Here is a 57,671-nt window from a genome sequence, read left to right as displayed (position 1 = left end):
GTGAACCTATCGATGTGATAAAAATCATGAAGATCCTGGGCATTGCCCTGGTGATGTGCTTCTGGTATCCCTCTTCCACCAATAATAAAGGAAGTATCTTGGATGCGCTGGCCTTCATTCCCAACTGCATAGGTTCCTATACCCATGATCTTTATGAAGCTGAAGCAGTACAGGTAAGTGAGAAATATAATGAGCTTATGCCGCTGATTCAGAAGAGGGATTCCCTATATCACAAGGTTGCCCCTTCCCAAAAAGTGGCCAAGGAGCTCATCTTGAGCGAACTTGTACAGGATGCCACCATGCAGGTGGAAGGAGTTGAATCCAATCAGGAAGGCGAGCAGCTGGCGCAGGAAGCCGCTGATAGAACGGTGTTTGCCGGTTTGATCATAGGACTTGATAAAATCGTCATGTTCCTGGCTCTTGTCATCTACCGAATCGGATGGTGGAGTACCATATTCTGCCAGCAGATCATCTTGGGCATGCCTACCATCTTCGGTCCTATCCAGTGGGCATTTTCCGTTTTGCCTAAATGGGAAGGGGCCTGGGCAAAATGGCTCACACGATATCTGACAGTGCATCTATATGGAGCCATGCTCTACTTCGTAGGCTTCTATGTGCTCCTGCTATTTGATATCGTTATCAGTGTGCAGGTGGAGAACCTCTCAGTCATCACAGCAGGAAAGGGGGAGATTACAGGCTATATTCAAAATGCCTTCATGACCTGCGGTTATCTGCTGGTGGCCTCAATCGTTTCCCTGAAATGTTTAAATCTGGTTCCAGACCTGGCAGCATGGATGATTCCTGAGGGAGATACTGCCTTCTCCACCCGTAACTTCGGCGAGGGAGTGGCTGTTTCAGCCAAACAAAGTGCCATGAGTTTGATGCCGAAATCGTAAAATCCTATAAATCATTTGAAATAATGGCCGTATTACAGAATTTAGAAAACAAGATTAAAATGGTAATGATCATCAGCAGCCTCTTTCTCATAGGCTGCGTGGTCATCAGCCTTGGCAGCATAGTCATTGCTAGAGGTATGGTAAGTGATGCCCAGAAAAAGGTATATGTCTTGGATGGAAATGTCCCGGTTCTTGTCAAGCAGACCACCATGGAAGAGACCTTCGATGTAGAGGCAAAGAGTGATATTGAGATGTTTCATCATTTCTTCTTCACATTGGCTCCTGATGACAAGTATATCCGCTATACCATGGAGAAAGCCATGTATCTCATAGATGAGACAGGACTTGCCCAGTATAATGCACTGAAGGAAAAGGGATTCTATAACAATTTGATAGGAACATCCACCATCTGCAGTATTTTCTGTGACAGTATCCGGCTGAACAAGGATTCTCTTACCTTTACCTATTATGGCAGACAGCGGATTGAGCGTAGAACCAATATCCTCATGCGTGAAATCGTGACAGCTGGTAATCTGAAGAAGGTGCCTAGAACGGAAAATAATCCCCATGGCATCTTGATTACCAACTGGCGTACCCTTTACAACAGGGATTTGGAGGAGAGAAAGAAATCTGAGTATTAATCCTTACACATTATATATAATGAATTTAAAGAAAATGGTTATGGGTGAAGAAATGCCTAGCAAGGATGACCCAAAGTACAAGGAAAGATATCAAAAGGAAAGAGAAGCCGGAATGAGATTTGCCGAGAAATCAGGCATCAATTTTCTGGTTTCAAAGGTTCAGCTCTTTGCCAACAGTCACCGGATAGGATTCATCGCACTGGTGTTTACCTTCGTGATTGGCTGTCTTGGTATCAATGTCCTGAACATGGTAAGATCATATAAGCAGCATGCCAGTAGACGAACCACAGCTGTGGAAAAGGTGGATTCTGCCTTATTGAAACGTCAACAGACCAAATAGCAATCATAAGATGAAGACAAATAAGATTAATTTCAGACAGGGAAAGTATTATCTCCCCTTGGTCATCTATGTTCTCGCTTTATTCATTGGGTACGAACTTATTGATGCCTTTCAAATGAAGATTCCGGAAACGGGAAATGGCAATCTCAAGACAACAGATTACCTTTCCAGTGCGCTTCCTGATGCCAAGACTGACAGCTTGTTAGGCAGTAAGATGGATAATACGGAAAGAAAATATGGCAGAATCACTGACCTTACCGGCCTTGAGGGCATGGAGAGTGATCGTGATTCTGTGAGAAAAAAGGAAGAATTTGAGTCTCAGTACAACAAGAAGGAGGCTGAACTGATCAAAAAACAGGAAGCTGAACAGGAAGAGCTCAAGAAACTCAGGGCTATGCAAAGTCGTGTGAGAGAAAATTCCTCCAGAGAATCTGCCTCAAATGATGAGTTTGTGGCTCCAGTAAGCAATTCTGAAATTGCCCGTCTGCAACGAAAGCGAAGAACCCAAAGCTGGGAAGAGATGAATAGAAATCTTTCAGGTGTGGCTTCTTTCTATGATTCAGGTGAGAATGAAGAAGAACGTTCATCCAGCAGATTCCGTTCTTCCGGCAAAGCAAACTCTTCTGATATTCATGAAGAAAGAAAGGATTCGCATGTTAAGAGTCATGAGACGGTATCTTCTTCAACGGATGAAACTCCAGAGATGGTTACCAAGAAGAGTAAAGATGTATCCGATTACTTCAATACCCTTGGCATTGAAAAAAACAAAAGCAAACTTATCTCTGCCATTATTGATGAAGAGGTGAAGGCCGTTGATGGAACCAGAGTTCGTCTGCGTCTCCTGGATGACATTGAAATCGGAGGCACCACTGTCAATAAGGGTACTTATATCTATGCCCAGATGAGTGATTTCGGCAAACAAAGGGTTAAGGGTAAGGTGGAGAGCATCTTCTTTGAGGAAGAAATCCTGAGAGTCAGCCTTTCCCTTTATGATACTGATGGGTTGGAAGGTCTCTATGTTCCTCAAAGCAGTTTCAGAGAAACAACCAAGGACATAGCCTCTTCTGCTACTCAAGGCAGCAATTTGATGGAATCATCCACAGGAGGTACAGGTATCAAGAGCTGGGCTTCGAGAACCATGTCCAATGCTTCCCAAAAGGCAATGAACGCTCTGGGAAGAAATGTCAAGAAGAACAGAGCCAAGCTCAAGTATGGAACCAAAGTGTATTTGGTGGATACATCTTCCAAACATGGCAGGACAAAATTATAAACCATTTAAAAGCATTTGCGACAAAATTATAAGAAATGAAACAGTTCAAGAATAAAGTATTGACACTCATCGTGATGTGTCTGTTCAGTATGGGAATCATGGCACAGAAAACATTTTATGATATGGAACGCCTCACAGTTAATGAGAATGTATCTTCCATCATCACAGCATCAGAGCCTATCCGTATGGTGGATATCTCTACGGATTCCATCGTGGGTGACAAGCCTTTGGATAATGTCATCCGACTCAAGCCCACCTCTTCCCATCATCAGGATGGTGAGGTGATGGGTATTGTGACCATCATCACTGAACGTTATCGCGTGCAATATGCCCTGGTTTATACAAGCAAGATGGAAGAGGCGGTGGCAGATAAGGAAGTGGAGCTTGTTGAACGAAATGCCTTCCATAATCCTGAGATCAGCATGTCGACCCAAGATATGGTGGCATATGCCATGAAGGTATGGAATTCACCAGCCAAGTATAGGGGAACCTACAGCAATCATCATAAACTGAAGATGCGTCTCAACAACATCTATGTTGTGGGAGAATACATCTTTGTGGATTTCTCAGTAGAGAATCTTACCAATTTGCAGTTTGATATTGATGAGCTGCGCTTCAAGCTTCAGGATAAGAAGCAGCAGAAGGCCACCAATGTCCAGACCCTGGAGCTTAAACCGGCACTGCTTCTTGATAGAAGCTTATCTTTCAAGAAGGGTTATAGAAATGTAGCCGTCTTGAAGAAGATGACTTTCCCTAATGATAAGGTTCTCTCAATTGAACTTAGCGAGAAGCAAATCAGTGGTAGAACCATCTCTCTGCAGCTCGATTACGAAGATGTGCTCTCTGCAGATTCCTTCTCCTCCCTCCTACTGCGTGAACAATAAAAGCAAGAAGTATGAAGAAGTATTATGTAAAGATTCTCGAGAAGAGCTTATGGATGATGATTCCGGCTCTCTTGTTTTCCTTATCCTCAAAGGCGCAGAATCAGGGCAGCCATCTGATGGTTGCGGTGGGTGGAGCCTATCCCAGGACCTTGGAAACGACTCTTTCCTATGAAAGAGAAACCTTATATCATAATGCCTGGGAGTACTTTGCCACCTGTACCATCCAATATGATGAGGATCCGGAGGCAGGCCACATTACCAGGACATCGTTTTGGCACAACTATAATACATGGGGTGTGGGTGCTGCCTACAAACCATGTGTTACCAGAGGCAGAAACCACCATGGAAGTCTCAGGGTTGGAGCCAGTGCAGGAAGTGATTTGAACAAGGCAATAGGTGCAGTTCATGTCGGCTACGAACATACCTATAATTTATATGATGGATGGAGTTTCTTCTTTTCAGTAAAGGAAGATATCACCATCAGGGGAAAGGAGCGTTTCAAGACCGGTGTGAACCTGGGATTGAAGATACCCCTTTAACATTTAAAGAGATTCATGACAATGAAACAGAAATATATTTCTATTTTTTGTGGACTATTGACAGTCCTTCTACAAAGTCTATTGGTCTCATGTGACGAGCATGAGCCAATCGACTATGGTCATCACATAGGTTATGTTCTTTGTGAAGATCATAGTTGTATGGACACTGCTGCCTTCTTTTCCCAGAATTCAAAGAAGGCTGTGGGAGTGGTATTTGCAGAAGCAACAGAGAAGCATCCGGCAATGGCAGTCATGCTGAATGAAGCCCATGGAGCTTTCTGTGATTCCTTGGGACTGGCTAATGGAACAAGCCAGGATATAGAAGCTTTTGATGGTTTTACCAATACTGTAGCCATGTTCAACAGTGGAGACCAGAAAACGGGTAAAGGTTCGCCTATAGCCTTGGAGATGTTCAACTTCCATCATCATGGTCAAAGTGATTATATTCCGAGTGTGGCAGAACAAAGACTTCTGATGAAAAGTGCTCCTCATATAAATTCAATTATTGGAAAACTGGGGGGACAGCCAATAGATCTGTCTTTAGACACCTGGTATTGGACATCTACGGAGGTTAAGGACAATCCTAACTACCAGGCTTGGCTCTGTTCTTCTGCCAATGGTGGAATCATGGAAACACCCAAGACTGAAAGCCATAAGGTGAGAGCCATCGTCAAGTTGAACTATCCGAATTAAGAATTTAAAATCAATCTGATATGGGATTTTGGAAAGAAATGGGTGTAAAAGCCCTTGAAAAAGGAAAAGGTCTTTTTAGAGGTGGCAAGCAAGCCACAGAAGCAGCCAAACACACTGAGGAAATTGTAAAGGGAGCTAAAGTCTCCATGCAATCCAAATCAAAGTTCAATGCCATTCCAAAGTCTAAGGAAACTCTTGCAGCTTCCAGAGAGGCAGTTGAACAGGTAGCCATGAAAGAGAAGAATGTTGGAAAAGCGGCAGGAAAAACTTCCAAAGCATCGAAAGAAATGGCAGCAGATGAAGCCAAGGAAGCGGTCAAAGAATCCACTCATCAGGCAAAAGAGGCTACCCAAAAAGCTGTGAAAGGGAATAGTACCCTAAAGAATGCTGCGATGTTCTATACCAAGAACCCAAAGGTTTTGGGCTGGCATGCTGCACTTGGGCTTGGTGGTTATAGCTTGATTTCCGGTGAAGGAGTCATTGACCCGCTTCTTTATCTCATTGGTGGCAAAAAAGCTCAGGAAAATGGTCTTGGAGGTATGGTTGGTCAGGTAGCAGCTGGTGAAAAAGCCCCAAAGATTTATGAAACCGTAGCAAATGCTGCTGGTTCTGTAATCGATGAAGGTGTCGGCTTTTATCAATTCAGCAAAAACTCCCTGGGGAATGCAATGGGTGAAATGACCAATCCATATCAAATGGGGAATGGCTATGTGGGAAATGGCATGGTAAATAATGGTAATGGTCAATACTATGACCCAACCACTCAACAGGTACCTAACCTTTATCAGGCAAGTAATCCTGATACGCAGAGCCAGGAAGGAATGGTTGAACATATGATGGGAGGTATGAACAATCTGGTAAACCAGGTGTCAGGTGGTACGGTATCGAAGATGAATATTCTCGCTTTAGCCCTATCTTCCTATATGATGTTCGGCCGCTTTGGCTGGCTAAGTAAGGCTGCCAGTTTGCTTCTGGGCGGAATGACATTGAAAAATATCAATAACCGTCAGCTTTCCCCTCTGCAGCAAAGACAGTCAAACGTTCAGCAGGGCAATCAGTACAGAAATCCATCAGCAGTGTCCCCTTCACAGGAGACTCCTATGTTCAAGAGTTTGGAAAATCCTATAGAAAGCGAGGAAGATAACATCACCTATCGCTCTAGAAGGATGTAGAAAGAGTAGATACAGCTAAAAACAAGCACAATGAAGAAAAATTATAAAGATATGCTTCTTGAATCTGAAAGTGGTTTCATGATGCCATTCCCCCTGGAAGATCAGGAGGAACTCCAGATCTCTTTAGGCTATGGGGAACAGCAGCATCCAGAAGATGGAACACCATTCAAACATCAGGGTGTAGACCTCCTCACCAACGGAAAACCTCTCTATGCGATGGCCTCCGGCATGATTATCGGTGCCGGGCATGATAGTATTCATGAGGATTATATCATAGCCAAGTATGGAAAATATGAGGTCAAGTATGGTCATCTCATGGAAGCTTATTGTCCTTATGGAACCGTCATCAAGGCAGGACAGGAAATCGGCAAGAGCGGTCCCTTCTTACATCTGGAAGTCAGATTCGATGGAACAACCGTTGATCCTATGGAATTTCTTTCCATGATCTGGGCCAATATCCAGCAGCTGGCAGCAATGGGTATCCATTCTGCTCCTATGGTGGAAAAGCTTGGAGGAAAGAAGGTCAAAACCAAGTATGACAAGGAACAGGATGAGATTCTGATGATGATGATGCGTTGGCTTCCATCGTATATGAATGAACTGAGAACAGGAAGCTATGCTCCTCCGAAAAGACTGCAGACCATGCTCCGGCATATCTTTTCAGAGGCAGCTGAACGCAATTATCTTTTCGAAAAGCTTCCTGATATGGGAAATCCTCTGGGACTTACTGACAGTAGCTTACCTTTGGCAGAAAAGATTCAAAACCTTCTTATAGAAGACTTCCTTGGATATTCATGGTTGCGTTACAATGCATGTCCGGCTTCCTGGAGTGAGACTCAAAAAAAAAACTTTCTCATCAAGTTGCCCAAGATGGATTAGTGATGGATCCACTTTCTGATTTAAGTATTGAAGTGGAAAGCTATGACATCAAGCATGAAGCCTATGTGTATTTCGATACATCGGGAAGAAGATGCTGGACAAAGGCATGGTTCAACGGCAGGGAAAAGGGAGAAAATGCAATTGAGATTACCCGACTACAGGCAATCAAGTTCATCAATGACGAGATTTCAGAGGAAGATTGGCTCAGCAGATTCTATCCCAAACAGATGACAGTTTATCATAAAGCCATCGAGCAAGCTCGTCAGCAGCTCCTCGGTTTCTAATTCCTATCATAATGGCAAACGAAAACAAATATCAAAGCTTATCGCAGATTGACTACTGCATGAGACAGTATTTTAGCCGCTACATGGCGCCTGCTCTGACAAATGAGGTTCGTAGCCTGAGGCAAAAACAAAGCCGGGAGTTTCGTGACTCCTGGAACCAAAATGCGTCCCCTTTCGTACCGGTGAACATGCAGATTAGAAATGCAGACATGCAACTTAAAGTCAATAGCACCTGGTATAAGAAAACATCAGATGATTTGATCAGCCGCTGCAAGGCATGGTGGGGAAAAGACGCCAAGTTTTCCAAAGACTACCAAACATTTCTCGATTCTTTCTATCGGGAGCTGGTAAGACAAAATGGTGGCAAAGGTTCAGAAAAACTAGCAGCTTTTGCAGAAAATTATGTGGCTAGGAGATTTCAGGATTTCATTCTCGAACAATTGGCGAGGGAAAAGGTTCCCAAGAACAGTGCCACCTATATTGCCAGAAAAGCGATGGATGACAGTCTCTTGGGATTGCTCCCCCAAATTGGTCCAAAGAAGGGCGAACATGATTCTCTCATTGAGAAGAAGGCAGAAGACCTGTATAATCCCAATATGCTGGAACAGGGTATGGCTATTAGCGGTGCCATGGCTATTGATGCAGCAATGACGGGTGGTTATGCATCTGGGAATTCTCTACTGGTAAAAGGAGCCAGCAAGGCAGGAATCAAGGTTGCTCCTAAAACCGCATCTTTCCTGAATTCAGCCTGGAGTGGAGCTACTATTGACGGAAGTCTGAGGGCTGGCTTGGCGATTGGTAATAACAAAGGCTGGCAAAATGAAAAGTATGCCAAGCAAGATAGCAAGGAAATCTTTCACGATGAAGATGCCATCAAAAAGATACAGACCGGAAGTGATGCCATCAGAAAGGCAAATACCGAAGTAATGTATCAGCTTAATAGCCAACTGGAACGAAAGATCAAGACTTCTGCTCCTACTTTCTCAATATACAGCAGGAAAGAGATGGATCATTTCTATGCCAGGCATAAAAATCAGGCAGAAAAACTTCTATCTCAGATAAAGGCAGACTTTTCCAGGCAAGCCATACCCTTCAGGGAAAACAGCCAACCTGCTTCTTGGATGCTGAAGCTCGATAAGAAGCGGCTGGAACAATGTGCTTCTGGCTTTTATGCCATTGCCATGGAGATGTCAAAAAGAAAAAGAGAGTGGATTAATGTTGCTGGAAGACATATGACATACAAGGAAGTAAGCCAGCGTGCCTTTGATTATGCACAAGCTGCAGTCATTCTGGAGAAAAAACATGCTGCTCCAAAAGCTGTACTTCATAAAGATTCATGGGATGAAAACATGCGACAGCTCGATGACATCATCAATCAAACGGCCATACCGGCATCTTATACTCCACAAGAAGGATATGTAGAAACCGGTAATAATCCCGCAGGCATACAGAATTCGGGAACTCAATCCGGAAATCAGGAACAAAATTCTACATTATCCAAGGAAATGTTTTCTGGATGGGAAGATGCTTTGGATAAGGTGGGTCTTTCTGGTTTTGGTGATGTAACCAAGAACATGGGCTATGTCTTAGCCATGCTTCCTGATATGATAATCGGCATGTTTACTGGTAAGAATCCAAACCTGCAGTTGGAAGATAATCTACTTCCTCTGTCTGCCATCTTTGGAGGCATGTTTGTCAGAAACCCTCTCTTAAAGCTTCTTTTGGTAGGATTTGGAGGTGCTAACCTGCTGAATAATGCAGGCCATGCAGCACTTGGAATAGCAAAAAACACTGCTGTTCAAAATCCCAACTATAAGAAATATGAGGAGGAAAGTTTGAATCCCAGGATCTCCCACCCTGCCATCAAGGGAAACAGCATGATTGCTGATGTTGACGGAAAGCCCTGCGTCATTGGTATCTCTGAAACGGCTATTGATGCCTATGAGAAAGGCTTCCTTCCTCTATCTACCCTGGCAAATGCAGTGCTAAGAAAATATGATGAAAATTCTGCACTTGCAGCCGGAGAGTATGAAAGGGGTATCGGTCAGCAAGAGCACCTGGATCAATCCAAGGGAATCAAATAGGATGGGCTTCATTTCTGACAAGGTGTAAAGCATCATAGGTAAACGAAGTATTTCAACCAAGTAAATTACGAATTATATATCATTTATGGATTTCGAAGAATTAAACAAGGCTGCTCCTCAGGGAAATGAGCCTACTCGTATTGACAGAGCTCTTGAAAGGTTTGCCAATATGATGATAGAACGCCTGGAGGCCAGCAAGGAGAAAAACTGGGAACAGGGATGGACTAGTGGTACAACCCTGATGGGACTTCCTCAGAATATCAAGGGATGGACTTATGTAGGAGGAAATGCCTTCCTGCTGCAGATGCATACCATGACGAAAGGCTATCATGTTCCGGTTTACATGACAGCTAAGCAGGCACGTGAAAATGGAGCTCTCATCAAGAAAGGAGAACCGTCAGTTCCTGTGTTCAAATGGGGATTGAATGTCAAGGATGAAAACGGCAAGCGCCTGAGTGAGGAAAAATTCCTTCTCCTTTCAAAGGATGAACAGGAAAAATGCCAGGTTCGACCTTATTTGAAGGTATATAATGAATGGAACATAGACCAAACTACCTTGGAAGAGGTCAACAAGAAAAAGTATGATACTATTCTTTCACGCTTTAAAACCGTTCCTCAGAAGGATGATGCAGGTATGTACAAGAATGCTGCTCTTGACAGAATGTTTGAAAAGCAAGAGTGGCTCTGCCCTATTCAGGTAAATTTGGAAACACCAGGTGCCAGCTATAACAAGTCGCGTGATTTCATCAAGGTTCCTAAGAAGACGCAATTCAATATTCATGAGGATATCGAAGAAATCTTCAAGGATGGACAGGAGTTCTACTCTTCTGCCCTTCATGAAATGGCTCATTCTACAGGTCATCCGTCCCGTTTGGACCGTCTTCCTCAGGCCTCTTTTGGTTCAGAAGAGTATGCCAAGGAAGAGTTGGTGGCAGAAACTACCGCTTTTGTCATAGGTAATGCATTGGGATTCTCCAGTAGAATTTCAGAAAATAATGCCGCCTATGTGGATAGTTGGATAAAGACGCTGCGTGAGCAACCCAAGTTCATTGTTACCATCATGTCAGATGTAAACAAGGCATCGCGCATGATTTTGGAAGAAATAGACAAGCAGAAAATAGCCCTGGGAGAAAAAGCCCTCTTAGAGGGTAATCTCGATGGTATTGATGAACAAATTAAAAACGATAAACAATTGGAAGAAATGAAGCAACAGAAAGAGCAAAATGTAGAAACTCCTGATAATTCAAAGGAAAAATCCCTTTCTTCTGCCGAGGCATATTTCTCGTCACTGATAAAAAATATCACTTCTGACAAGGAAAGTGAGCATACTGTTCTTGCCGTTGAAAGCCTCCCCGAGCTTAGAGCTTATTTTCAGGACAATGAGGTGCTGGGAAGCTGGATTGACGATGTAAGTGATGAAAAGCTTCTCTCGCTTGGAGCCAATCTCCTTCCCAAGCTTCATGCTCATGGGGAGGTCAATGAAACCATAAAGCAGAATGGCAATATGAATGATTCAGATGAGAGTAAGGGGATGAAAGATGATTCTCAGAAGAGAGATTATTATTTCTCGTATCAGTATTTGCAGAGTACTGACAGTACGGACGAGTTTGACCGTCTCACCAAATTGGAGAAATGGGAAGATTTGCTTGTTTTAGCTGAGCAGTATGACCAGGGAGATGCTCTCCTTCAAAAAGACACTTTCAAAAATGCAACTAGACAGCATGGTGATGATCTTCTTGTGGAGAATGATCACTATGCCATTGTCTATAACAACACTGTGGGTGGTACTTATGAACTCTTACGTAGAGTCAGCGAACAGGATATCCAACTTTCCATAGAAAGGTATGGATTGGAAAGCGATGCTAGCCAGGATGTGAAAAACATCGCCAATACCATGGAAAGTCAAGAGGTGAAGCAGCCCATCAGAAATGAAAAGGTAGATTCCCATCAATCTCTGTCGGCAGAAAACAAGAAAGAGGAAGAAGCGTTTCTTGATGCTAATGTGAAATCCCAGATGGAAGCTGAATTGGATGTCATTGACCAGAATTTTCAGGAAAATCAACCCATTCCACATGAGGATAGCGATATCACCACTGATGTTGCAGGCAAAGCTGAGCAGATTGCAGCCACAGGAGTTCCTATGCATGAGGCCGAGAAAGAGGCCAAAGCCATCATTGATGATGAGAAACATAGTAACTATCATGAAGAGAAGAGTCACATGATAAAGTAGGAGGAAGAAAAGAAACAGCAGGAAATGACTTCCATTGCCAATGAAAATGCTGCCAAGAAAGAAAAGAAAAGCGAAGCACATCCTGCCTCTCATGCAGATCTGCTTCTTGCTGCACTGGAAAGGGCAAAAAATCATGATGGAGTTTGGATGAATGAAAAAGGCAAGGAAAATGCTGCGTTTCTGGATTCCTTCAAGCCTATCACTGCCTTCAACAACATCATGATGAACTTGCAGAGTGATCTTGAAGGCTTCAAGACCAACCTCTATTCGAGTTATAACAAGGCCAAGGAAAACGATATGCCGGTGATGAGAGGGCAAACCTCGCTTCCTTTCAACTGGACGAAATGGGAATATCAGAACGTGGCTGACCATACGGATACGATATCTAGAGAAGAGTATAACTCTTTGCCAGACATGGAAAAGACCAACTATGCCATCCATGCCAACCGTCAGCGACACCACGTTTATAATATTGATCAGACCATCCTTTCATCAAGTGATGCGCAACGCTATTCTTCGCTGATCAAGGAGAAGGGGCCGCAGATTGAGAACTTTGTTTCAAAACTGGGTACCTCGTCAGAGCAGAAGACTCTCCAATATGTAAGATTACATGAGGTAAAGAACCCGGAAACGGTCATTATGGTCAAAAAAGATAACTTCTATGAAGTTTTTGGTGAAAAGGCAAAGGTAGTCTCACCCATCATTGGTATCGCTTCAACGGAGAAGGATATTGCAGGTGAGAAAGTTGCTCATCTTTCTTTCCCTTCATATGCTCTTGATACTGTGTTGCCTAAGGTGATTAGGGCAGGTAACCGGGTTGCCATCTGTGATACTGTCCATGAACCAAAACTAGGTAAACAGGTTATTCCTGCTACATCTATCCTATCTAAGGCCTATCAGACGGCAGAGAATGTAGCCAAGTCCTCAGGTATTAAGTATGAGCGTGTGATGGTTTTACAGGATGCCAAGTTCGATAACAAGGCAAATACACTGACTATTAGCGGAATGAGCAAAAAGGATGGTAATGAGCACGTCAATGCGATTATGAAGGCGAATGATATTTACCGTGCTGTGGTTGCAACCACAGGAGTGGACAGTCGTCTTGACCGCTCTGGCAGAAACAACTTCCTTCCGGATGATGATGCAAAGCATGAAATGCTTGTGAGGGAACTTACTGCAGGAGTAATGATGGCCCGTCAGGGATTACCGGCAACTTTCTCACAGGACAGTCAGAAGCTCATCCCATATTGGGAAAGAGAACTGAGAGAAAATAGAAATCTCATGGGTATCATAGAACGCGATGTAAACCTTGCGTTGGAGACCATAGATAACCTGGCAGAGAAACGTAAGGTCAATTATGAGGCCATTCGTGGTCAGCTTCCTTCCAAGGACGTTCTCTCCTCTGGGAAAGACTACTCCATCTCGGCAGATCTCAATAGATTGCCTTCCATGGAATCCAAGGAAATGGTTGTGGTACTCGACAGAAAGCAGAAAACTGCCGATATCATTCTTCCTGCCGGTGCTTCCCTTTTGGTAAATAATGAGGTCCCAGGCATGAACAAGACTAGAATTGGTATTGCCCTGAAGAAAGAAGGTGTGAAGATGGTTAGTTTCTATAATGCCGGTGGAAGTCTTGCCCTCAAGGAGCCAAACAGCTATTATAAGGATAAGGAAGTTACGGTGAGCAAGCTCAAGCAGTTCACTCTTCTTCCTCTTCAAACCTTGGATGTAGCAAGTCAAGCGCAGGAGAAAAAGGAAACAAAGATTGAGAAATTCCAGGCAATTCAGGACTCAGAGGGCAAATATGCTTTTTTCATCAAGCCTGAAAACGAGAAGTCTTTCTCCATATATCCCATGAAGGAGCATCTGAATGCCTACTTCAATGTAATGGGCAAGGACAATAAACTCCAGATGCATAAGGCATTGGCCCAAAAATATTATGATATGGCCTATAGATATCCTGATGCCAAGCAGCAGCTCATCATGCCAAATACGGATGGCATTGATATGAGCCGCCTGGAAAAGGTTAGAATATGCGCAGACAAAAATGATCCCAAGACAAAGGTAGTGATAGCCACTGTAGATGGGGAGAGAATGCAAAAGCCAATTTCCAAACAACAATGGTATAATCTCTGGCTGGCTGATGACATGGATGCCTACAAGAGAGCTGTTGCTGCCATTACCTTTATCCCGCGTATCAATCAATCAGTCCAAGCATCACTTCAGCCTGCTCAGGAAAGAGAAGCAAGGACTGCTGCTCCTCAGGAAACACCCCAGAAAGAAGAAGTACAGCAAGAAGCAAAGACACATCGAGGATTTCATCGTTAACATCCAGCCATGGGAAGCTGTTCCCATGGCTATCACCAGGGAAAGAATATGGCAATCAATAAAAATGAATTTTATGAAAAGTATGCCCCAATAGCCATTGAACAGCAGATCAAATATGGTATTCCTGCTTCTGTCACTTTGGCACAAATGGGATTTGAAAGTAGTTTCGGAACATCCCGACTGGCCAGAGAAAGCTCCAATTTCTTTGGAGTGAAGCAGGGAAGCTCCTGGAAAGGACCTGTCAGCTATCATATAGATGACCATAATCATCCGGAGGCTTTCCGGGTGTACCAGGATGTGAGAGCCAGTGTAGAAGATCATTCCAAGGTTCTGCTGCTTCCTAGATACCAAAAGCATTGTGGCTCAAAGAGCTCACAGGACTATCAAGGATGGGCTGATGGTATTATGGCAGGGGGATATGCCAGCAAGGAAGATTATAAATCCGACTTGATTGGAGAAATTAAGCGCTACCATCTTGACAAATATGATGAGATGGCTGTCATTCAAGCCAGGAAGATGGGTGTTGAAATGGGTTATGCCAAGCATCAGAAGAACCCACATATTCCCATGTCAAAGGATTATGCCTTACCGATTCAATTCGAGAATCTCAAGGTAACAGGTCTGTTCCATGAAAAGAGAAGTGGTCATCTTCATGGAGGGGTTGATATTTCCACTAGTGGAAAATATTTGCCTGTATATGCTACAGAAAACAATGGCAAGGTCATTTCTGCCTGTTACGGCAAAGATACCGGAAACATGATCAAGGTTGAATATGCCCTGGATGATGGAACCACACTTCAATGTACCTATATGCATCTGAGCCAGATTCATGTGAAGGTTGGAGATACAGTACAGGCCGGACAACAGATAGGTATATCAGGCAATACCGGACGTTCTAGTGGCGCCCACCTTCATTTTGAAACCAAGATAAAGGACCTTTCCGGTAAGATTGAGGCATTCAATCCAATCTCTTATCTCGCAGCTATAGAGGGTAAAACCGGCAAACAAACGCCACTTTGGAGAAACGGCGAAGATCTGCTGGCTGTGGAAAGAAGCAAATATTCCCCTTCTGTTCAACCGCAGGTAAAGGAAAGTAACTGGAAGGAACTTTTAGCCAATGTCACCCATTCCAATGATCCAACCAAATGGCTTGCCTATTTGATGAGCCAAAATAAGGAATATGGCAGGGATAATGAAAAGGATGCGTTTTCTGAGCTGATCTCGACACTCTTTTCTGCAGCTCTGACCATGGCAGCTAAAATAAAGGCCTCAGAAATGCTGGCAGTAGTCAACAAGGATGCAAAGTTATCAGAATCTGAAGAAGTGAAGGACGATTCCTCCTTGATTAAAAGAAATAGGGAAAAGGTAGATGCTTCCAGGCTGCAGATGCTGGCTAGTACCATCTTTGAAACTGAGATTCCAGAGAACAAGCAAGCTGTTGGACTCAAGACAAGCTTGACATGACATAAATGTATCATCAATCATTAAAACTATAACAATATGATTAAATGTAATGTAACAGCCTGTGGCATTATCGTCAGCAGTGCAGTAGAGAAACAGAACAAGGAAGGGGGAAAATTCCTCGCCTTCACTTTAGTTGTCCCTATTGAGGGAAAAGACAAGAGCGTCAAGGAACTCCATATCGGGGTAACAACGGAAGGTGATCAGACCACCGCCGCTAATTATTCTGCCGGTCGTCGAGTAACTATTAAAGGCAACCTCTACATCAGAAAGGTGGAAGAAGCCGTGTATTACAATCTCCGTTCAGAAGGCGCCATTGAACAGAATGAATCTTCTGCTCAAGACCGTCTGGAAGGAAGTATGGAATTCCGAGGTAAGATTGGTCCAAAGGGTATTGAATGCAAGACAAGCAAGAAGGGTTCTGCTTTCAAGGTATTCTCTGCCTTCTCTTCAGATAAAGATGGAGAAAAGCGTGCCTTTACCTGGGTTAGCTTCATGGTCAATCCATCGGTTGAATGTACTGTAGAGGCCGGTAACTATGTGGAAGTACATGGTGACTTGCTGCTTGATGTTTTCAAGAACAATCTTCAGCTGAACTGTCGCGTCAATAAGATTTCCCCTTGGGATATGAACACGGAAAAAACGGCCCCAGCTGCGGGATAAGGTAAAAAATCAATCTAGATAGAAATTCATTGCCAGTCAAAGTGGTCACTACCTATGACAAGCAATGAATTCTATCTACTCATTCATCAACGGGAATAGCAAAATATGAACGATCAAATCAATAAAGGCATTGGACATCGTCTCAAGAAAGGATGGAACAGTCTCTTCAAAAATAGTTTGAACGAGGCGTTGAAACCATTTCCGAAAGACCATTTCTTTACTAGAGAAGAGATTGAGTTCCTGAATTGTTCCAAAGGTGAGCTGACTCTGCTTGAAAAATGGGCTCTCCAACTCAGCAATTGGGCAAAAGACAAGGCTGAGTGTGCTCCAACTCTACCAGCCGTCAAATGGCAGAATGGACAATTGACAACCTGGATTGGTGATAATGAAGTCATGGAATCCAATAGCCAGCAGGTAGAAAGACTGAAACAGCTCAAGACAGCAGGTTATCAGCTACCTGCATTATATGAGTCTATGATTGCTGAGAAACATGGACTTGATCTGGTGGGTACGTATTTTAAAGATCAATCGGGAAAGAATGAATGCATTATCCAGGTTGAGAGGTTTATCAAAGGGGATGAGACTCAAAAGCCCTCCATCGCCTACTCTCAATTCTGCAGTCCTACATCTGCCCCCATACTCCATACCCTACCCTTGCAAGCATTTCAAGACCTCATCCAATCTCATGATATAGTTAACCTGCAACCCTCTGAATTGAAGAAATGGTTAGAAATAAGAGAAAGAGTGAATACTGCACATGAAGAGTTTCTGGGCTTGGTGGAGATAATCCATCAGTCGTATCCCCTTATTACAGCAGGTATCCTGCCTGATAAGGAAACTTCTTCACTCTACCTCAAGCAAACAGAAAAGGACTTCCTTCCAATGTCTTGGAGTATGAGTAGTTCTGATAGCCTGATAGTTAGTGGGTATGTGGATGATAGAAGAGATAATCTTCAGAATATATGTATTACCCAACAAAATGCCCATGAGTATGTTACGCTTATAAGACTTGTAGAACAACAGGTTGAAAAGGACTGCCTGAATGCTCATTTGGAAAAACTCATGAACACCATGGGAAACAGGATTGGTGATAGTATTCTGTATATACCGGCCACTTCTGATGGAATTCCAACAACTAAAGGTCATGTAGATGGTATTCTTCTTTCCAACACTGGAAAACTTTCTGCATTTAGAAATCCAGGACATAAAGAGGTATCTTTAAGCGAAGATGACCTTCAATTCATCAAAAAGGGCTTGATCGAGGAGGGTGTCAATCAAATAGTCGGGGTGAAGAGAAATCAGATGACAGTGACAAGGCAGGTTAATCAACTTACCAAGGAATTGCCTCTGATTCTTGGTGGAATGGAGCTTTTCAATCAACATTTGGATAAGGCTCAAGAAGTTCAAGTGTCACCCCAAAAGGAAGCAGAAGTCAAAGCTATAAAAGTTCATTCCAATTCAGATGAAGAAGTCTTCCTAATGAGAGACTATGTGCTTTCGCTTCAGGATCCACTTTGTCCACTCTCCGGCAACAAGGAGTTGCTGCCTCCAGATTCTGATGTAAAACAAATTCTAAATCAACAGGAAAAACTGGAGGAAGAATATGATGAATATGTCACCACCATGGATTTGGAAGCCCAGAATCAGATGGAAGAAAAGATCCAGGAAGCCTCTTGCAGATATGAGGAGAAACTCGCATCTCTGGTTAATGACTATCTTTTTCAAAATCTGGATTCCAAGCAGGAACCATCGAACATCGAGAATGATAAAATTTATCAAAGTCCGGAAGAAGCGTTTTTTGAACCTATCAAGGGTAGATGGCATACGGAGGAAAACCTGCAAAAACAGGCGTTTTCACAATACGGGGCCTTAATGGCTGACCGTTTGAGCCTTCAGGTTACCTATCCGAAGCTCCCATGGCTTAAGAGTATGTCCTCTCTCCCAGGTACCTTGGGAGGGGCAGCGTTTGATAGCAAGTTGTCTATCCTTCTAGCTATCTACACTGAAAAGGAGGGCTATGAGGTTCCCGTTTTCTTGTCAGAAGAGGACCTCAAAGAAGAGCATCTTAAGGTGGATATCAGCAGGGAAGCGTTTCTTTTAGCCGATGAAAGCCGATGCAGAAGGATGTATAATATCGAGCAGACCAATTTCGCTGAGAGGTACCCTGAAAGATGGGAAGAGATTAAAAGCCGTTATCAAACATCCAAGGGTGACTCTTCATCCCAACTCAGAACCCTTACCATCAAAGGCCATTATCCCACACTCATTGTTTTCGATGGGAAAAAGAATATGGTGAGCTATAGCGAAAAGGAAAATGTCATTCATATGGCACCTTCCAGTCACTTTGACTCAGAAGATAACTATTTAAGGGACTTATCAATTGGTCTGGTTCGCAGCACCAGAAAAGAGGCATGTAAGCTTCATACGTATGAGCATCTTGTCAAGGAAGACCTGCTTGCCCATATTGGCTGTGCCATGATAGGTCAAAAGTTTCATTTTGATGTAAGAAGTCTTGGCTACAGCAAATATTGGAAAAGCCTGCTGACTCAGAATCCTGCTTTTACCAAGAGCGTCCTCTCCCAGGCGGAACATTCTGCCTCTATTATTTTTCAGTATGCAGAAAAGGCTTGCCAAGCGAAGACATCTGACAGAAGCATAGATCTGCGCACCACGACTCCAATTGACATGGATGTAGATGGCAATGGAGTTGTCGAAAGTCAGGAAAACTTGGCTGCAGATTCAAAGCAGGGAGAAAATGAAAGAAGCCAGCCTGAAGAAACCATCCCCCTTCATGGGGGAAAGTTGAAACATATAAGATAGAGTAAGCCCTGGGAAATGTCTATCCTAGGGCTTACTAACAAAGTATAATCGAGGGTTTGTAACCGAATACCTATATTGAACTTTTATCATGAAAAACAAACATAGAAAAATGAAATAATAAACAGGCATATAGAAATCACTGTAATCTAAATAAGAAAGAATAGTTCTTGTTAAATTAGAGCAGTTATAATGGTATAAAACGCTAATAAATATAAAAATAAGCATTTGTCCTTCAAATATTTATGTTAAAATTTGGAGCTTCTGATATTTTTTTGTATTTTTGCAGTTAAGTAAAACAAATTCTATTAATTGTAAACCACAGTATGTATCAAGACAATTTAGATAATGACATCTATGAAGATGACTACTATGATACTCCGATTGAACGATCTAATTGGGGACCCAATTTATTTGCAAGAATCGTAGAATTCCTGCAGAAGTCAACATCTCCAGACGTCATCCGTTTGGGAATTATTGCAGATGTAAGAAACTCTACTCAATCTGAGGATCCTTCTACCCACTGGGAGAAGGTCGAAACCATGCGCCGCTATACAGATAGTGTCAACAGAGGTTTGGGCTTGCCGGAGGATCCCCATCTCAGGTCACTACTGCAGTCCACTGAATGGACGGGCTATGGACTGTTTTCCATGAACTTCATTTCCAGGATGAATCTTGACTATGCAGGAATCTGTATGGATGAACAGACGAATCTTACTTATGAGAGCATGATATTTCTCATTGCGCTTGTCAAGGGTATGAGCATGATTAATCTCAAGCATCCATCTTCTTCTGAAGAGAACATGAACATATATACATACCTCATACCTAGTCAGTTTTCCACTTTCTCTTATGCTTCTTTCCTTAATGTGGCAAGTAACCGTCTTGCAGACAAGGCTGAATTGACACAGGAAGACATTGATGACCTCTCTCATCTTGCTTTTAAAAGCCGCTATTGGAAACAAGGCAACTAACTAAAAGGCAAAGATAGCAAACTGTTCATCGATGTACTGAAGAATATCCTGTCAGATATCCTGGGTCTCACGCTCAATGTGGATACAGATACTTTCTCAAAGCAAGCCAGGAAAGAAGAACTGGTTGCATCCTTGCCGAAAGAAATAACTCTTTCTCTTAATGATAAAGATAGCCAAAACCTTAGTATCGCAAAAGCTGTAGAAATCGTTCTTTCACAGTATTCTACTCCACAAACCAGAGGAACCCTGCTAAGGGGAGTAATGGGACTTAGACCCGATACTAAGGACAGTAGTTTTACTACAATGCTAGCCAAACTCCATAAGCAAGAGCTGATCAATTATTATGAAGGTGGTCTGATTGGTCTGAAAGGTAAAAGATTTGGAAGAGGCTACAAGAAAGTGGATCGATTACAGAAGACTGGTAAGATGAAAATAGAGTAAGACGCAAAAATAAAACTTAAGAGGGTGTACCACGGATATATGGCACACCCTCTTACTTTTCAATATTGAGCAATATGCATTTTAATTACGCAAGAAAAAAGGGGGATTTTTCTTGTATTCAACTCATCTGGCTGATAGTTACAGCTTGATGCCGTATTTCCTGATGCCTTCTCCCATCATCTCCTCTGGAATGAATATCTTGAGGGTATCGACTAGGGTGTTCAGCATCCGCTCACGGATGTAATCCTCCCTGATATAGAGCGATATGCGCCGCTGCGACAGATAATCTCCTTCTATCTTTCTTACATTCCTCTTCTGTTCCTCACTCAGGAAAGGGAGGTGCATCTCTGGAATGATGGTGAAGCCACCATTCTCATCCACTATCCTTATCAGAGTCTCAATGCTGCCTGCCTCATAGATATGATGACCCTTGCTGCGCGCCTTGCAGAACGAAAAGGCACTGTTGCGCAGACACTGTGCCTCCTTCATAATCCACATGTTCTCATACTCCAGATTCTCTGGCTTGAAAACAGGGAGCTTGCGCCAGCAGCTCTCGGCAAGATACACATAGAACTTCTCCGTGTAGAGCGGTATCTCCAGAATGCCTTCTCGTATATTGTCGGAAATGGCTATGCCGGCATCCGTCTCGCCACGAAGCAGGGAATCGAGCATGAAATCAGCTTTCAGTTCCTGGATGTTGAGATCTACCGATGGATAGTTTTCCCGATAGTATCTGATGAACTTGGGCAGGATGTAGGGGGCAATGGTTGGTCCCACGGCGAGCGACAGACTTCCGCCTATTTCACCCTTATCTTCCATCACGATTTCCTGGATGCGTTCTATCTCCTGCAATGCCGTTTCTGCCTGACGGATAATCTTCTTGCCTGCCGTAGTGGGAGATACGGCCTTGTTGTTTCTTTCGAAGATACGGGTATCCAGTTCTTCCTCCAGTTTCACAAGCATGGCACTGAGCGTGGGCTGCGAAACCTGGCAAGCCTCTGCCGCTCTCGCAAAATTGCGAAAGCGGTTGAGTGCCACAATATATTTCAGTTGCTGTACATTCATATCGTTATTCTATTTATATCAGCCAAGTACAGGGCTTATCTTGCCTTGAGCTTGCAGATGAGTTGAGTCATGTTGCCCATCGGACAGAAAACACACCAGGTTCTCGGACGGTAGAAGATGGTGAGAAGCACACCCACTATCAGGGAAGTGAGCATGATGCCATAGAGACCGAAGGCAAATTGAGCCTTCCAGGGTTCTATCTCTACAGGATATGCCCAGTGCCAGGGAACATCAAAGGTCCAGAGCAGATGAATGGTCTGATGGAGATTCTCTGCTCCCTTTGCCACCATCACTGTGAGGATGATCATCTGGATGAAGAAGAACATGAAGAACAGCAGGAATCCATGACGGAACCATTTGGATGATAACCATCTTGGCGCTACCTTCCTGCGCGACCATCCCAGGGTATTTCCTATCTGCAGGAAAAGCTGACCTCGTCCACAATAGTTGTTGCAATATCCCTTGCCGCCTCCGAAAACTGCCATAAACAGCGGAATCATAAAACAGATGACTCCCAGCCACGCAAACACGATATTGAAGAATCCAAGGGTGAAATAGGTGGCGGATACCAGCCACAGATAATCACTCCACTTCTTGCTTTTTTGTCTTGCCATAAAAATGCTTTTTATCTGTTATCTCAATACCTTGTGCATGACTCCTGCCGGACAGTTCTTTTCACAGATGCCGCAGCCTATGCACAGATCCTCATTCACTATTGCATAACATTCCCGGTTGATGCTGACAGCTTCCTTGGGACATACCTTTACGCAAACACCACATGCCACGCAGCGGTCGTGCTCGCTTTGAGCCTTGTATTTTGCCATCGTTTTCTACTGATCGGTTAGTTTATCCAACTGTTCTTCCAGGAATTCTGCCGCATCGGCAACGCAGAGCGGGCATTCTCTGAGGATCTTTCCCGTACCTACACCCTTGAGAAACTTGCACTGGGTAGCTCCGTTGCGCTGCTGGAATTGGGTCATGATCTGTCTCATCGCCTTGATAGACTTTGCCTTATCCTTGGTGGCAAGGCCCAATACCACACCTGCTCCTACGAGGGCACCGCAGGTTCCTTCCATATTTCCCATTCCCGCTGCAAAGGCATTGCCTACATTCTTGAGGGTATCTTCGTCTATACCTGTATAATCATGATAGGTACAAACCACTGCCTGGGTACAGTTATGAGATCCACAACGCTTCTTTTCTGCTGCAATTTCTTTTCTTGTTTCCATTTTAATCTTGTTTATTTGAAATTTGCTGCAAAGATACGGTTTTTATGATAGATAAACGAAAGTTTTTTGTTATCTTATCATAGATAATATCTATTAGTTAGGTTTTGGACTAACTTAAAATCAAAAACAAGAGGGTGTGTCATCTGTCCATGATCCACCCTCTTGATATCTTTTAATCCATACAATCCTTCACAGACTATATGAATCCTACAATGTAAAAAATTGCCATTTTAAAATGCTCTTTAATTTTATAAAAAAGTGATAGCGCCTCTCACGAGGAACAATTAATCTAACATGCAGAATGGCAATGAAGAACTGATACAAATGTGATTTTATAGAATACTAAAACAAAATCTATATGTATTGTTGGCAAATCTGCTTGATAGCCTTGTCCAACGTATTTTCATCCAATCTGATAGGCTGAAAATGACCATTATTCTCAAAATTTAGGAAATCCACGACATTCCACCATTTTTCAATATCCTCCATGGATACATTCAAAACCCCGGCACAGCAATGCTTATCATGAGAGGTGGGATTTCTGTAACACCAAAGGGAGATATGCAGTGCAGCATGAGAACTGCAAAGGTCATTGAGCAACTGGGTATCTTTTCGCCAATTCTCAAACATCCCATTATCAATACTGTTGGACTTTTCCGAAGAAAGCTCCTCAGAATCAAGGAATAGACCATTATATTCATCCAAAAAATCCATAGCTGCCTCTTCATCCTCCGTGCAGGCATGTCGGTGACACCACTCCTTGAACCTATCGCTCATTCCCGGTGAATGATGCTCAATATACTGAAGAGCAGAGATGTCTCCCTGCTCATACCACGAGAGAAGCTCATGCTCCTCATAGTAACCTGAAAGTATCATACCTATGATAAATAATTCATTAGCGTTATCGATGAAGAGCGTTACTTCTCACTTGATTTGCCTTCTCTTCCAAGGCATCTATCATCTCCTGGGTATAATCTTCTTCTCTAACGTAAGATAAGGCTCCGTCATTTACCCAACATCCATTAATGCCAAAGTTATATAATGGAAGATTTTCTCCTGCTACTTCCTTCTCCCAGGCAACTCTATCACCATTAACTATTCTAATACCCACGTCCTCTGTCAAGTCGATACCAACGGTTACAGGCGAGTTTTCCTTGCTCAGGCATAGAATTTCACCATGCATAAGTTGCTCAACATCACTACTTACCATATCAATGCTCTTTCCGAGTACCTGGATGTTATGCTCAATCACATGAGAAGGCATGGACAAAATCTGATGAGTGGAAGCATCCAACTGGTAATAAAGGGCATCCTGCTCTGAGTATAAAGCGCTTCCATTCCTGAGGATGCTTTGCTGCTGCTCCCCAAATTCCTCCAGCAAGGTACTCTCCTTGTAAGGCATGAGCATGACATCAATGCCATCCTCTACTCTTACCAAGGAAAGCCTTGCGAGGTAATTGCCAGCTTTACCTTCACTATCCTGAATACTAATGGGCAGAAGCGGTGTACGCTGCCCCGAAAGCAACTGTTCCAAAACCTTCATGGGAAGATCTTCTACCATCTCCTGTGTGAGACCAAATGAGGCTAGCAACTCGTAAGGAATCTCGCTATCCTGAAATCTTTCTACTTTATTCATATTTCTTGTTTTTTGCCGCAAAGTTAACTGATTTTTCTGATTTCAACCACCTCTGCATAATCAAAATGAAAAATTAACACTTTTCAGACTGTATCTTGACAGAAATGGCGTTTTTATGTTAAAAATGAAAATCGATTTATATCTCTCAAATATTTAAAAACATTCCTTTTACCTTTGCACCATCATAATAAATAAGGTGACATGAAAAAAAGACTCAAATGGATAATTCTGTGCCACATTTTCCTGCCCTTTCAGGCACTGGCACAGATGCATACGGATGACATGAACTACTGGATAGAGAAATACCAAAGCGTCAGCTATCCCTTAAAAAGCATCCATATCAGCTCCTCCTATGGTAAAAGAGCTGACCCCTTTACGGGAAAAGGCAGGTTTCATCAGGGAATTGACCTGGAGGCTAAATACGAAGTCGTATTTGCCATGTTCGATGCAGAGATTAAAAGAGTGGGCTATGACCCAATGTCTGGTAACTTCATTACCCTGAAAGCCGGCAACTATACCATCAGCTATTGCCACCTTTCTGAAATCTGGGTCAAAGAAGATGAACTGGTTTATGCGGGACAGGAATTAGGAAGAAGCGGATCGACAGGAAGGGCTACCGGACCACATCTGCATATTTCCTGCAGGCTTCATGGTAAAATAGAGAATCCCTACCATCTGCTTACTTTCGTAAGGGACACCCAACTTAAAGCTGTAGATGCATTGGGGCTTAATAAGGATATCAAGCTAAGTCCTGAGGATTTCCTGAGGACCTATGCCCCACAAGCCATGCATCAGCAAAGGAAGTATGGAATTCCGGCATCGGTGATACTATCCCAAATGGCATTTGAAAGTGGATGGGGCACAAGTAAGCTGGCAAGATCAGAACATAACTTCTTTGGTATAAAAGCCAGCAGCCGCTGGATAGAAAAAGGTCTTCCCTACAGCATCCATGACGATGACAGGGAAAACGAAAAGTTCTGCAATTTCTCTTCTCCGGAAGAAAGTATGGAATATCATTCCAGGCTTTTGATGAGTGAGCGCTACAGACGATGCCATCAGTATGCCCCCACAGACCACAAGAATTGGCTTAGGGGAATCAAGGCTGCCGGTTATGCTACCAACATCCACTATGTAAGAAGCTGCGAGAAAATCATCAACCGCTATAAGCTTTATAAATACGACTATCTTGCATCCAAGACATAATCCCATTATACATTATTATATATAACAATAGAAAAAGAACGAATGAAAAGATTAAGACTATCATTCCTGGGCCTCTTCATGAGTGCCGTTGCCGTACAAGGCCAGGTCGTCTTCTCAGAGGATGAAAAGAACTATGTGGCATCTTATGCCTCTTCAACATCAATGGAAACTACAGCTACGACTCCAGGTTCACAAGACATACCGGAGAATGGATTCCATCCGTCTGGCATTTTGTCCAATTGGTATGTATCAGGAAAACTGGCTGCAACAGCATTTGCCGGAACCACTCAAGGATGCGGCGATCTCTTTGATAGAACCACACCCTCACTCCAGGTTGCCTTGGGAAAATGGCAAACCCCTTATTTTGGCACGCGTTTTTCCTTTGAAGGTCTGAAATTCAAAACTGCTCATCTGGAGAAGCATGATTTCAGAAACTACCATCTGGATCTGATGTTGAATGTATCTGCATTTCATCAGGAAAAGAACGAGAACATGTCCAAATGGAAATTCGTACCCTTTATAGGAGCTGGTACAATCCATAACTCCACCCTCCATAAATCACTGTTTGCCATCAACTATGGCTTATTGTGCAGCTATCGAGTGGCCGGTCGTCTCAGTGTCAGTGCAGAATTTGGTGGAATCACCACCAGGGAGAGTTTCGATGGTATGGGTAACGGGAATCGCTTCAAGGATAATCTGATCAGTGCCAAAATGGGATTGACACTTGATATAGGTAAGCAGGGCTGGAACCACAAACAGAATCCTGGACTTATCTATAGAGCTCCAGTAGCAGAAACTGCACCCATGTCCTTCCCAAAGAATAACTATCGTGGATTAAAACAACTCACAGAAAGGGTGAAGGCTAAGGAAGAAATGGAAAAGAGCAACTTGAGGAATCATTTCGATGCACCGATACTTTTCTTCTTCAAGATCAATACCACAGACCTGATTGATGCGCAACAAAAGGTGGAAATCGCAGAAATAGCGGCAGCCATGAAGGAATATAACCTCAAGGCCAAGGTCATCGGTGCTGCAGACAGCCAAACTGGTTCTAAGCAGCATAACAGAAAGCTCAGTATCAAAAGAGCCAAATATATCGCCAAGCTCCTGATTGACGCAGGAGTAGAGAAAGAACGACTCCGTGGAATCAGCCAAGGTGGTATCAATATCTACAAACCCTATACTGCCAACCGCCATACATGCGTCATTCTTTCAAAGTATCAAGCACCAGATGATAAACAGTAAAAAATGAGTGTTCTAAGAAAAAATACAAACCCTAGGAATTGGGATATAGCACCCCAGCTCCAGGCCACGTTGAATGCCAATGGTATGCAAGCCCATCTTATCCAAACTCCTACCGGGCAGTTTCAGCTTGTAACCCTGGCACATAACTCTTCCACTCCAAGGTATTATGACCTCACCTCAAAGCAGGTGGAAAACCTTAGAAACGGAGGAACCAACTCATGGAATAAAAAAGCCTATGAGACTTTTACATCCATAGTTAGAAATGACTATTATATGCCGGGTGCATGGGCCACAGCCAAGAATGCCAACTCACCGGTAAACCACGGACTATGGGGACATACTATCATGGATGGAGAGTATGGCTACCGAGAACCGCGCTTTGGTCCTTTCATGGGAGCCAGATATGGCAGATTCAACAACTTCATGGATAGATATGCGATGCTTTCTCATAGAGGCTTCCATATAAGACGAATTGAGGGCAGACCTTATTTTGCGTCCTCAGCTCCGGTAGTCATTGACCGTCCCGACGGAAAACTCAAACCAGGAGAGTTCAAGAGCGGTGCATATGGTTTCTATGACAAGGGAAACCAGGCTACCGATCCACTCAGTTCTCTGGAGATTCAAGCCAAGCCAAAAGTTCTCGTCCGTCCACAGGGACAGGCAGAACCACTTGATAAGGTAATGGGTACCAACCTCTATCCTACGCCAGAGCTCTTCCAACATATGCTCTCCACCCATGGGGTCATCATTGATGAGAAAAACAAGACCCTAACAATCAAGTCCTCCCAGGTGAATAGAAATCTGCTGTATGAGCTGAAGGATGAGGAACTTGCCAAGCTCATGGCGGAAAACTTCAAACCTTCGGGTAAAAAAAGCTCCAAACAGGACAAAGTTGTAACCATCGATGAGCGCCTTTCAATCATCAACCAGGTGATAGAAGGTGATTTCAAGGATCAGATTACCCGGCAGATGCTCAACTCCAAGGATTATGTGAGTATCTGTCTCAAGCCTGAGGTGGAAAAAGAGCTCTTTATCAGCCATGCAGAAGCCACTCATCACCAAAAGCAGCTTGACGTCATTGCTTTGGAGCACTCCCGTGCCAGCTATCATACAGGCTATATAGACAAATGGAACTCCATTGGAGTGGCGGATGGAAGAATGCTCTCTGAGGACAAAGGCTTCTACCTTCCCGTCAAGGATGGAAGAAGGGTGAGTGTGGGAGAAATCCAGGCCTACCCTACTCATGATGGCGAGAAAACATCATTCAGAATGACTGCCGTCATCAATAATCAGATCATGAGCCGCGAGATATCCAAAGATGAATACATCAAATTCATCAACTATGATGACGAGCATCGCCTTGTGCTATTTGACAAGGTTTTTGACGAGGTAAAGATCAAAGCTGCATCCAATGGCAAAAATGAAGATACCTTCCTCTCAGGCAATCTGGACAAAGCCCATGGAGTAGTTACTCTTGAAGGCAATTATAGTTTGGTGGGTGAATCAACCAAGGCCTATATTACATCAGCCATGGCTTGGAGGGATCAGATTTCCGGCGACTATCTTCTGAACCTGCGAGATTCCAAGGATGTGGGCATGTGGTCGTTCAAGATTTCAGAGAAGGATTATCAGAATTTCAAAAATGCCAGCAATGAAGAAAGAGCCAAAATGCTCATCCAGCTTCTTCCTCTCAAGGATGAAAAAGGCAACAAGCTGGAAGTGATGAAGGAAATCCAGCTCCCACTGTCCAAAGCAGAACAGAATCTCAATACTGGCTATAGCAACGAACGTATGGCCAGCTTCCTCAAGCAACGTGGGTTTCATGTTGAATCACTCTCGAAAAAAGACCTTCAGCAGCTTTTTGCCTCAGAGAGTAAATCCTTGGGAAACATATCATTGGAACAACTCCAAAAGGAAACCAGAATTGCCTTGCTGGGAGATGCAAAGGTCAATGGAGAAGGACTGGAGAACCTCAAACCAAGCAAACAGTGGAGAAGAGACGGTGAACATGGACGAGCCACCGAGGTCAGTGACATCGCTGTAGAACGTCTGAAAGATGCCGATGGAAATGTCATAGAAGGCAAATATAAGATGTCAGCTGTCATCGACGGTAATGTATTTTCCCACGAGATAACCCAAAAGGAGTATAACAAGTTCCTGACGGTCAACGACTATCAGAGGATGAAGCTCTTTGACAAGCTCTTCCCAGAAGTCAAGATGCATACCAAGGATGGTCACGGGTTTAATCTGGGAGCAGCCATACTAGCAGCTGTAACCACAGGTTTGGATGTAGCCAGCAGCCTGGCAAGACCGGCCATGCCACGTCCGGACATCTATGAACATAAGGGAGTTTATTATAAACCAGGGGTGGTATCTCCTGCCGAGGTGGCCGCTGCCAAGTTTGAGAATTTCAATCATGAAGAGTCTCTATCTAGGGGCGAAGGAAGGGGAATGGGCATCTAGTCCCTCTCTCCTTTCAAAGAATAACAATCAATCCATATCATATGCATAACAATGAAAAAAATACATATCAACGGATGACGCTGCGTCCTTGCTTTAGGTACATCATTCTTACACATCTGTTTTTTGTTCCGTTGATATTGGTTTTGGCAGGGATGGATAATCCCTCCTCCACGAACTGGATTTTGGGCTTCCATACCCTCGCCTTCATGTGTGGAGTTGGTGTCATAGTCAGCATCTTATCTCTGCTGATGACCAGTTACACGATAACCTCTGAACAGATCATCATCAAAAAGGGACTTATGGCAAGAACAACCCACTATATAGAGCTCTACCGTGTGGTGGATTATGAGCAGCAGCAAAACCTTCTACAGCTATTGTTCGGTATCAAAACGGTCTTTGTCCTTAGCCGTGACCGAACCAATGGCTGTCTTAAAATGGTGGGAATCGACGCAAGCAAGGATATTGTGGGAGAAATCCGAAGAAGAGTAGAATACAACCAAAAAAGAAAGGGTATTTATGAAATTAACAGTTGACAGGCAAATCCTGCTGATTACTCTGCTTTGCTGGGCATTTGGCATCAAGTGTCATGCACAAGGAGCAGTGACCTCCAACCCCTTGGAATACGCAGCCATCCAGCAGGGAGAGGCTAGAATTAATGGTCAGGTGAAAAGCCAGACTGATGGAATGGAAAACCTGGCGGGTGTGCAGGGAACCATGGTGAAGGAAGCAAACATCATGAAGAAATGGGAAAAACAGTATAACGCCTATCTCACCACTGCACAGGGTTATGCCGAAAAGATAGCTCTGGCATCCACCTTGTTTCAAGATGGCATGCAAACACTTACCCATCTTTGGGAGCTAGACCTTGCCAGAAGAATCAATCCTGAAGGAACTTTTGCTACCATGAGTATGAACAACCTCTATATGGAAGCGGCAGCTGAACTTGCCAAAACCTACCGTATATTAAATAAGGTCATTAAAAAAGGAGGTAAGGAAAGCATGCTCACTGGTGCAGAACGCACCATGCTCCTCTGGCAGCTGAGCAGTGAACTGGAGCAATTGAATAAAAAGCTCCGCAGCCTGACACTTAGCATCACCATCTATGATTTTGAAGATGTGTGGAATCGTGCCATCGCAGGCAAAATAGAGAAAACAAATGCCATGATAGCTTCTGATGCCCGAAAGCGTCAAGCCAAGGCCATGAAGCAGGTGGCTAGGTTCTACAGGGTAAGGCAAGAACATAAACCATGGTTTAAATAATGAAGAACTAAGAGATGAAGCAATATATCATATCATTGGGAGTATTTCTCCTCCTCTCTCCAGGCAAAGGCCCTGAGCGGAGGAGATGTGACAAGAGCCGCGCTTTTCACCACCTATGCCAAGCAAGCCAAGCAAACTCTGCTGGCTCAGAAGAAAGCCATGGGACTCAATCTCACCGGTCATAAGTTCCTGAAGGAGGAAATGGAAGAAATCACTGATTTTCAGAAGCAGTTCAATGACTATCTTGACAGTTTTGGTGACATCTTAAGCATCGCTGCAGAGGCTTATGGTATCTATTTCGAGGTGGATCAGGCATTCAAAAACATCCGTCAGCTCAAGCAGACCTGCTCAGCTTGTCCTGCCAACCTCATTGCTGTGGCTGTCTCTGAGCGGAAAAACAATATCTATACGGATATTGTAGAAAACGGTATCCAGATTGCAGGAGACATCCAGCATCTGGTACCCTTGAAGCAAGATAAGGATCAGAATGCAAAGATGACCACCCAGGAGAGAATCCAGGGCATGAGCAATGTCAGAAGAAGCCTGAGGGCTCTTAACTACAAGATGAGAAAGATGAACAGGCTTGTATCCTATACCGCCCTCATGGACTCGTGGTTTGAACTTCGGGGTAATCCCAAGCGCACCAGAACCATGACGGAGATTGTCACATCCTCGCAGAAACGATGGATGCAAAAAGCCATCAGTGTCAAACATAACAAGTAAGAAATGGAAGAATCAAAAGAATTACAGGGAACCTATACCCTCTTTAGGGGCGTCATTTACGTGACACTCCTGCTGGAATTCTTCATGTATGCCTTCAGCCCCGAAGACCTGGACTTCCTGGGAGGCATCATTACGGGTATCCACAGCCAACTCCAGCATCTGTCTGTGTATCAGTTCCTGCCCTACAGCAAAATCGTGACCCTGATCATGGTCATCATCACCTGCATCGGCACCAAGAACAAGAAGCAGATCGAGTATGATGCCAGGCGCATGGTCTTCTGGCCTATATCCTCCGGCCTCCTGATTACCCTTTTGTCCGTGGGTATCTACTACTGGGACTGGAACTTCAAGATAGGAATCCTGAGGGGAAACATCTGGCTATATATGCTGCTCTCCATAGTAGGAACGATTCTGGTACATGTAGCCCTGGACAACATTTCCAAATACTTCAGAAGCGGCATGCTCAAAGACCGTTTCAACCTGGAGAACGAGAGTTTCGAGCAATCTACAGAATGCGTCAGCAACGCCTACTCCGTAAATATCCCGATGCGATTCTACTACCAGGGGAAGTTCCGACATGGCTGGATCAACATCATCAATCCCTTCAGAGGAACATGGGTTGTGGGAACTCCTGGTTCCGGTAAGACCTTCTCGGTGATAGAACCCTATATCAGACAGCACTCCCAAAAGGGCTTCTCCATGGTGGTGTATGACTATAAGTTCCCCACTCTGGCCACCAAGCTCTACTACCACTATAGAAAGAACAAGGAACAGAACAGACTCCCCGAAGGATGTAAGTTCCGAATCATCAACTTCGTTAACGTGGAATACAGCTGCAGGGTCAACCCTATCCAGCAAAAGTATATCGGCAACCTGGCTGCCGCCCAGGAAACTGCCGAAACCCTGATAGAATCTCTTCAGAAAGGTCAAAAAGGTTCAGGAGGAGGTAGCGACCAGTTCTTCCAGACATCCGCAACCAACTTCCTGGCTGCCTGTATCTACTTCTTCGTCAACTACGGCAAGAAGCCATACGATGAACAGGGTAATGAACTGGATGCAGAATATAGCGAAGACCCGGAGACACATCATAAGCGTCTTACAGGTAGAGTGTACGCAAAAGGTTGCCTGGGGCAGATGGATAAACTGGTAGAACCTGCCTACTGGAAAGGCCAGTACTCCGACATGCCCCATGTGCTATCCTTCCTGAACCATTCCTATGAGGAGATTTTCGAGGTTCTGGTCACAGACCCAGAGGTCTATCCACTCCTGGGACCATTCAAGACAGCCTTCGACAACAAAGCCATGGAACAGCTGGAAGGTATGATCGGTACGCTTCGAGTTCAGACATCGCGCCTAGCTACCAAGGAAGCCTACTGGGTGTTCAGCGGAGATGATTTCGACCTGAAGGTTTCTGATCCTAAAAATCCAAGCTATCTGCTTATCGCAAATGACCCGGAAATGGAAAGTATCATCGGAGCTCTGAATGCTTTGATTCTCAACCGACTGGTAACCCGAGTCAACAGTGGGCAGGGCAAGAACGTCCCTGTAAGCATCATTGTGGATGAGCTGCCGACTCTCTATTTCCACAAGATAGACCGTCTCATTGGTACTGCCCGAAGCAACAAGGTGGCAGTAACGCTTGGATTTCAGGAACTTCCACAGCTGGAAGCCGACTATGGTAAGGTGGGTAAAGACAAAATCATCACCACTGTGGGTAATGTCATCAGCGGTTCGGCCAGAAGCAAGGATACCCTGGATTGGCTCTCAGGTGATATCTTCGGTAAGGTTGTCCAGCTCAAAAAGGGTATCACCATTGATAGAGACCGTACATCCATCAACCTCAATGAGAACATGGATAGCCTGGTACCAGCTTCAAAAATCAGTGACATGGCATCCGGTTGGATCTGCGGACAGACAGCCAGAGACTTCACTGTTACCAAAACCGGCAAGAACGGCTCCATGAATATCCAAGAAGCAGAAGAGTTCAAAACCTCCAAGTTCTTCTGCAAGACAAACTTCAACATGGACGAGATCAAGGCAGAGGAAGCAGACTACAAGAACTACCCTCTCCCCATATTCTATAACTTCAAGTCCACTGATGCCAAAGAACGTATCTTCTATAACAACTTCAACCGCATCGATCAGGAAGTGAAAGATATGATCAAGAAGATACAGACAGAATTCGGCAAGTCAGGAAAAATGGAAGCTCCTGCGTCCAAATAACTATGGATAGGAGTCCGCATTTTGCAGAGTCCTATCCATAAACCTTTATGTTTTTGCATCATATCACTATCTTAAAACAATTGTTTCAACTATTAACTATGACGATATTGCTCGTCAATTCAAGAACATATTTTTCCATGAGCCATCTTTTTCAGTCTTAGAGTTCTATTGTATCAGTTTTTTTATTACCTTTGCAGCAGAAAAAAGATGAAAACAATCAGTATCATGAATCTATCTGATTAGAAGTAAGAAAACATTAATTGAATCTATAATGACAGATATGTCCATAGACATACCGATAGTTCTCGGATTAGCAGCCATCATTGTGATAGCTGTCAGTTTGTACGTCTGCATCAGAAGACGGCTTCAAGCTATCGTGAAGGATAAAAATGAATCAATCACAGAAGAGCTCTATGGTTATGACGCAGGAAAGAGACAGCTAGAAAATGAAATAAACGAGAGGCCCAAGAGTCATGATGACATAAATGATTTCGTTGAGAGCAAGTTTGCTGACTCTTTCATTACCCATGAAAATGAAAGAGAAATTAAAGACTTCTTCAATCCCCTCTACGTGGAACTTAGCTCACTCCTTAAAAGAATGAATATCTTTTCCATCACAGATGAAAAGATAACAGACTTCATCTATCAATATGAACACATATCCAACCTGGTTAAGCAGCACAATGCTCAGCAGGAAGATAGAAACATCAAAGCTACGAAGGATTTCTTTGACCATATCCTCAAGTATCCTTTGGACCTGCAACAGAGAAAGGCTATCATTTCAGAGGAAGACAATTGCCTGGTAGTAAGCAGTGCTGGCAGTGGCAAGACCTCCTCTATAGTAGGAAAGGTCAAATATCTAACTGAAATCAAGCACGTAGATCCCAAAAAGATCTTGCTCATCAGCTATACCAACAAGGCTGCAGCTGAATTGACAGACAGAATGGATATCCAGGGGCTAAGAGGTTATACCTTCCATAAACTGGCATTGGATATCATCGCCAGAGAGCAGAAAGCCAAACCGAGCATCTGTGACAATACAGATTCTCTCTTTGTTTCAATCTTCCATCAACTCCTTGAGGATGAAAAATTCAAGCAGGCAATTCTGGTATATTTCATCGATTACCAGGTACAGGAAACTGATGAGGAGAAAAGATTAAAGCAAAAACGCCAAAAACTTGCCTCCATGAAAGATAACAGGATCAAGGCTGTAATGCCAGACATGGATGGCAAACCTGTTTACGTAAGAAGTGAAGAGGAGAAAAAGCTATGCTTTGTTCTTTCCTCTCTTGGGCTCAAATTCAGATATGAAGAAGCTTATGAGCATCAGGTCTTAGACGAATATCATAGCCAGTACAGACCTGATTTCAGTATCCACTATGAAAAAAATGGCATTCAGAAGCGACTCTACCTGGAGAATTTTGGAGTGGACGAGCACGGTATGGTTCCCATGTGGTTTGCTGAAAGCAAAGGCATTTCATACGAGGAATGCAATAAGCGATATGGCGATGGGATCACCTGGAAAAGAGAACTCCACAGAAAGTTTGGTACCACGCTCATAGAAACCAGCAGTGCTGATTTCCATTATTTCGATATAGCAGAAAAAGTGAAGAAGCTTTTAAAGAAAGAAGGTGTTCCATTTGCAGAAATACCAGGAGAAAAGCTCTATGATATGGTTCTGCCTAAAAACAGCAAGGAGGAAAAGGTATTCATCCGCCTCGCAGTTACCTTCATTACACTGATGAAAACCAACTGCAAGAGTATTTCTGAAATCAGGAACCTGGCCAATAAGGCACATGACGAGAGAAGCCTATTCATCATTGATAACATCATCTGCCCAGTGTATGAGAAGTATGTGGAGTGTATGGAGAATAGCCAGCAGAAGGATTTTACTGACATCATCCTTGAAGCTACCAAGCTCTGTGAGAAATGGCAACAAAGTCCTTATGAGTATATCATTGTAGATGAGTTCCAGGATATATCCATGGATCGATACAGATTTCTGCAAGCCCTGAGAAAAGGTGAACCTAAGTCCAAGCTCTTCTGTGTGGGAGATGACTGGCAATCCATCTACCGATTCTCCGGAAGTGACCTCTCTTTGTTTACGGATTTCGAAAGCTTCTTTGGGCATACGGACTTGAAAAAGATAGAAACCACCTATCGATTCGGTAATCCTCTGGTAAAACTGTCTTCTGAGTTCATCCAGAGGAACCCGGTACAGATAGCAAAGCACATCTCTCCATTCAATGAATCGGCCCATACAGATATGCTGTTCTATGAATATGACAGATATAACTATGCATTTACTGTCAGCAGTATCATAGCCAGCATTCCAAGTGACAAATCCGTATTCCTCCTTGGTAGATATTCCTTTGATGACTACTATCTGTCCCATAACTTCCAAAGCGTGAAAAGAGGCAACAAGTTCTTCTATATCATCAACGGAAGGGAAATAGAGTTCCTCACGGTTCATAAGTCAAAGGGACTGGAGGCAGATTATGTCATCTTGCTTCAATGCAATAAAGATACCTTTGGTTTTCCATCTTTGATGAATGATGATCCTATTCTCAATCTCATTCTTGGCAAGGGTGATGAATACCCTTATGGAGAGGAGCGGCGTTTGTTCTATGTGGCAATCACAAGAGCCAAGACAAGAACATTCATCATGTACCACACCAAGTGTCCTTCCGTCTTCGTAACGGAATTCCTCCATCCAGAAAGACTCAAAGAGGATTATAGCCCTCATAGGAATGCCAATAAACGATGGGGCAGAAAGGGAGATGCATATCTCTTGAAGCTATTCTCAGATGGCATGAGTATCAAGCAGATCTCTCAACTCATGGGACGTAGTCAGACATCAATAGTCATGCGCCTTCTGAAGCTGGGTGTCAGCTTTTAACTTACAGGAGAAATTCAAAAAAGAAAAATGTGCAGACTAAATAACTAGGTCTGCACATTTTATATATTCCTTATGCTGAACAAAGCTATTAAGACTCCCTGTCACTACCAAATATTTGGAAAATACCAACCATCAAAACGGTAGCGGACCCAAAGAATCAGATAAAGGAGGTGGTGGTGGAATGCTACCCTTCTTCTTTAACGGATCTGAAACTTCAAAACCCATGTTATCAACCAGATCGGATGCATCACTCATCAAACCAGTAGAAGTATTGAACTTGGCATAGCAACGTCCCAAAGGTCCCAGTCGATTCTTGGGCACACTTATCTCTATCAGACCATGAAGGTCATTTCCCCGCTCATCCGAATAAATATGATAATACTCTGGACGATGCAACAAGATAACCATATCACTGTCATCTGCCACAGTTCCACTATCCCTCAAATCAGCCAGACGCGGACGTTTCTCCTCCAATCCTTCACCATCAATCCTGTGACGATTCAACTGGGAAAGAATGACCACAGGAACCTCCAGCTCCTTAGCCAGCTCTTTCAAGCGGCGAGTGATGTAGTTCAAGTCAAGATAACGATTGTCTGAATATCCGTCCCTTGCATTGAGCAGCTGTACATAATCAATGAATATGATATGTATGTCATGCTTTTCCTTAACCTCACGGGCCATCTCACACAACTTGTCTATATGATTAATCATCTTGGCTTCCAGATATATGTGAGCATTTTCTGCAGATCTTGATAGCTTATCGAAGGCCACCCATTCGTCAGCATTGAGTTCTCTTGAATTCAATGCCGTAGTCTTGATATTGCAGACAATAGACAGGAGTCTATTGGTCCAAGAAGTATATGTACCCTCTAAAGAAAAGAAGAGCACAGGATGTTGCTGCTTGATGGCAAATTCATTAACCAGATTGAGCGCAAAAGAGGTTTTCCCCATTCCGCACATTCCCCCAATCGTCACCAATGTACCCGAATAGAAGTTCCTCAAGAGTTCATCAAGATGCCTGATACCACTTCTAAAGGTGTTGAAATTCTTGTTAGCTGCCGCATTAATAAGTTGATATCCAACAGTCTGCAGCAGCTGAGATATGGGTTTGACGTTTTCTTCCATTTTCTATATTTTAAAAAATCATATATTAAACCTATCATTTACCAAAAAGGAATTTGAGTACATCCCCAAGTCCAAAAGTGGTTCTGCGATACACCCTATTATAGAGAGATTTCTTGGGATTGGTCAGCAAGCCTATCCCTCTTCTCCCATAACCAGGAATGATAGCACGTTGATTGCACGCTTGGCTCTTCCAGTAGTTCTGGCAGAGATACTGCGCTTAAGTGATGGTGTTCTAAATCCGAATTTCATGATCTTCACCTCCAATTATCTTTTTGATTTACTACTACTCTCCCAATAAGAATATGAAGAACTCTTAGACGGCATTCTTCCCCTTACCTGTCCTCTGCCAGTAACCTGACCATACTTGTCACGATAGGTGATGGTACCCTTGTTACCAGAATGACGATAAGTGCTGGTTCCAGTTTTCTGTCCATATCTATCCTTGTAAACAGTAGTGGTGGTTGGTGAAAATGCCCCCTTTGTCCTGCTGATGGAAGTACCTGTTTTCTGGCCATACTTATCACGATAAATAGTAGTGGTCTTGCCTAAAGGATTGGTCCTGGTTTCCGAGGTTCCAGTCACCACTCCATACTTGTCTCTGTAGACAGTGGTAGTTTTTCCACCACGCACTCTGGTTTCAGATGTACCCTGGTATTCCCCAAACTTTCCTCTGATAGTTTCCTTAAGAGTCTGAGCCTGCAACCCCATGGAAAACATCAATGTGATCAATAAGAAATAACCCTGTTTCATAAGCTACTTTTTTAAGTTAGCGGACGACCATATCCGTTTTCAGACTGTAAAAGTACAAAAATTATAGATACGGCGTCACATTTTTCTTCATTATTTGCCACAAAGGTAGAAAAAATCAGTGCATCCTATCTGCACAGCGCTAAAAAACATAAGATTTTTCGATTTCATCGCAAACTATCAAGTTGTCCTCATGCTATAACCATCATGAGCTTATTCTTAAATGCAGCTTCAAATACAAAAAGAATGTTTGAATTAGCCAAACTTAATATGTTAAAGTATAGTTATCGATGTAACTTTTAAGTGATGTGTAGACCAGGCAGAAATGAAAAACAAAAAAGCCACCAGATAACTCTGATGGCTCACCGATTTGAGATATAAACTAACTATCCTAACTTACTCATTACTATGCTTGCGAGAGAAGTATGGAAGGCTATCTGAAGCCTTGAATACCACCTTGTCACGAGCTGCAATGGTAATCTTCTCGCCTGTTGCAGGATTAACACCCTGGCGTTCCGCTACATGCTTGATGGAGAAACGGCCGAAATCAGGGATGGAAATCTCTCCATCTCCCTCCACGATGTTATCAGCCATCACACCCATCAGAGCGTTAAAGAACTTGGAGGCATCAGTCTTTGTGATGCCAGCCTTCTCAGCAAATGCTGCTACAATCTGTGTCTTATTCATTATTCTAATTTTTAAAAATGTTGTGCAAAAATACTAAAAACGATTGACATGAGCAAGTTATTCCTATGAAAACTACTTTCAAGCCCTACTCCAACCTTCAAAAGAGCCTACAGCTTAGCATTAGAATCTCCTTTGGCAGTGTGGACACATCTTAATCTCGCTATTATGTTCATCCTTTGTAATTAAAATCTGAGATCCACAGTTAGGACAGAAAAATATGTTCTTATCATTATGTCCATTACCCAACATCGCATTCAGTTTTTCCGGCACTGGTTTACCTGCCAATATATAGAGTTGCACCTGCCTTGCATACATGTTATCATCACAGCATGACAGACAATCAGGACAAATGTACCAGTTGTTTGGACATTGTTTTGTATCCCTAGAATCAATCAATCCTTTCTTGCACCTGAAGCAAAAATTCAGATATATTGACTTCCCATGCTCTGGGCAAAAAGGATTGACACAAGAGAAGTAATTGTATCGATTGAATCCACGACTCTTGTTTGCAAACATCAAATGTCCGCATCCTCTACACTTTAATCTTCTAAACTTTTGTAGCACTCTGTTTGCTATTGCAATGAAAGTACGCACAGCATCATCCGGCTCGTATCCAGCTTCTTTTAAATGTAATTTTGGATACCCTATAATTTCAGCCAAATGATATAAGGAGTACTGATACCATCTTACCCTGCTATCAAGAGATTGGTTATTCAAATTATTATGAAAGCATTCATTACCTCTACACCAGAAATATGGTAAATTGATGGCAAAGAAATTTACGTCATTCTGTTTTGGAGCACATAAAGGCACAAACTTAGTATTTAAAGACCTTCTTACCAAGAAATCATCGGAATAGTTATTACCTTTATCAGAAAACGCTTCCCTGAAATAAAACTTATTGATAATATCTGTCAGAACATTCTTTTGATATGGAATCTCGAAATATTCACCATTGAACTCATTTGTACCCAATATAGACTTTAAAGATTCAACGCATCTCTTTGAAATTTCATCAGAAACAAGCTGGCGATATTTCTCTTCTGCAGCCATATATCCAGATGAATGTTCATTTCCGAGTTCAGCTTCAGAAAGAGTCTGGCTTACCTCCTTCCAAAATCCGAATATATCAAGATTTTTATCAGCCTTAATTTTCTGGCGAGGCATAATACGAACCTTCAAGATGTCCCAAAATTCTTCAAGTACTTTAATTTCAAAAGTCTTTTGTTTATATGAAGGAACCAAGAACTCTCCATTACCTAAACAAGTGTATTGAGAAACTAAGTACATAACATACTGACGAAAGTTTTCAATTGAGATCATATCCCAGGAAATAACTGCACCATGGCCAAAATTCGGACTTGTCTGCAACGCTTCGAATTTTTCTTTCTTTATAAATACTTTTAAGCAAGGTACATTTTTGTCAACCACCCATTTATCAGGATACAGTTTAAAATCTACACAACTTAATTGCCAACCAGTCTTTCCATGTTTCTTTAAACATTGTTTACTTAACTCCATATCTAGAAAAGAGCCATCACCATACTTGCATACAGGATATTTTAATCGGTCAAAATAACTATCAAGAAAACTTTTAATAACTACCTCTAAGCCTTCCATGTCATCAAGTCTACTCTGATTTATCTTACAAATATACTGATAATCAATAAAGCCCTTAAAACTATTATTGATTATAACTCCATGATTACAGGAGGGCAAAATTTTATCTAGCTTCCAATCCACAGCAGGATGAGAAGAATCACAATGAGTAATAGCAAAATCCAAAATACCATTGAAACTCTGAAACTCTTTTCCTTTGGTATTATACAGAGTCAAAATGGTATCGCACAATAATGGCACTGTTAATACAACATCATCATTAGGTGTGTTGATACCATATCGGTAACGGATAAAACTATCATACTTATTATCAATGAACTGCTTGATGAGTTCGCAATCGAATCTAGTATTCCCCAATCTCACATCATGAAAGTATCGTTTCACTATCAATAATCTAACAGACTCAGAAACCAGAGAAAATAAAGACGGCAAAATAGAGTAATCATCAAACGATTCATCCGTCATAAACCACTTACGAAGTTTTATCAAAGGATTATTTGTCTTTTCAGCAGATGAATCAACGAGGGGCTTATTACTCATGACAAAATCTACCAGTGAAAAGAGATTGGAATTCTCTTTGTCTATCTCATTTTCACGATAAAAATCCAGAGCCTCCACCAACATAGCTGGCATATATATATCATATCTTACGCCGAATTCCTCGCAAACACCAGTCAATACCTTTTGCTTATTTCTCGATAGGCATCGTCCATGCTGTCTCAAGAGATCAAGAACATAAGAACGTGATTGAGCATTAGGTATTTTACGTAATACACTTATAAGAGTCTGTTGGGAGATAGAACACTTATCCAAAACCCATATCAATGTTACGAATGAATACTTGTCCTCCTGATTCATGCTTCTTGAAACGCAATCAAATAAAATTGCACTTAAATCCTCTTCTGATGGAACGACATCATGAAAGTACATAGTAACCTCATTTTTATTCATTTGTCCGTCTTTATCAGAAACAAACTCTGCCCGTTCAACCTTACATAAACAATAGCCCAAGTTTCGATTTCCAAAATTATCAACAGAAAATTCTATTTTATCTTTATGATTAACTGAAACCCATTTATAATGAACTTCCTGTTTACCTCTATTATCATAACTTTTTTCTGCATGAAGTTTGATGAAGAAAAAAGGATGTTTCCTCATTTCTTCATAAAGGGAATTTTCTATTCTTATTGAATTCTGCATAAGCTATTAAGATTGTAATTGTCATACAAAAATAGTTATTAAATTTTAGAATAGAAACTAATTACTTAAATATTATGATTTTTTATACGAAGGGCTATGAAAAACAAGCACTACTCACAAATCCCTACTACTAAATAGGGAAAATCCACCTTCCATTTAGAGTATCTCCCTTTGTCATCCCGCTAAATCGCCGTATCTTTGCAACCATAATCAAGAGACAGAAGATGTCTCGATGATACTGTAGAAGTAATTTGAATAGTAACCCTTTAAAGAACATGAGTTATGAAAAGATTGATAATGACAATGGTAATGGCAGCAGTCATGAGCATGACCGTTTCTGCACAGAGAATCGATAACACCATCAAGGAGGCACGCATCCTCACAGACAAGATGGCAGAAGAATTGAGCTTGAATAACTGGCAAAGAGAGAAGGCTTACCAGATGAACCTCAACTATCTGAGCAGCATCAATAGCCACCGCGATATCCACTCACAAAATTGGAACCAGCGCAACTCCCAACTTAAGGGTATTCTCAGCTCTGCTCAATGGAAACTCTACAAGAAAGCAAGCTATTTCTACCAGCCAATCAGCTGGAAAAAGGGAGCATACGTACATAACATCTATGCAAGATACCCAAATGCAGGTCATACTTTTGGGGGCAATAGAGGCAACAAAAATGTTGCGACCACTGCTCCTAGTGGAAGACGCCCAGAAATCATAGCAAGACCACAGCAGCCAAACTATACGGCATACCATAAAAATGATAGCAAGTTAAATGGCACAAACTCTGCCAACACTTCTAGAAGCTTTGGCAGCATGAAAAGATAAATAATATATCAACAAATAAAACGTGAATATTATGTGTTAAGGCAGGTTGAGACAACATTACTCTCACCTGCCTTTTTTGTTTCTAATCATCTATCAATCAACTTTCTGGACGTCCTTTCTCAATATCATTTTCGCAAAAAGGTTTATTTGAAAACAAACATGCAAACATGTTTGCTTCCAAACATACATGAAAACAAGTCATTTGTTCCAAAGATTAATATCTAACAGCAGGATAACTCCCTCACAGCAGGGAACAATTTAATTTTTGTTTAACCACATTAAGAAAAAAAACGAACTAACCAACACAAAATCATGGAAAAGTCATAACAGTTTGTTCCAGATGAATTCAGCATTCCATCCTGTGGTAATGTGGCAGGTCTGGGCATCTTCCAATGGGTAAAAAACGCTGAAAGCTGCCTGGGAAGAGGCATTGCCCAAATGTACAAGTATGCCCTTACAAAGGGCAACAAATATAGGCAAGCCGCCCTTTCCACCTTAGACTATTTCTTTGGTCGCAACGCCACAGACTATTGCTACCTGACAGGCTTCGGCACCCAGAGGGTCATGAATATCCACCACCGTATCTCAGCAGCAGATAATGTCAAGGAACCTGTACCAGGCCTAGTGGCTGGAGGAGCCAACAAGGGACAGGAAGATGCTGAATTCGTACCAGCCTATGCTTCCAACATACCAGATGAATCCTACCAGGATAACGTCGGCAGCTATGCCTCAAACGAAATTGCCATCAACAGGAACGCCTATCTGGTGTCCCTGCTTGGATGGATAAACTAACAGGAAATTGGAGATTATTCATAGAAAGACCAAAAGGGGGAGAGAACCAAATTCCTCTCCCACCTTAACGCTATAAATCTCAACTGTAAATCAATCGTCAATACCCAATATTTCTTTTATTCTCAATGTGGCAGCCTTCGCTAACCTCTGCTCCGGGCCCCAACTGAAGGTTTCTGCCTTACCTTTCAAGATTTCATCCATCACCTCTTCACCCACGGAAACCGGTCCCTTGATATTGGTAAGAACAAAAGGGCAACAGTCATCTTTCATGATGATTTCATGCTTCCCTTTTACAAACGGATAGCATTCTTCATCCACTGCTAATACCATCATCAAATATAGCCTATAGCTGCCATCATCCTCTTGACAGAAGAATATGATACGCTCTCCTTTTTCTGGCAAATCATGATCAAAAGTCGGTAAGCAGCACCATCGATAATAAGCCATGCCCTCCTCATAGAGATTCATCTCCAAAGCTCCCCATTGACCTGGGCTCAGGCTCATCGCTCTAAAAAGTCCCTTACTTTCTTCTTTTTCTTCCCTAAGCGTGTCTTCCTTGGATTTTATGGTGATGATGATACGCAGCTTCTCGTATTCACTCTTGGGATTAATTTTAGAAATATAAGCATCAAATGCCCTTTCCCATCCCATATCCATCATGCTAGCCAAGGCTGCATTGTCTTCCCTAGGAACATAGCCTAATATATCAGAAAAGTCCAAGTCCTCAGGTTCCAGAAGAGAAGGATCATTTAAAGAAACGGCCACGGCATTCTCATCATGCTTGTTATCACGATCTCTCATCAAATGTACCTTCCTACCCACAAAGATCGTGTCAAGCATGTCATCTACATGGTGATACGACGTACCTGCAACCCTGCACTCCAAAAACACTCTGCCATCTGGAGACTCAATAGGTGAAGGATCATCTGGCCTATTGAATACTTCCATCATCCCAACAATCCCACTATCATGTACCTCCTCTATACTCTGATCGGTAAACTCCTCAACCAGTTTCTGAAGAGTCTTGTCAGAAGCAATGGAATCAATTCCCTTCTTTTCAAGCTGCTTCTGAAGGGCATAAAGTTCCTCATCACACTTGAGACAACTGCCCATGCAGCTGCCCTCATGCGTACACTCAGAAGGCTCATAGTCAAGCCCATATTTCTTAGCCACGTATTTGCGGATCTTCTTGAGAATCTCGCACTTGTCCTTCCCTTTCTTCATATATCACGTTAAGTTATTATTTTCTGTTTAACACTAAATACTCAAACTCCTGTATATCCTTAAATCCCAAGATCTTAACTTGCTCAATACTACGTTTAACATCTTCATCCGTATTGAAGCCAGGAATGTGGGGAACCCTGATGGTCACATTGTCAACAATCCCATACTGCTTCAAATAGCAGAGTTGATGAGCTGAGTCACCTACCCTCCCTGTATATTTCTCCCTAATTCGAGGATTCATATCCTTGATGTCTACTATCCAATGGTCCACTATAGGTGCAAGCAACTCAATGTTATGAGGATGACAGGCCAAGGCTGTCTCCACCGTTATCTTCCACCTCGTTCCACAAAGCTTTCTGAACTCCATGATGAATTCCGGATGTTCCAGCGGTTCCCCTCCACCAAAACAGACTCCCCCACCGGTTGCCTGAAAATAGATATTGTCTTTCTTCACCCTATCATAAAGCTGCTGAGGAGACAAAATAAGGATACCCTTACCAGGTGTAATCCCATCGTCTTCATATACTGCTCCATGACACCTCTCATTCAGACAATACTTGCATCTAAGCTGACACCCCATAAAGGTTACCAATGTAGTCACTCCCTTCCCATCGATACCCATTCTTAAGGGGCTCACACCAAAGAAGGGCTGCAGAAGACTGTCTGAACCAGGCAATCTGTCAATGGCATAATCATCACTAACACGATTCCAACGATACTCTACTGAATATAGTGCTTCTTGAATTGCCCCTAACTGATAACCAGCCTCTTCTGAAGCCTGTAATTCCACAATTCTAAAGGGTCCATCAGACATGGAAGAAAGTTTGAAACGGTTCAACACCCGACAACTTCTATATACATATATATAACCATCATCCAGATAAAACCCATACCTATCATCAAAAGTGGGCTGAAACGCCTTTAAGATTCGCCTGCGCAGCTCCCTGGAAATGATCTTGTCCACATAAGGATTAGCAACATCCTTCCAAACATGTCGTTCAACATTCGTCATAGCACTGTTCTTGGCAAAGAATGTCCTACCTGCCCTGTATAATGCCTGAAATCTAGAAGGAACATTCACAAGACCTGTCAAACTACACCCTTTTCCATACTTAGCCTTCACCATATACCTGTCACAGCCATACATGGCATCGGCTAAAGCACCTACCAGAATACCATTCAAATGTCTGTCACCCGGCAACTCCATTGCTCGATGTAAGGCACTGCCAAAATCATAGGAAGAGTAGAAAGCACCCCATGCCCGAATCAGAACACCCAGGATGGAACTTTGCTCATTCCATGAAATATCCTCAACGAACCCCTTGAAGGAAGATACATTCTCCACCATCAAGGCATCTTTCTTGGAGGCACCATGACGAAGAGCAAAGATGAGCTTCCACATAAATGCTCCAGCATACCAATCCTCCTTGTCATAAGTAAAACCATACTCCTGATATGCAGAAGCAGTCTCAGCCTCTGTATCATAGAGCCATCCAATTGCAATGGCGCGCAACACGGTAGCCTCAGGAGAAATACGCATGCCTAGACTTTCATGAACCTTGATATCACTTCCTCTCACCTGGGCAAGAGTATCCGCCATCAAAAGCATCTCCTTCATCATCTTTGAAGGAGATGCCTCTGACGATACAAGCTTCCTAAAAAAGAGATCTTTGTCCTGTTCCCAAGTCCAGGCTGCCAAATCTCCTAAAATAGCACCATTCATACCCTATAAGAACACAGTAAATAATACGTCAAAACCAATAAAATACTACCGTCTATAAACACATTATTTATCTAAGGAAACTTCATCAGCCATTGATGTCTCACCACGCATTCCTTTATAGATATAATTAACTGCTTGAAACTCCTGACTATCAATATCATAGGCTGCAATAATCTCTTTCATATCTTTATCAAAGATATAAAGCATGTTGCCACCCACGATTTGTCCGGCATTATTTTCCGCTCTGTATGTATGAATGGCCTTAAACCCAATGAAAGTCACATCCTGATCTTTCAAAGTTCTCAATTCCTTCCCTAATTTTTCACCTTCTTTTTCGGCTTTCACCTTCTTGGCTAAAACTGCATCATACTTAGCCTTATATTCCTTGTAATTCTGACGACCAAAAGCTGACTGATAAGGTCCTTGCCAAAGAGACATACTCGTTCTTAATTGACTGGCTTCTTCTTCACAATCAGAAACCAAGATACCCAGCTTCGCAACCTTAAGCGTCTTTTCATAAAAAGAAGGATCATCATATGGTGCAAATGCACTGTCCAGTTGAGTACTTGAAGGAGCATAAGTATCTGGATAGTATAATGTGCTTTGCAGATTATCCTTGATTAAAGCTTCAGCCTTCTCTTTAGGTGACTGAGAACAAGCTGCCAACAATAATGTGCAGGCAGAAAGAAATAGGATTCTTCTCATAGGTAAATTATTAATTGTCTTCATTAGTTATGGCTTTACCGTGATGTCGAGGGCTAAAATGCGACATTAAGCAACTGTGAGACGTGCACTGCTGCCATCATCATGATTACAGGGCAAAGTTAAACAAAAAATTGGTGTTTGCCAAATATCCAGCAATGTTTTTGATCAAAAAGGAGTGATTTCCCCAAAATCTTTCTCAAAATAGCACGCAAGATAACCCGAACAGAGAAAGTATAAAAAAACAACCCCTGCCTGATAAGAAATCAAGCAGGGGAAATCTTTCATGAACGATATTTGTAAGGAAGAGCTTCAGATACCAAAATGCTTCTGATATTCATCTATAATGAAGCTATCCACCCATTTGTAATAGGCATCCACTTCCTTCGTTGGATAACTCTTGGACCTTCTGATCTTATCAATCAACACTTCACCTCGAGAAACAATCTCACTCTCAATCGGCTCTATCAGCTGTAGGATACCTGTACCTTTTTTGTTGATGAGCTGAGCAATATCGATGTAATTGCTTCTGCTTTTGGTACGAAGAGGAAACAATCTCTCCTTGAGCTTAAAACCATAATGACATAACAGGCTACCTCCGTCTTCACCTTTGAGTACCACCTTTGGAAGTACCCCGGAAGGAGTGATCATCAGTGGTATGGCGACAGTGGCAAGTGGAGAACCGATGATGTTCCATCCTATGGTAAACAAAGGATTCTCTCCTTCCTTTACACCCTGAATCAACTCTGCAGAGGCTGTAAGATAGCGGGGAATGTAATCTATGAAGGGAAAGAACGTCTGCTGAGAATCATCTTCCGGCTCCAGGTTATTCAAATCAATGTGGGTCAATCCATGCTTCAGTAAGCGTGGTACAGTACGCAATATATGCACGGCATCCAGATTATTTGAGAAACTTGCCTGTGTCATATACTCATTGATGGCCATGTAGCGCTCAGCTCCTGCATCCAGCTTTCTGTCACCAATAAAACCATGATTGGTCCTGATAAGGTATCCGTAAGGAGCAACCGATGGGTCATTACAATCAAACTTCTTGCATTGCTTGACTCCCACCTCATAATAGGCACAACCACCCTCGGCATCTATAACCCCGAAGTTGGAATTGGAGTTTCTGGGACTGATACTGTCTATCAGGTTCTCAAAATCCTGAAGAGTGGCACAGATTTCCAGAGCTCTTCTCATGATGATGCCATCCTTCTCGTCACTTATCTTACTGTCGCCATTCAGATTGTAGGCAGCAGTGTTGATGATGGCAAAGCCCTTCTCATTATGCCCTGACCAGACACTCTCCGGCAAGGAATCAGAAGCAGAGGCAACTGCAATATACCTGTACTTCTCTCCCTTTCGCTGAACAATCAGGTTATCCAAGGATGGAGTATCACGGTTCTTCAAAATGAAAGGCCTACCATCCTTGGAAACCTTACCCGATACTAGAACTGAGGTACATGCCTTTATATTATTATAATAAGGTGAAGTACCCAATAGCAACATCGCAACCAATACAATTGGTATTCTAACCATACTCTTTTAAATCTTTAATGAAACCATTTTCTTTTCGGATGCAAAAATACTAAAAAAATCTGAGAAGAGCAATACAACGAATAAGTTAATCTCTCTTACCATAAATCTGTGTAGCAGCCCTAGCGTTCCATCCTTTCATGGATGAATTCATCTACAGCAGTCCCCTCTGTAAAATGTTTCCTCAAAGCATCTATGATTCTATCGTTGATACCAACAGCAGTAGCAAACTCCTCCAAATCAAGTGGATTAAAGACTATCATCAATACTGCCCGCACCAATGCCGTACGCAGAGTTGACTTCTGCCGAGTACAAATGTACTGGGCAATAGGACAGCGTATTGTTGAAAAGGAACAACAGGGAAAAGAACGTGCCGAATACGGAACTTATCTTATAAAGAACCTTGCCAAAGAGATAGAGCCAGAATATGGAAGCGGATTTGGTGTACGCCAACCGGAACGTTGTCGCCAGTTTTATACTATCTATCCAATTGCGTCCACACTGCGGACGCAATTGAATTGGTATCAATATAAGCAACTTATTGCTATTCCCGACCTCGACAAACGAGAGTATTACGAACTGGAAGCTGCCAACGAGGGTTGGTCTGGTCAAAACACGACAATTGCTGAAATTGCCTGAAAAAAAACAGGGCTAAAGTATCGCGTCTGTATGCAGAATTAGTAGATGAAAATGCATTTTTGAAAACAGACGACAGTAAAACTAACAATGTGAAATACAGAAGAATAAGAAAATCATCGTTTGCAGTTTCGTTTGCGGTTTTGCTTCTAAAAACAAAATTTGCAAACAGAATGCAAACAGGAATGACAAAAATGAAAGCCATGAAACAAGAGATACCAACACCTGCATCAATCCGCAAGGCATACGTGGAAGAATATCTGAAACGCAGACCGGATGCAGAGGAGTTTGAGTTTTATGAGGCTATCATGATACATCAATGAGACTTCTCGGCTCAAAAACCGAGAAGTCTCATTTTTATTATTTTCTTATATATCAAGTATTTAAAGCCTATTTTTCAAGCAAAAATGAGACTTTGATACTTTTTTCGAGAAAAAACTTTTTCACGTAGGCAATCGAAGCCTTAAACATGAAGATTATTCGATGATGATACCGCCATTAGGCTGAATCACCACCTTTGCCTTACCATTCTTTCCAACCTTCAAGGTCTTCTTGACAGAAGTGAAGAACTTATCGCCCTTCTTCTTTGGCTGGTCGGTGATATAAGTCACCGTCTTACCGGCAAACATCGGCAAATCCAAGGTTAGAGCCAGAGGCTTGTCTGTGGCATTCAGACCGCCCACAAACCATCTGCCGGCAGTAAGCGCAGCACCGGAACCATTCTCTACACTCGACTTGCGAGCCACTACTGCATACTTTGTTGGATAACCGGCAATAAACTTGGTATCCTCCCATGCAGTTGGTACATTCTTGAGCCAATCCAACTCCCACTGTGGTACATCCTGCAAATTGTTAGGATAGAGACAGATGCAGTTTACGCTGCTCTGATTGGTGATGGCTGTAGCCATCTCAAACACATCGCTGGTATAACGCTGGTGGCGGCTCTTGTTGTCCTTAGAGAAATACTTGTTCATCATCACACCACCCCAGTCGAAGCTGGCAACGGCATTTCTTGAGAACGGATGCATCGTCATCTCGAAGGCCTCTTTCTTGGCATGATAATCCGTGAAATATACATTCTCTGAAGCCAGGGCAGCCTCACTCGAAACATAGTTAGGATACATACGCTCCCAGCCACGAGGCATGGTGCAGCCATGGAAGATGACCTCCAAGCCATAATCGTTGGCATCGCTGAGGATATCCTCGTAAAGCTTCATCGTCTCCTGCTTGTCGCCACCGAAGAAATCCACCTTGATGCCTACCACGCCAATCTTCTTCATCCAAGCCATCTCCTTCTTGCGGGCGATGGAATTGTTCATAATCTGGCGAGGTGTCTGAGGAGCATCATTCTCGAAACCGTTAGAATTGTACCAGAGCATCAGGCTTACCTTCTTGCTCTTGGCATACTTGCTCAACTCTTCGATGCGCTTTCTGCCAATCTGCTTGTCCCACCAGTTATCTACCAGTACCGCCTCGTAACCCTGGGCTGCAGCCACATCCACCATCTTCACCTGGTCATCATAGTTGATGGAACCGTCCTGCCAGATGAGCCAGCTCCAGGTATAACGGGAAGGCTTGTAAGTCTGACTTGCCTCATACAATGGCTTAACTACATCGTAAGGAATAGTGGTCTCTACGACAGGAGCCAGCGATGAACCTACGGTGATGGTACGCCAAGGAGTCTCGCCCGGCAATGGGATACCGGCATATTCAGAACCGATGCCATTGTTCTCACCCTTCTGAGGGAAGGCGATGGTATAGCCCTTGCCCGGCTCGTAATCAGAAAGACGGCAGCCTGGATAAGCGCTCGACACACCGGTTTCGCTGACCAATACCCATCCGTCGCTGCCCACCTTGAAGAGACATGGGAAGGTATAGCCCACACCGAACTGCGACTTCACGTTCATCGGAGCATCCGGAGTATATTCTTCCTCGTAAGATGGCTTGGTGCGCTCCCAACCGGTCATCGGAGTAATCTGAGGACAGAGGAAGGTGGTGGTCTTCTCCGGGAAATTGAATCCGCTCACCTCGTTATATATAATCACCGACTTAGGATTATCCTTCTTAGGACGGCTCATCTCATACTTGTAGGCGATGTCGTTGTTGCTTACATGAAGATGAAGGGTCATGGAATCCTTCTTGCTGTTGAGGAAACCGATGGTAGCATCCACCACATCCTTCTGGATATCACTCTTCTTGATACGGGTCATCTTGTAGGCAAGCGGCTTCACTTCCCCACCCTTCAGGATGCCCATGGTGAGATCCTTTGAAAAATCCCCATAATTGGCAACCAGTCCGAGCGCCGAAGTTCCCAGCATCTGTTTGCCATTGTAATCTACCGTGTAGGAAGCCTTGCCTCCCTCACAAGCAACATTCACTACCAATTTACCGTCTGGCGACTTCACTGTATAGCTGTTAGCCTGCATACCCAAAGCAGCAAGCAACAAAATACCAGCGATACTCATTTTTTGCTTCATATTATTTCCTTCTTAGGTTTGATTTATTTTAATGCTTGCAAATACTCACTTATTGGTAAGCACAGACAATGTAAAAGGACAATAGAAGGCAAATCACCACCAATAATCCCAAACATCATTTAGCATTCTCCACATGTTGGCATTAGCTTTTGTCTCTTTCTCTGTAACTGTTGGTTCATAGCAATCCCAACTATCCAACCCATAGGTGGGGTCTGTGCCCACTCTCGGAAGCTTTGCTTCTCCTAGGCACAGACGCTATTAACCAAAACCATGAACAAACTAACAAAAGTTATGACAGTTTCCTTTATAAAGATACATGTTTACTTGTTATATCCAGGATTCTGAACAAGATTTGGATTCTTATCCATCTCAGACTTCGGGATAGGCAACCAGTACATCTTGTCATCCCATTTACGGTCACCACCCACATCACTTCTCAACTTATCCACCTCATATGTCTTCTTTCCATCAGGATATTTCTTGATAGTGATGGCATGAACGGTAGAACCGAAGTATTTAGGAGCTTCCTTCCAGCGACGTACATCAAAGTAGCGATGCTCCTCAAAAGCGAATTCTATGCGGCGCTCATTCTTAATAGCCTCCAGCAGATCAGTACCTGTAGCTGTGACAGCAGGCATTCCTGCACGCTGTCTTACTGGCTTCAATGCTTCTCTAGCACCTTCTTCGTCACCTGTGTAATATAGCGCTTCTGCCTTGTTTAGATATAACTCTGCCATACGGAGGTGGATCCAGTTTCGGGCACAGAAGTTCCATGAGTTCAAGGCATATCCCTCATCCATAAACTTCTTCATATTGTAGCCCGTTGGTGAAGCATTCCAACTGTCATTGCCAAACTTGGTGTCTTTTCCACCACCAGTGATATTGCCATTGCCGTCAACATCGAAGTAGGTTTCCACATTTCTGGTCATCCACTTGGCTCCATCATATAAGATGGTGGCATAGAATCTAGGATCACGGTTGGCATAAGGATTTGCCTTTTCTTCCGGATTGTTCCAGTCAAACTTGCTGGCAACGCCATCCTTTACCACTTCATAGGCATCCACCAGCTCCTGCAAAGGACAGTTGCCTCCCCATCCACCATAGCCGTTAGGATTGTTGTACTGATCGCAGCTGGAGATGCTTTCACCATCAGCGCTGCTGGTACCCATGCGGGCAAACAGTGTTTCCTTGTTGGCAGCTGTGTTGTCCATGAATATCAACTGATAATTCTTGGAAGGATCACCATTCAGGTTATAAAGCTCATATCCGGCATTCTGTGCAGCATCCAGTGCTTCTGTTGCAGCCTTGGCAGCCTTCTGCCATCTGTCAGGTTCTGGGGTAGTATAGCCTACCTCTGGTATCTTGACATCCTCATTCATAAGAGGACTGGCAGCATAAAGCAGGATACGGGACTTGAGAGCCAAAGCGGCAACGCTGGTTGCTCGTCCATAGTCATCCCCACTCCAGTTAGCCGGCAATTCCTTGGCAGCCTGATCCAATTCGCTAACCAGGAAATCAATACATTCCTTATACGTATTGCGCTTCTGTCCTACAATTTCTTCACGATCGTTGATAGAAAAGCTCTTGGTAATGATAGGCATGGCACCCCATCTGGCAATAAGATCCCAATACTCAAAGGCACGGATGAATCGTACCTGTCCCACCAACTTCGTCTTTTCAGTCTCGTCAGTGAAAGCTACATTGTCCACACGCTCAAAGAAGATGTTGCAGTTGGAAATATTAGTCCATTTGGTACTCCAGGAACGATTGTCCCATCCCCACCAGGCACCATTCATTCTACCCAGGTCTGTAGGACTTAGACGGGCAAAGTTATGGGTTTCACAACCGCGCAACCAGGTAAGTTCGGTCTCATCTACGATTGAACTTTGCATGGATTCTGCGCCATTTACTCCCACCTGATTATATCTTGAATTGACGAAAGCCTTCAAGAGAGCCGGATCCGACCAGAGGTCATTGTCAGAGATTTCAGTCAAAGGCTTTTTGTCCAGGATATCAGCACATGAAGCCAACATCGTGGTAGCCATCAATCCTATAGTAAGGTACTTAATATATAGTTTCATAATTCTTCTAATTAAAATGTGACGTTAATTCCGAAATTGTACACTTTAGACTGTGGAGTGTTCCATGCAGCCCATCCCTGACTGTTCTCCTGTGTCTCAGGGTCGATATTCTTGATACCAGTAAAGGTAAGAAGGTTATAACCCGTCAAGCAGAGGCGGACACCTGATATTGGAGTGCCCTTGAACCAGCTCTTAGGACAGTTGTATGCCAATTCAATGCTCTTCAAGCGCAGATATGATGCATTGTTGAGCCAGAAAGAGTTACGATAGTTACCACCACCAGTAACCGTTGCATCACGGTTATAGGTACGAGGATATTTGGCATTTGGATTGTCTTCCGTCCAGCGGTTGTCATAGAAATCCTTGGTAAAGTTACCGATGATACCAGCCTCCATGAAGGTATATTGCCATACACGGGCTGCACCCTGCCACAGCATGTTCAGACTCCAGTTCTTGTAGGTGGTACCGAGGTTGATGCCATACATGATTTCAGGTACAGCAGGCTTGTCCATTCTAACCTTGTCATCACCGTCGATTTTCTTATCACCATTCACATCTCTGAACTTGACATCACCAACACGTGCATCAGAAAGATGAGGATAGGAATCAAGATCGTCCTGAGTACGGAAAATACCTATAGACTCATACATCAGATAATTGCTGCCCTGCGTACCGATGGTCTTACCAGTACGGCGCTGCCATTCCAAGGTTTCTGCAGGCTCGTCAATATAATCAATTGTACCATGGCTATAGCTGAAGTTACCACTCAGGTGAAGTCCCCAGTCCTTGTTGAGCTGACGATTGTAGCCAAGGGTAAACTCAGTTCCTATGCTCTTACATTTACCGATGTTCTCATCTGGAAGCGAAAGACCGGCATACTCTGGAATAGCTGCATTTCTGGCAGTCAGGATATTGCTTCGCTTGGTTACGAAGAAGTCACCCTCAAAGTTGAAGTAATCAAGGAAATTAGACTCGATACCCACGTTCCAGGTATCAGCCACCTCCCATGTAATGTTAGGGTTGGCCGTACGGTTGAGACGCAAACCTGTATTTGCTTTTCCGCCATTGGCACCAAACACGCCAGGGTTGCTGAATGTATAGGCAGTTACATACTGGAATGCGGAAACCTTGTCATTACCCATCTGGCCCCATGAAGCACGCAGTTTGAGGTAGTCCATCCACTTGACGTGTTCTTTCCAGAACTTCTCCTCTGAAATGCGCCAACCCATGGATACACCAGGGAAGAAACCGAAGCGGTTACCCTTAGGGAAATTCTCGGAACCGTCATAACGCCAGTTGAACTGGAAGAGATACTTGCCTGCATAGTCGTAATCTACACGACCAAAGTAGTTGAGACGGGCTGTTTCGGATGCAGTTCCGTCATTGGTTGCTGAATTGGAATCTCCTGCGAAGAGCTCATCAATGGAAGTAGAAACAAAGTCCTGGCGACGACCAGAGAGATAGTCATAGCGGCTCTTGTATTGCTCCCACGCAACAAACGCACTAACATTGTGAACCAAATTGAATGTACGCTTGTAATTGATTCGGGCATTCATGGTGATACCCAAGGTCTGATGCATATTCTCAGACAGGACATTCTGACCTTGCTGTACAGGAACATAGTCATTGTTCTCATACGAATAGAGATAGAACTTCTTCTGGAAATTCTTATAGAATACATCAGAACGGTCCACATAGAATCCTGCATCGGCAGAGAGACCCTTTGCCAACCAAGGCATCTCCAGATGCATGGTGAGATCAGCATTCAGATAAGAACGACGGTCGCGCTGATACCCCATTGTATCATCCATACCGGTGGCAGGTGCGAAGTTATCCTGCTTGGAAGATACCGTACCATAGTTGGTACCAGGATACCAGACATTCACCATCGGATTATATTTGATAAGATAACGCCAGATATCCTCAGAACCGGTAACAGGAGAGTTGCGGTCTTCCTGTCGGAAGGCAACATTCACGCTGAACTTCAAAAGATCCGAAGGAGTGATATCTATGTTCGATCTTAAGTTATACTGATTATAATTGCTGGCACTATTCTTGTAATAGTTGTCTTGATACTGATAGCCAAGTGAAACATAATATGATACCGTCTTACCTCCACCACTGGCAGAAACATTGTGCTGGGTTTGAACAGCAGGCTTGAGCATCAGGTCAAATGCATCAATATTAGGATAGTTCAAGGGATCACTTCCATCCTTGAACTTCTGAATTTCTTCTGCAGAATACTTACCTGGAGTGATTTCATTCAGCAACTCTGCATACTGCCATGAGTTACACATCTCAGGTAATACAGTAGGAGAGCTGACACCCACATTACCAGTATATTGAACCTTGAGATCACCCTTTGAACCACGTTTGGTGGTTACCAGAATGACACCATTGGCTGCTCGGGAACCGTAGATAGCAGCCGATGCATCCTTCAAGATGGTGATACTCTCAATATCATTAGGATCCAGACGTCCCAAAGAACCGGCGCGGTCAGCCACGCCATCCACAACCAGCAAAGGAGATGCATTGCCGATTGTACTGGCACCACGAATCAGAAGACCAGCGTCATCGTAACCCGGCTCACCACTGCGGTTGTAAGAGATAAGACCAGGAAGACGGCCAGCCAATGTATTGGTAATGTTAGGAGTAGGAACAGCAGCCAGGTCATCACCCTTGGTAGATGCCATGGAACCAGTTACAGAAACTTTCTTCTGCGTACCGTAACCCACCACAACAATCTCCTCAAGAGACTTATTGTCTTCCTTCATGATCACGCTGAGCGATGATGAGTTGCCTGTCTTGATGAGTTTTGTACTGTAACCTACATAAGAAACTTCCAACTCATCACCTGGAGATACTTCCAGCGAGAAATTACCATCCAAGTCAGAGATTGTTCCAGTGCTCTCATGCCCCTTTACTCTAACGGTAGCACCAATGATAGGTTCGCCGTTTCCGTCCTTGATGACACCTTTTACACGTCGCTGGTTTCCCACCTGTTGAGCACCTTGATGCTTGATAGAAGCCTTTGAAATAATGACATTTTTTCCTTTCAAGGTATAGGTTACACCTTGACCTCTAAGGACTTGTCCAATAGCTTCTGCACAATTGGATGCATTGACTGAAACACGTTTGCTGGTGTTTAGGTCTTTTGCTTCATAAACAAAAGAATAGCCGCAAGTCTGCTGCAACTTGTTAAGTGCCTGCTTTACCGTGACATTCTGCAAATTCACGCTCTGAGCCGAAATGCTCATGTTCAAGCACAAGGCAGCAGCAGTTAGAAAGATTTGTCTTTTATCCATAACAAATTTCATTTAAGTTGTTAATTGTTGTTGCTAAATTTGGCTTATAGACGACGTATTTTGCAAAATGGGTAGTGAGAAAGCACATTTTTTCTAAAAAAACATTTTTTTCCTCAATTTCCTACTGAATAATGATAGTCTTACCACTTATTTTATAGGTGAACTTTCCTGTTGCAGCAAGCGCCTCCATGATATCATACACATTTTGACTGTTTCTGTAAAAAACACCATAAAAATGGAGTGAGTTTTGCTTAGATGGAGATATCTTGAATTTGATAGAATAGCATCTTTCCAATACAGCTGCTATGTCCTTGAGAGACTCGCCATTAAAGGCAATGATACCTTTGGTCCACTGACATTTATTAGCCAGAGTTTTTGTATCCAGTAGTGTCATAGCACCAGTTTTCTTGTCAAAAACCACATGCTGATTCGGAAGCAAGGTGATT

Annotated in this window: 49 protein-coding genes (2 of these 49 running past the window's edge); 30 read left to right on the top strand and 19 right to left on the bottom strand. The window is 43.1% G+C overall.

The genetic code is table 11. The annotated features are described in order from the left end of the window. The 18 genes from CFT61_RS04185 to CFT61_RS04100 all read left to right on the top strand — a co-directional run. Window positions 1–896: the 3' portion of a hypothetical protein gene (locus tag CFT61_RS04185; RefSeq protein ID WP_089543214.1), read on the top strand. It extends 220 nt beyond the left edge of the window; the window shows 896 of its 1,116 coding nt (coding positions 221–1,116); its start codon lies beyond the left edge, outside the window; the stop codon is at window positions 894–896. Between the two features lie 23 nt (window positions 897–919). Beyond that, window positions 920–1,537, top strand: coding sequence for a conjugative transposon protein TraK (gene traK, locus CFT61_RS04180; RefSeq protein WP_089543213.1), 618 nt, complete (start codon window positions 920–922; stop codon window positions 1,535–1,537). A 40-nt stretch (window positions 1,538–1,577) separates the two neighbouring features. Continuing rightward, window positions 1,578–1,877 (top strand): hypothetical protein, encoded by a 300-nt coding sequence (locus CFT61_RS04175; protein ID WP_254918845.1) that lies wholly within the window; start codon window positions 1,578–1,580, stop codon window positions 1,875–1,877. A gap of 10 nt (window positions 1,878–1,887) precedes the next feature. Then, window positions 1,888–3,147 (top strand): conjugative transposon protein TraM, encoded by a 1,260-nt coding sequence (locus tag CFT61_RS04170; protein ID WP_089543211.1) that lies wholly within the window; start codon window positions 1,888–1,890, stop codon window positions 3,145–3,147. A gap of 74 nt (window positions 3,148–3,221) precedes the next feature. Then, the gene (gene traN, locus CFT61_RS04165) at window positions 3,222–4,031 is read left to right on the top strand and encodes a conjugative transposon protein TraN (RefSeq protein ID WP_254918847.1); all 810 of its coding nucleotides are present in this window, start codon (window positions 3,222–3,224) and stop codon (window positions 4,029–4,031) included. Between the two features lie 11 nt (window positions 4,032–4,042). Beyond that, window positions 4,043–4,570 (top strand): hypothetical protein, encoded by a 528-nt coding sequence (locus CFT61_RS04160; RefSeq protein ID WP_254918844.1) that lies wholly within the window; start codon window positions 4,043–4,045, stop codon window positions 4,568–4,570. A gap of 21 nt (window positions 4,571–4,591) precedes the next feature. Then, window positions 4,592–5,263 (top strand): DUF1566 domain-containing protein, encoded by a 672-nt coding sequence (locus tag CFT61_RS04155; protein ID WP_142990551.1) that lies wholly within the window; start codon window positions 4,592–4,594, stop codon window positions 5,261–5,263. A gap of 20 nt (window positions 5,264–5,283) precedes the next feature. Then, on the top strand, window positions 5,284–6,435 hold the full coding sequence (locus CFT61_RS04150; RefSeq protein WP_089543208.1) for a hypothetical protein: 1,152 nt from the start codon (window positions 5,284–5,286) through the stop codon (window positions 6,433–6,435). Between the two features lie 30 nt (window positions 6,436–6,465). Beyond that, the gene (locus CFT61_RS04145; protein WP_089543207.1) at window positions 6,466–7,314 is read left to right on the top strand and encodes a M23 family metallopeptidase; all 849 of its coding nucleotides are present in this window, start codon (window positions 6,466–6,468) and stop codon (window positions 7,312–7,314) included. After that, window positions 7,314–7,598 carry a hypothetical protein gene (locus CFT61_RS04140; RefSeq protein ID WP_089543206.1) on the top strand — a complete coding sequence of 95 codons (285 nt, stop codon included), beginning with the start codon at window positions 7,314–7,316 and terminating at the stop codon, window positions 7,596–7,598. Before CFT61_RS04145 ends, CFT61_RS04140 begins: the two co-directional genes overlap by 1 nt. Before the next feature lie 11 nt (window positions 7,599–7,609). Continuing rightward, entirely contained in the window at window positions 7,610–9,682 is a 2,073-nt protein-coding gene (locus CFT61_RS04135; RefSeq protein WP_089543205.1) for a hypothetical protein, read from the top strand. 85 nt (window positions 9,683–9,767) lie between these two features. Then, a complete protein-coding gene (locus CFT61_RS04130; RefSeq protein ID WP_089543204.1) occupies window positions 9,768–11,912 on the top strand; it encodes an ArdC family protein in 2,145 nt (714 codons plus the stop codon). Between the two features lie 24 nt (window positions 11,913–11,936). After that, on the top strand, window positions 11,937–14,240 hold the full coding sequence (locus CFT61_RS04125; protein WP_089543203.1) for an ArdC-like ssDNA-binding domain-containing protein: 2,304 nt from the start codon (window positions 11,937–11,939) through the stop codon (window positions 14,238–14,240). Window positions 14,241–14,288: 48 nt separating this feature from the next. After that, window positions 14,289–15,704: a glucosaminidase domain-containing protein gene (locus CFT61_RS04120; RefSeq protein ID WP_176425493.1), complete on the top strand. Its 1,416-nt coding sequence runs from the start codon at window positions 14,289–14,291 to the stop codon at window positions 15,702–15,704. Between the two features lie 36 nt (window positions 15,705–15,740). Continuing rightward, a complete protein-coding gene (locus tag CFT61_RS04115; RefSeq protein WP_089543201.1) occupies window positions 15,741–16,364 on the top strand; it encodes a hypothetical protein in 624 nt (207 codons plus the stop codon). Between the two features lie 105 nt (window positions 16,365–16,469). Then, window positions 16,470–19,184, top strand: coding sequence for a hypothetical protein (locus tag CFT61_RS04110; RefSeq protein WP_089543200.1), 2,715 nt, complete (start codon window positions 16,470–16,472; stop codon window positions 19,182–19,184). A gap of 323 nt (window positions 19,185–19,507) precedes the next feature. Continuing rightward, window positions 19,508–20,155, top strand: coding sequence for a hypothetical protein (locus CFT61_RS04105; protein ID WP_089543199.1), 648 nt, complete (start codon window positions 19,508–19,510; stop codon window positions 20,153–20,155). Between the two features lie 78 nt (window positions 20,156–20,233). After that, window positions 20,234–20,596: a hypothetical protein gene (locus CFT61_RS04100; RefSeq protein WP_089543198.1), complete on the top strand. Its 363-nt coding sequence runs from the start codon at window positions 20,234–20,236 to the stop codon at window positions 20,594–20,596. A 138-nt stretch (window positions 20,597–20,734) separates the two neighbouring features. Here the strand turns inward: CFT61_RS04100 and CFT61_RS04095 are convergent, their stop codons facing one another. The 6 genes from CFT61_RS04095 to CFT61_RS04070 all read right to left on the bottom strand — a co-directional run bounded on the left by CFT61_RS04095 (window position 20,735) and on the right by CFT61_RS04070 (window position 24,526). Beyond that, on the bottom strand, window positions 20,735–21,661 hold the full coding sequence (locus CFT61_RS04095; RefSeq protein ID WP_089543197.1) for a LysR substrate-binding domain-containing protein: 927 nt from the start codon (window positions 21,659–21,661) through the stop codon (window positions 20,735–20,737). A 35-nt stretch (window positions 21,662–21,696) separates the two neighbouring features. After that, window positions 21,697–22,275, bottom strand: coding sequence for a 4Fe-4S binding protein (locus tag CFT61_RS04090; protein ID WP_089542964.1), 579 nt, complete (start codon window positions 22,273–22,275; stop codon window positions 21,697–21,699). A gap of 18 nt (window positions 22,276–22,293) precedes the next feature. Next, a complete protein-coding gene (locus tag CFT61_RS04085) occupies window positions 22,294–22,485 on the bottom strand; it encodes a 4Fe-4S binding protein (RefSeq protein ID WP_089543196.1) in 192 nt (63 codons plus the stop codon). Window positions 22,486–22,491: 6 nt separating this feature from the next. Beyond that, complete coding sequence (locus CFT61_RS04080) at window positions 22,492–22,890, bottom strand: C-GCAxxG-C-C family protein (RefSeq protein ID WP_089543195.1); 399 nt, start codon at window positions 22,888–22,890, stop codon at window positions 22,492–22,494. A gap of 354 nt (window positions 22,891–23,244) precedes the next feature. Further along, window positions 23,245–23,766, bottom strand: coding sequence for a hypothetical protein (locus CFT61_RS04075; RefSeq protein ID WP_089543194.1), 522 nt, complete (start codon window positions 23,764–23,766; stop codon window positions 23,245–23,247). Between the two features lie 25 nt (window positions 23,767–23,791). Next, window positions 23,792–24,526, bottom strand: a complete 735-nt coding sequence (locus CFT61_RS04070; RefSeq protein WP_142990550.1) for a DUF4099 domain-containing protein — start codon at window positions 24,524–24,526, stop codon at window positions 23,792–23,794. Window positions 24,527–24,727: 201 nt separating this feature from the next. Between CFT61_RS04070 and CFT61_RS04065 the strand changes: the two genes are divergently transcribed. From CFT61_RS04065 to CFT61_RS04055, 3 genes are read left to right on the top strand one after another with little or no spacing between them, the layout of a single operon-like run. Next, window positions 24,728–25,729, top strand: coding sequence for a glucosaminidase domain-containing protein (locus tag CFT61_RS04065; protein ID WP_089543192.1), 1,002 nt, complete (start codon window positions 24,728–24,730; stop codon window positions 25,727–25,729). Window positions 25,730–25,771: 42 nt separating this feature from the next. Continuing rightward, a complete protein-coding gene (locus tag CFT61_RS04060) occupies window positions 25,772–26,974 on the top strand; it encodes an OmpA family protein (RefSeq protein WP_089543191.1) in 1,203 nt (400 codons plus the stop codon). A 3-nt stretch (window positions 26,975–26,977) separates the two neighbouring features. Continuing rightward, window positions 26,978–29,437, top strand: a complete 2,460-nt coding sequence (locus CFT61_RS04055) for a hypothetical protein (protein ID WP_089543190.1) — start codon at window positions 26,978–26,980, stop codon at window positions 29,435–29,437. Window positions 29,438–29,504: 67 nt separating this feature from the next. On the opposite strand, the gene CFT61_RS16835 is transcribed toward CFT61_RS04055, so the two are convergent. Beyond that, the gene (locus CFT61_RS16835) at window positions 29,505–29,663 is read right to left on the bottom strand and encodes a hypothetical protein (protein ID WP_176425486.1); all 159 of its coding nucleotides are present in this window, start codon (window positions 29,661–29,663) and stop codon (window positions 29,505–29,507) included. Between CFT61_RS16835 and CFT61_RS04050 the strand changes: the two genes are divergently transcribed. From CFT61_RS04050 to CFT61_RS04030, 5 genes are all read left to right on the top strand, one after another. Then, entirely contained in the window at window positions 29,590–29,970 is a 381-nt protein-coding gene (locus CFT61_RS04050) for a PH domain-containing protein (protein ID WP_176425492.1), read from the top strand. The genes CFT61_RS16835 and CFT61_RS04050 overlap by 74 nt on opposite strands. After that, complete coding sequence (locus tag CFT61_RS04045) at window positions 29,954–30,697, top strand: hypothetical protein (protein ID WP_254918843.1); 744 nt, start codon at window positions 29,954–29,956, stop codon at window positions 30,695–30,697. Before CFT61_RS04050 ends, CFT61_RS04045 begins: the two co-directional genes overlap by 17 nt. Before the next feature lie 87 nt (window positions 30,698–30,784). Beyond that, window positions 30,785–31,420, top strand: a complete 636-nt coding sequence (locus tag CFT61_RS04040) for a hypothetical protein (RefSeq protein ID WP_089543188.1) — start codon at window positions 30,785–30,787, stop codon at window positions 31,418–31,420. 3 nt (window positions 31,421–31,423) lie between these two features. Next, complete coding sequence (locus CFT61_RS04035; RefSeq protein WP_089543187.1) at window positions 31,424–33,643, top strand: type IV secretory system conjugative DNA transfer family protein; 2,220 nt, start codon at window positions 31,424–31,426, stop codon at window positions 33,641–33,643. A gap of 280 nt (window positions 33,644–33,923) precedes the next feature. After that, window positions 33,924–36,542: a UvrD-helicase domain-containing protein gene (locus CFT61_RS04030; RefSeq protein ID WP_089543224.1), complete on the top strand. Its 2,619-nt coding sequence runs from the start codon at window positions 33,924–33,926 to the stop codon at window positions 36,540–36,542. Window positions 36,543–36,674: 132 nt separating this feature from the next. Here the strand turns inward: CFT61_RS04030 and CFT61_RS04025 are convergent, their stop codons facing one another. The 4 genes from CFT61_RS04025 to CFT61_RS04005 form a co-directional block, all read right to left on the bottom strand. Continuing rightward, on the bottom strand, window positions 36,675–37,667 hold the full coding sequence (locus CFT61_RS04025; RefSeq protein WP_089543186.1) for a DnaB-like helicase C-terminal domain-containing protein: 993 nt from the start codon (window positions 37,665–37,667) through the stop codon (window positions 36,675–36,677). Between the two features lie 264 nt (window positions 37,668–37,931). After that, entirely contained in the window at window positions 37,932–38,417 is a 486-nt protein-coding gene (locus CFT61_RS04015) for a hypothetical protein (protein ID WP_142990549.1), read from the bottom strand. Between the two features lie 393 nt (window positions 38,418–38,810). Then, window positions 38,811–39,101, bottom strand: coding sequence for an HU family DNA-binding protein (locus CFT61_RS04010; RefSeq protein WP_089543184.1), 291 nt, complete (start codon window positions 39,099–39,101; stop codon window positions 38,811–38,813). 120 nt (window positions 39,102–39,221) lie between these two features. Continuing rightward, entirely contained in the window at window positions 39,222–41,921 is a 2,700-nt protein-coding gene (locus tag CFT61_RS04005; protein WP_089543183.1) for a hypothetical protein, read from the bottom strand. Window positions 41,922–42,203: 282 nt separating this feature from the next. Between CFT61_RS04005 and CFT61_RS04000 the strand changes: the two genes are divergently transcribed. Beyond that, on the top strand, window positions 42,204–42,749 hold the full coding sequence (locus CFT61_RS04000; protein WP_142990548.1) for a hypothetical protein: 546 nt from the start codon (window positions 42,204–42,206) through the stop codon (window positions 42,747–42,749). A 369-nt stretch (window positions 42,750–43,118) separates the two neighbouring features. After that, window positions 43,119–43,541 carry a glycoside hydrolase family 9 protein gene (locus tag CFT61_RS03995; protein ID WP_217899082.1) on the top strand — a complete coding sequence of 141 codons (423 nt, stop codon included), beginning with the start codon at window positions 43,119–43,121 and terminating at the stop codon, window positions 43,539–43,541. A 90-nt stretch (window positions 43,542–43,631) separates the two neighbouring features. Here CFT61_RS03995 and CFT61_RS03990 read toward each other — a convergent pair whose 3' ends face one another. The 4 genes from CFT61_RS03990 to CFT61_RS03975 form a co-directional block, all read right to left on the bottom strand. Further along, window positions 43,632–44,765, bottom strand: a complete 1,134-nt coding sequence (locus CFT61_RS03990) for an HIRAN domain-containing protein (protein WP_089543180.1) — start codon at window positions 44,763–44,765, stop codon at window positions 43,632–43,634. 16 nt (window positions 44,766–44,781) lie between these two features. Continuing rightward, window positions 44,782–46,488 carry a radical SAM protein gene (locus CFT61_RS17180; protein WP_254918842.1) on the bottom strand — a complete coding sequence of 569 codons (1,707 nt, stop codon included), beginning with the start codon at window positions 46,486–46,488 and terminating at the stop codon, window positions 44,782–44,784. A 63-nt stretch (window positions 46,489–46,551) separates the two neighbouring features. After that, the gene (locus CFT61_RS03980; RefSeq protein ID WP_089543179.1) at window positions 46,552–47,217 is read right to left on the bottom strand and encodes a hypothetical protein; all 666 of its coding nucleotides are present in this window, start codon (window positions 47,215–47,217) and stop codon (window positions 46,552–46,554) included. 285 nt (window positions 47,218–47,502) lie between these two features. Then, window positions 47,503–48,729, bottom strand: a complete 1,227-nt coding sequence (locus tag CFT61_RS03975; RefSeq protein ID WP_254918841.1) for a carcinine hydrolase/isopenicillin-N N-acyltransferase family protein — start codon at window positions 48,727–48,729, stop codon at window positions 47,503–47,505. A 192-nt stretch (window positions 48,730–48,921) separates the two neighbouring features. On the opposite strand from CFT61_RS03975, the gene CFT61_RS03970 reads away from it, so the two are divergent. Next, the gene (locus CFT61_RS03970; protein ID WP_089543222.1) at window positions 48,922–49,365 is read left to right on the top strand and encodes a DUF1016 N-terminal domain-containing protein; all 444 of its coding nucleotides are present in this window, start codon (window positions 48,922–48,924) and stop codon (window positions 49,363–49,365) included. 182 nt (window positions 49,366–49,547) lie between these two features. Next, window positions 49,548–49,685 carry a hypothetical protein gene (locus tag CFT61_RS16830; RefSeq protein WP_176425491.1) on the top strand — a complete coding sequence of 46 codons (138 nt, stop codon included), beginning with the start codon at window positions 49,548–49,550 and terminating at the stop codon, window positions 49,683–49,685. Window positions 49,686–49,838: 153 nt separating this feature from the next. On the opposite strand, the gene CFT61_RS03960 is transcribed toward CFT61_RS16830, so the two are convergent. From CFT61_RS03960 to CFT61_RS03945, 4 genes are all read right to left on the bottom strand, one after another. Beyond that, window positions 49,839–51,839, bottom strand: coding sequence for a glycoside hydrolase family 97 protein (locus CFT61_RS03960; protein ID WP_089543176.1), 2,001 nt, complete (start codon window positions 51,837–51,839; stop codon window positions 49,839–49,841). 320 nt (window positions 51,840–52,159) lie between these two features. Continuing rightward, window positions 52,160–53,920 (bottom strand): RagB/SusD family nutrient uptake outer membrane protein, encoded by a 1,761-nt coding sequence (locus CFT61_RS03955; protein ID WP_089543175.1) that lies wholly within the window; start codon window positions 53,918–53,920, stop codon window positions 52,160–52,162. Window positions 53,921–53,931: 11 nt separating this feature from the next. Beyond that, window positions 53,932–57,225 carry a TonB-dependent receptor gene (locus CFT61_RS03950; RefSeq protein ID WP_176425490.1) on the bottom strand — a complete coding sequence of 1,098 codons (3,294 nt, stop codon included), beginning with the start codon at window positions 57,223–57,225 and terminating at the stop codon, window positions 53,932–53,934. Between the two features lie 121 nt (window positions 57,226–57,346). After that, window positions 57,347–57,671, bottom strand: the 3' portion of a protein-coding gene (locus tag CFT61_RS03945; RefSeq protein ID WP_089543173.1) for a FecR family protein. 701 nt of this gene lie beyond the right edge of the window; the window shows 325 of its 1,026 coding nt (coding positions 702–1,026); its start codon lies beyond the right edge, outside the window; it ends in the stop codon at window positions 57,347–57,349.

It is taken from the genome of Segatella copri (assembly GCF_002224675.1).
GTDB classification, from domain to species: Bacteria; Bacteroidota; Bacteroidia; order Bacteroidales; family Bacteroidaceae; genus Prevotella; species Prevotella copri_U.
The sequence above is the reverse complement of the archived record's forward strand: the minus strand, read 5'-3'. Positions and strand labels throughout refer to the sequence as shown.

What these genes read in the sequence shown, in the direction of transcription:
- traK (WP_089543213.1), top strand. Translation starts at nt 920, where the DNA reads ATGGCCGTATTACAGAATTTAGAAAACAAGATTAAAATGGTAATGATC.
- CFT61_RS04175 (WP_254918845.1), top strand. Translation starts at nt 1,578, where the DNA reads ATGGGTGAAGAAATGCCTAGCAAGGATGACCCAAAGTACAAGGAAAGA.
- CFT61_RS04170 (WP_089543211.1), top strand. Translation starts at nt 1,888, where the DNA reads ATGAAGACAAATAAGATTAATTTCAGACAGGGAAAGTATTATCTCCCC.
- traN (WP_254918847.1), top strand. Translation starts at nt 3,222, where the DNA reads ATGTGTCTGTTCAGTATGGGAATCATGGCACAGAAAACATTTTATGAT.
- CFT61_RS04160 (WP_254918844.1), top strand. Translation starts at nt 4,043, where the DNA reads ATGAAGAAGTATTATGTAAAGATTCTCGAGAAGAGCTTATGGATGATG.
- CFT61_RS04155 (WP_142990551.1), top strand. Translation starts at nt 4,592, where the DNA reads ATGAAACAGAAATATATTTCTATTTTTTGTGGACTATTGACAGTCCTT.
- CFT61_RS04150 (WP_089543208.1), top strand. Translation starts at nt 5,284, where the DNA reads ATGGGATTTTGGAAAGAAATGGGTGTAAAAGCCCTTGAAAAAGGAAAA.
- CFT61_RS04145 (WP_089543207.1), top strand. Translation starts at nt 6,466, where the DNA reads ATGAAGAAAAATTATAAAGATATGCTTCTTGAATCTGAAAGTGGTTTC.
- CFT61_RS04135 (WP_089543205.1), top strand. Translation starts at nt 7,610, where the DNA reads ATGGCAAACGAAAACAAATATCAAAGCTTATCGCAGATTGACTACTGC.
- CFT61_RS04130 (WP_089543204.1), top strand. Translation starts at nt 9,768, where the DNA reads ATGGATTTCGAAGAATTAAACAAGGCTGCTCCTCAGGGAAATGAGCCT.
- CFT61_RS04125 (WP_089543203.1), top strand. Translation starts at nt 11,937, where the DNA reads ATGACTTCCATTGCCAATGAAAATGCTGCCAAGAAAGAAAAGAAAAGC.
- CFT61_RS04120 (WP_176425493.1), top strand. Translation starts at nt 14,289, where the DNA reads ATGGCAATCAATAAAAATGAATTTTATGAAAAGTATGCCCCAATAGCC.
- CFT61_RS04115 (WP_089543201.1), top strand. Translation starts at nt 15,741, where the DNA reads ATGATTAAATGTAATGTAACAGCCTGTGGCATTATCGTCAGCAGTGCA.
- CFT61_RS04110 (WP_089543200.1), top strand. Translation starts at nt 16,470, where the DNA reads ATGAACGATCAAATCAATAAAGGCATTGGACATCGTCTCAAGAAAGGA.
- CFT61_RS04105 (WP_089543199.1), top strand. Translation starts at nt 19,508, where the DNA reads ATGTATCAAGACAATTTAGATAATGACATCTATGAAGATGACTACTAT.
- CFT61_RS04095 (WP_089543197.1), bottom strand. Translation starts at nt 21,661, where the DNA reads ATGAATGTACAGCAACTGAAATATATTGTGGCACTCAACCGCTTTCGC.
- CFT61_RS04090 (WP_089542964.1), bottom strand. Translation starts at nt 22,275, where the DNA reads ATGGCAAGACAAAAAAGCAAGAAGTGGAGTGATTATCTGTGGCTGGTA.
- CFT61_RS04085 (WP_089543196.1), bottom strand. Translation starts at nt 22,485, where the DNA reads ATGGCAAAATACAAGGCTCAAAGCGAGCACGACCGCTGCGTGGCATGT.
- CFT61_RS04080 (WP_089543195.1), bottom strand. Translation starts at nt 22,890, where the DNA reads ATGGAAACAAGAAAAGAAATTGCAGCAGAAAAGAAGCGTTGTGGATCT.
- CFT61_RS04075 (WP_089543194.1), bottom strand. Translation starts at nt 23,766, where the DNA reads ATGATACTTTCAGGTTACTATGAGGAGCATGAGCTTCTCTCGTGGTAT.
- CFT61_RS04070 (WP_142990550.1), bottom strand. Translation starts at nt 24,526, where the DNA reads ATGAATAAAGTAGAAAGATTTCAGGATAGCGAGATTCCTTACGAGTTG.
- CFT61_RS04065 (WP_089543192.1), top strand. Translation starts at nt 24,728, where the DNA reads ATGAAAAAAAGACTCAAATGGATAATTCTGTGCCACATTTTCCTGCCC.
- CFT61_RS04060 (WP_089543191.1), top strand. Translation starts at nt 25,772, where the DNA reads ATGAAAAGATTAAGACTATCATTCCTGGGCCTCTTCATGAGTGCCGTT.
- CFT61_RS04055 (WP_089543190.1), top strand. Translation starts at nt 26,978, where the DNA reads ATGAGTGTTCTAAGAAAAAATACAAACCCTAGGAATTGGGATATAGCA.
- CFT61_RS04050 (WP_176425492.1), top strand. Translation starts at nt 29,590, where the DNA reads ATGGATAATCCCTCCTCCACGAACTGGATTTTGGGCTTCCATACCCTC.
- CFT61_RS16835 (WP_176425486.1), bottom strand. Translation starts at nt 29,663, where the DNA reads ATGACACCAACTCCACACATGAAGGCGAGGGTATGGAAGCCCAAAATC.
- CFT61_RS04045 (WP_254918843.1), top strand. Translation starts at nt 29,954, where the DNA reads ATGAAATTAACAGTTGACAGGCAAATCCTGCTGATTACTCTGCTTTGC.
- CFT61_RS04035 (WP_089543187.1), top strand. Translation starts at nt 31,424, where the DNA reads ATGGAAGAATCAAAAGAATTACAGGGAACCTATACCCTCTTTAGGGGC.
- CFT61_RS04030 (WP_089543224.1), top strand. Translation starts at nt 33,924, where the DNA reads ATGTCCATAGACATACCGATAGTTCTCGGATTAGCAGCCATCATTGTG.
- CFT61_RS04025 (WP_089543186.1), bottom strand. Translation starts at nt 37,667, where the DNA reads ATGGAAGAAAACGTCAAACCCATATCTCAGCTGCTGCAGACTGTTGGA.
- CFT61_RS04015 (WP_142990549.1), bottom strand. Translation starts at nt 38,417, where the DNA reads ATGAAACAGGGTTATTTCTTATTGATCACATTGATGTTTTCCATGGGG.
- CFT61_RS04010 (WP_089543184.1), bottom strand. Translation starts at nt 39,101, where the DNA reads ATGAATAAGACACAGATTGTAGCAGCATTTGCTGAGAAGGCTGGCATC.
- CFT61_RS04005 (WP_089543183.1), bottom strand. Translation starts at nt 41,921, where the DNA reads ATGCAGAATTCAATAAGAATAGAAAATTCCCTTTATGAAGAAATGAGG.
- CFT61_RS04000 (WP_142990548.1), top strand. Translation starts at nt 42,204, where the DNA reads ATGAAAAGATTGATAATGACAATGGTAATGGCAGCAGTCATGAGCATG.
- CFT61_RS03990 (WP_089543180.1), bottom strand. Translation starts at nt 44,765, where the DNA reads ATGAAGAAAGGGAAGGACAAGTGCGAGATTCTCAAGAAGATCCGCAAA.
- CFT61_RS17180 (WP_254918842.1), bottom strand. Translation starts at nt 46,488, where the DNA reads ATGAATGGTGCTATTTTAGGAGATTTGGCAGCCTGGACTTGGGAACAG.
- CFT61_RS03980 (WP_089543179.1), bottom strand. Translation starts at nt 47,217, where the DNA reads ATGAAGACAATTAATAATTTACCTATGAGAAGAATCCTATTTCTTTCT.
- CFT61_RS03975 (WP_254918841.1), bottom strand. Translation starts at nt 48,729, where the DNA reads ATGGTTAGAATACCAATTGTATTGGTTGCGATGTTGCTATTGGGTACT.
- CFT61_RS03970 (WP_089543222.1), top strand. Translation starts at nt 48,922, where the DNA reads ATGATTCTATCGTTGATACCAACAGCAGTAGCAAACTCCTCCAAATCA.
- CFT61_RS16830 (WP_176425491.1), top strand. Translation starts at nt 49,548, where the DNA reads ATGACAAAAATGAAAGCCATGAAACAAGAGATACCAACACCTGCATCA.
- CFT61_RS03960 (WP_089543176.1), bottom strand. Translation starts at nt 51,839, where the DNA reads ATGAAGCAAAAAATGAGTATCGCTGGTATTTTGTTGCTTGCTGCTTTG.
- CFT61_RS03955 (WP_089543175.1), bottom strand. Translation starts at nt 53,920, where the DNA reads ATGAAACTATATATTAAGTACCTTACTATAGGATTGATGGCTACCACG.
- CFT61_RS03950 (WP_176425490.1), bottom strand. Translation starts at nt 57,225, where the DNA reads ATGGATAAAAGACAAATCTTTCTAACTGCTGCTGCCTTGTGCTTGAAC.